Origin of the sequence: Saccharobesus litoralis (assembly GCF_003063625.1) — a bacterium.
GTDB lineage: Bacteria > Pseudomonadota > Gammaproteobacteria > Enterobacterales > Alteromonadaceae > Saccharobesus > Saccharobesus litoralis.
On sequence record NZ_CP026604.1, the window covers coordinates 807399 to 865069 of the forward strand.

The following is a 57671-nucleotide window of genomic DNA, read 5'->3' on the forward strand; positions in this document are numbered from 1 at the left end:
GTAAGTTACCAAGGACCGCTTACAGACCCTTATGTGGCAGCTTACCATCATCAAACTAAGCAATGGCAAGGTCCTTTTCAAGCGGGTGAAAGTGATCTTGGCCGTATGAATAAAAAGAAACCTGACAACCATGGCAAACCCACCATGTTAATTGATGAGTTGGGTTATATTCATATTTTCTTTGGTGGTCATGGTGGTAGCCCGAAAGATGGTAAAAATTTACTCGGCAACTATAACTCTGGGCGCAATAAACATGTGGTATCAAAGCGCCCTGGTGATATTAGTGAATGGCAAGAGCTAAAAAACATTTCGGTTTTTGGTACTTACAACCAAGCCATCAAGATGGATAACGGCGATATCTATTTAATTTATCGCCATGGTGCACATCGTAGTGACTGGGTCTATCAAAAATCAACGGATCATGGCCGTACTTTCGAAGCGCCTGTGTCGTTTTTAAAGCACAAACCGCATGAAACAAAAAATAATCATGACAGTTGGTATGTTTGGGCAACCCGTGGCCACAATGATGACATTATCATGAGTTACGATTATCACGTTTGCCCAAATGACACGCGAGCTCGTGGCCATATTCCGGTACGTCACGATTTATATTATATGGTCTTCAACACCAAAAATAATACATGGCGCAATGTGCAATCTGAGCCGTTGTCTATTCCCGTGACTCGACAAGTCGCCGATGCCAAAACCTTAGTTACGCGTACGGGCGGTGATGACATGTGGACATTCAATGGTTCAGCCCATTTAGATCAACAAGGTAACCCACATTTATCCATTAATATTGGTAAAGACATGGGCAAACCTTGGGGTGGTTCTAAACAAACACGTTATTATCGCTGGACTGGAGAAAGCTGGGTTGGTGGTAACTTAGTGAATCCTAAGCAGCATAAAAGCAAAGGCTCAGAAGGTGATTTTATAATTCATTCGCCAACAGATATTCAATTTACCTTAGCCTATCAAGAAAAAAATAATGATGCGATAGTGGCTGATTTTCACAGTCAAGATGGCGGAAAAACCTTTGTTAAAGGCCAAGAGTTATTAAAGCGTAGTGATGTGAGTTGGTCAGTGAGTTCATTAATTGAAAATGCGCATCCTGACGCACGTATTCTTGTGGCAGAAAGACCAAAAGGCACGCAATGGCGAAAAATTTACTTATTGGGAGATAACGGCCCAGTAAAACGGGCAAAATCCGAGGCTTTGGTATTAAAAGAAGCTGACAAGGTGATATTCAAATAGCCGATCAAAATCGCTTTTTGATTAAGTGTTAAGAAATAAATACTGACTAGATTTCAGCGCTCTCATACCATTTTTAGGTTTGTGGGCGCTTGGTTTGCAGGTTCCGCAAACATACAAGATTTTGTTCCCGACAAATCTTAAGTACCTGCGTCCATGCAGGCAAATGTTCGCCTACAAGGGCTTGGTTTGCGGGCTCAGCAAACATAAATGTTCGCCTACAAGAGCCGCTGTTTTGTTTACCGTGGTCTGTTCAAGACACTTGACGGCATTCCTTAGAACCGTGTAGGTCGAAATTTATTTCGACAATAGCAGCGGAGCTGCTACAGGCTTGGTTGCTAGGCGAGATATTGCCTAATATCTGTCGCCATTGTCGAGGCGAGCCTCGACTTAAAGTGGGATTTCCACTAATCAAGATTAAATTGATTAAGCATTAGATTTCAGCGCCCCCAAGAACAGGGCGCTGTTGACTATTATTTTGTTGAATAGAGTAATAAATATTCAGGCGATAACGTCGGTTTAACCTTTTGATAAATGTCATCGGGAACGGCGCTTTGGCCAAAATAAGCACGGGTTATATGCAACATTGGATAGGTTTTTAACTCATAAGCTTGCGCAATAGTTCGCCAAATTTGTTTGTATTGCCATGCTTTTTCACCTCTTAAGTATGGATAAAAATAACTGACAGCTTTAGATAAGCTTTGTCCTTGGCTGGCTTGGTAGTTCCATAGATCCACGCCAAGTTTTTCCGCTAAAAATGCCACTTGCACCAAGGCTTGCAAATTCATAGAGGTATAGTTAACGGATTTAGTGCGCTTAAGTTCATGCGGTTGAGAACCATCAACTTGAAACTGTTCTTCAATACGTTGTTTGGTTTGACTTAAATAGGCAGTGGCCTCTTCTACTTTGTTTAAGTACATCATTAAACCGACAACTTGATAGTCGTACCACGAGCCATGATTATTTTTGCGGGTTCTTTCTAAGTTTCCGAGCTCACTGGTTAGCAACCAAGTTAGATATTCATCTAGCCAATGATCCACTGTTGTGATGAATTCTTTATCAACCGCTTGAGTCTCTTTTAATAACTGCATGGCGGTTACAACATTACTGATACTTGTCCATTCAATCACGCCAAAAGGCGTGCCGTTGTTTGTGCCTGGCCAACCTTGTGCATAATTGAGATGCGGATTCATACGCGTTTTCGGGTTAACCATCCATGTATCAATATAGCGCTGGATCCGGTTTAAATATTGCTCGTTACGAGTATAGGTATAGGCAATGGTTAGGGTTTTTAACGCTTTAAGAAATTGATTAGAACGTTTTTGGTCGGTATGTTTGCCACGCGTCATTGGGTTTACTTTGCCGTCTTTATTGATCCATGGCATGCCATCGGGTGTATCAGGATTCGGCCACCAGTAAGGCGCAATACTTAAGTAATCGTTTTTGTTACCACTAGGAGCCGCTTTAGGTTTATCTAACACAGATTCTATGGTTGATTTTAGATTTTTGTCGGCTTGTTTGGTAATGGCTTTAACCGCAGCTAAATAGGGTTCATGACCAGAAGCAACCTGCTGTTGGATCGTTTGAATATGCTGTTTGTTGTAGTAAATATAATCTGGGATTGTCGCGAGCTTGGTTTGCGCTAAGATTTGTGTTGAGTTTTGCTTAGCGGGCTGAACAGTAGACTGAACTTTGGTTGTTGATGACGTTGTTGAACTACAGGCAGACAATGCAGCGCTCAAGGTTAGCGCACAAGCAATTCCGGTTAAATAATGGCGTTTCATATGATGACCTTTAAATGAAGCTGTCAGAAAATTAACATTAACTAAAGTAATGCAAAGAATAGTACTGACACCCAGCAACGTGTCGCTACTGGGTATCTAGCACCTTTTCAATAAAGAAATGTCAGTTGAATCACTTGTGATGTTTATAACCGTATTTAGATTAAATAAACAACTTCAGCCTGAGCTCGTTTAAGGCGCCTATTTTTGGTGTCGAAGTCTTATTACTTTCTAATTTACTAACACTTCGACTGCTTCGCGCTCAGTGTGAAAATGATCACTAATGTTTTCAACTAATCAAAATTAAATCGATACAGAGCTAAAAAATGGTTAGCTAGGGCTGTTAAAATTAGCGTCGAGATTGGAGCTTTGCTCTTCTCAATATCGCTATCATTGATAACACCAACATGCCTAGCGGAGTACTGCCGCCCCCACCTGTTCCTTGGTTATCAGAGCTAGGTTTATCACTGTTATTGGCCTGAGCTTTAATAGTAATAGTGATGCTGGCATCTTTCGTTAATCCTTTGCTATCAGTTGCAACTGCGGTGGCCGCATAGGTTCCGGGAGTTAGATTAGCTAATTGACTATATGCTTGCGTCCATTGATATGAGCTTTTTTGTTCAACTGAAACAAGTTGGTCTTCAAGGTATAACGCAATACTTTCAATGCTGGATGACACATTGCTTGTTGATGCATTTACGCCTAATGATATTTGCGTGTAGCCTTGGCTTAATGTGATTGCGTTTTGCACAAATGAAATAGTTGGCTTGGTATTGTCAGCTTTAACTAACAATGATTGGGTCACCTCAGATTGTAAATTTTCACTATCGGTAACCACAGCTTTGATGGTGTGGTTGCCCACCGCTAGCGCTTTAAGCTTAGCATCTGCTTGCGACCATTGATAAGGCGCTTTGGTTTTTTTGGACACTTCTGAGCCATCGACAAATAAGGTGACATTATCAATAGTTCGACTGGCGATAGGTGTAGCGGCAACCACGTTAACGGCTAAACTTTGATAACCCTCTGTTTTGATTTGCTCGGCCGTACTAAATTCGATGGTTGGAGTGGGATCCACAACAGTTAATGTTGTAGTCGCTTGGCTTGTGTGACCTTGCGCATTCATGGCTTGCGCTTTTAATTGGTAACTGCCCGCCGCTAAATTTTGCAGCTGACTTTCAGATGTTGTCCATTCAAAAGGGGGATTATGCAAGGTTGAAACAAGTTGTTCGTCGATATACAGCGCAACGCTTTCTATTAAATTGGTATTGTCTTCTCCCACCTGCTCGGTGCGAATGGCTAGACTTTGATAGCCCTCTAAAACAGTCATATCATCAGATGCAAACGTCACTGTCGATTGACTTAATCCCAAGTCAATTATTTGCAGATAGATAGGTCTAGCTGAGCCAGTGCCATTCTTCATTAAATAGTAATAAACCTTACCTTGCTTGACATAAACCACACCGTGGTGAAAATTACCTTCGGTTGCTTGGTAAACGCGAGTGAAATTATTGGTGCCACCTTTGGTCGTTTCGACATAGGGCTTGCCGTCATCTAATCCGATAATATAAATGTCGTCTCCCGCGGTATATATTTCTTCTGCGCCATTAAAATTTGTGGAGGTAATAAAATCGCTGGCACCAGCCGGTTTGTAGGTATGGGCAAATACGGTTTTTTTGTTTTCGCTATCTTTGACGCGATGAACAAAATGCACATCACCTTTAGTTGTCACTGTCCAATCAAAGTTACCCACTATATGTACTTGATCAATTGCTTGCGTGGTAACTAAGTCACCTGGCTCATATATTTTAATTTCGTCTGAGTTAACCAGCGGCCATGTCATAGCATCACCTTTATGGTTGAACCATTCACCAACACCGTCTGGGGCATCTGAATATGCGTAATAAAGTCCGTTTTGATAAAGGTACTTATCGTCTTTAATATCTGTTCGTTGTTGAAAACCGACTCTGAGTTTGCCATTGACATACTTCATGTTGCCATACAACCCCCAATTGTAGGCATTACCCTTGTCACGTTGGTGGTTATAATTGAAATGGGTAAACGTAGACCATTTTTCACTTGCTGCGTCGTAGCTATTAAATACGTAAGCGCCATTGTTACTGCTGCCTTTACGCATATATAAGATGAGTTGACCGTCGTTGTTAGTAAAAAATTTAGGGTATGTGAGATTAGAAAAATTATCTCGGTCGGCTAAATCGCCTGTCATCGAAAGATGTTTATAATCGTCATCCCCTTGACTAATACTACTGGTGTCTTTAACAAATTTATCTAGCGTAAATTCGCTATCACTTAGCTCGGCTGCGCCAGCTACACTGTAGCTGTAACGGAAATAATCATCTTTAAATCGGCCACTGCGGGTTCCGTTGTCATAACCATGCATATCGTAAACCATATGTATGGTGCCATTAAGTGGGCTAACCGCTAAACCTATGGTGTTATGTGATTCACCAATCCACCATTCTCCTAAGTAGCCCGTATGACGGTGAGGAAATTCAATTGTTTTAACCGTGTTGGTTTGGGTGTTCAAGCGCGACAGCATCACGTGTCTATCGTTTTTACCACCGCGATACCAGGTCATAAACACATAGTGTTTATACACTTTAACCGCGTCACCATGGGCTGAAATACTAGGGCCAAAGTGATAGTGATATTCGTTCTCTTCGATTAATTGTTGATTAGTTAAATCTTTGACATCAGCATTTGTATCCTTTTTACCATCGAAATGCAGGGCGTTATCTGCAATTTTGGTTTCTGATTCGAGGGTGACGGTTGCGCTGACATTGAGTGTAGTGAGTGCTATGGCACTTAACAAAGTATTGAGCAGAACATTTCGCATTGCTTTTCTGCTAAATACTTTTGTAATTGGCATTTTTATCATTGTATTACCTGTATTAAACGAACTAGTAAATCGATATCGTTATTAAGAAGAGCGATAGAAATGACAAATTGCTACCCTGTTAAAGTTGTAAAAAATCGGTAAAAAGAGGGTGGTTTTGGAGAGGTTTGGTTTGCAGGTTCCGCAAACATAAATGTTCGCCTACATGGGCTTGGTTTGCAGGTTCTACAAGCCTAATGTTCGCCAAGGAAAGATAAAGAGATAACCAAATACGGAGACCTGTATTCGGCTACCTCTTATTTGCTGCTTAGTGACTGTTACGCGCTGTTTTTACGAGTAGTCTGCGCAACGTTAACAAGGTGAATACGGCCAGTGCCCATAAATTAGTTGAGCCACCGCCAGAATCACTTGACGCGGTTTCGGTTCCTTTATCTCCCGTGACTGGGTCCGGCAGGTCTGGTTGCGAGTTAACGTCTTGTGCTTTTACCATAAGTTGCAAACTGGTTTCAGCCATTTCGTCTAGGCTATTGGTAACTACCGCTTTAATAGTATGGTTACCAGCAGGCAGATTTTTTAATGCCGAGGTGTTCGCTTCATTCCAATAGTACGGAGCTGAGTCGTCCTCGGAGATCAAATTGTCATTTACGTATAAAGCAACCTTAGCAATTGTAACTGAAGAGCTGGCAACATCGGCATCCACCGCAACTGAATAGAATGAATAGCCTTCGGTTAGCTCTGTTATCGGGCTGTTAAAGCTAATGGTAGGCGGGGTTGATTCAACCACACTAAACGACGCGGTTTCTTCTGTTTTTCCGCCAGCACTATCTGTAACAACGACTTTCATCGCATGAGTTCCAGCGGGTAAATTCATTAAGGCATTGGCTGACTCATCCCAATAATAGGGAGCGCTAGTTTGCTCGCTGACTAAGGTACCATTGATATAAAGCGCAGCGCTGTTAATGGTGACGCCTTCCTCTGACGCCGTGGGTTCAATAGCGATTTTAATCGCGTCGTAACCTAACTTTAAGCTGGTTGGCTGTTCGGTCAAGTTAATTGTTGGGCCAGCAACATTAAGTTTTAAATCGATAATTTGTAAAGACAGCGGGCGCGCATCTCCCGTAATTTGAGCAGATTTTTCCATTAAGTAATAGTAAAGCTTGCCATCATCGATATGTGGCACGCCTTTTTCATATTCCTTGCCCGTTGTTTGCTCGTAGATACGCTCAAAGTTATTTGTGCCACCCTCGGCTTTTTCGACATAAGGTCGCCCATTGTTCAATCCGATAATGTAGATATTATCCCCGTAAGCATATAGCTCTTCTGCGCCGGCAAAGTCGGTGCTAGTTGTGAAGTCCGTATCACCAGCTTTACGATAGGTGTGAACATAAGTGTGACCGCCTTGAAGCTTGTCGGTAACTTTACCAATAAAGTGCACATCGCCTCGTTCTGTCACGTTCCAATCAAAGCCGCCAACCATGGAAAAGCGATCTTTTTCGTCGCCAGTTACTGTATCGCCAGGCTCAGATACTTTAATTAAGTTAGTATCAATTAACGGGGTATCAATAGACTCGCCTTTATAGTTTTTCCAATCGGTTACACCGGCAGGATCATCTGAATAGGCGCCAAAAAAGCCGTTTTGATATAAATATCTGTCGGTAGATACATCAGCTCGCTGTTGAAAGCCTATGCGTATTTTGCCACCGGCATACTTCATTTGACCATAAACGCCATAGTTATAATCGAAACCACGGCTTTTGGCTTCTGAACGGTTAAAGTCGCGAAACGATGATTGCCACTTTTCACCATCATATTTTATATAGGCAAATCGGCCGTTTTTAGAACGCCCTTTACGCATATATAAAAACAAATCACCTTCATTGGTCAGGAAAAATTTAGGGTAAGTTAAATTGGCAAATTTTGTCGCATTAATTTCACCGGTTAAGGTAATGTGCTTATATTCGTCCGTCTCGTTATTCGGGTTGTCATATGCATTGATGGGATCATTCGCCGCAAAGTAATCATCTTTAACAAACAAATCTAAGGTGAATTGATCATCAGGTACAGTTAATGAATTGGGTTTTGAATAATAGTATTTAAAGTAATCATTGGCGGCGGTGCCGTCAGTTGGGTTAGTGGCTGATAAAGAATGTTGATCAAACACCATATGGATCGATTCATTTTTTGGGCTTAACCCCAATGAAATTGTGTTGTGAGTTTCCCCCACCCACCATCGGTTTTGATAACCCGTATGACGGTGTGGAAACTCAATCGTTTTACTGGTGCCGGTAATGGTGTTGTAGCGCGTTAGCATTAGGCTGCGATCTTGTTTACCGCCTTCATACCAAGTAACAAACACAAAATGCTTATAAGTTTTTATACAATCACCATGCGGGTTAATCGCGCGGCCATAAATATAATCGTATTGCTGAGGGCCAACATCTGGATCGGACACTGCCTTGCCAGTTGAGGCTTTTTTCTCGCCATTAAAGTACAAACCTTTATCAGAAATAGTAATTTCTTTGTCTAATACCGGTGTAGCTGCCAGTATCTGCGCTGACAGTAAGGTAAATGGAATCGCTAAGCTTCGCGCTAAAAATTGCGGAGTTAGCTTTAGGTTATTATTGGTTTTCTGTCGGGTTTTCATGCTGTGCTTGGCTCCTTTGAAATTGCCTCTTCTCTTAAAACTTGGCTTCTGGAGTCTTCATTTAGTTATTAATTTGGCTCCAGCGACCATTGATGACAAAGCACTAACAACACTTCTGCAGAGTGTTTTCGCGTTAGCCTTTAATAAGAAGAGAAATCAAAACGCCAAACTAATACCCCCAATTACGCAAATATTTGTACAAACTCTTTTGAATATTTGAACAAATCTATTAACTATTCAATATTAGTGGTTTTTATTTGAGGCAGATGCATAATCGAAAAGATGGCATCTGAAAATTAGGTAAGAAAAGCAAGGAAAGCTGGCAAGACTTAAATACACATGACTAGAGCGCGTGTATGATGCAAGTCAGCTTAGAATTGAGCTTAACTGCCCTTGTAAACTAGCTGTTGTGCTATAGCCCAAAGTTAGCGGCAATGCGCGGTTATCTTGATCAATATAAAACAAGGCGGGGAAGCCAGAAACTTGTAATTGTAGACTCAAGCCAAGATGTAGCTGCAAATTTTGTTCAGTTGTAGATGATTGAAAAACCTCGGTAAAGGCTTGTTTATCTAAGCCTATATGAACGGCACATTCAACTAAGGTTTGCGGCAAAGAAGGGTTTAGTGCTTGTTGGTAGTAAGCCGATTGAATCGCTTTAACCATGGATTGAGCACTTTGTGCTTTTATTGTTTGCGCAGCAATAACCGCGCGACATGCTGGGTAAGTCGAGCGATATGGTGTATTGAGTGCCCAAAAGTCATGATTAAATGTCACCTTAGTTTTACTTTCAATTTGCTGCCAATAAGTAGCAATAGTTTGCTGTAAATGTTCAGGCATGGGTTGATCTGTGTCCGGCGCTAAGCCACCCATCACCCAATCAACTTCGGCCGTAGGGTGTTGCTGTAAAAAGCCTTCCAACTCAGGTTGAAAGGCATAACACCAAGCACACATAGGATCCATCACATAAACTAACTGCATAACTTAACTTCCCTACCTTCTTGCAACAAAACTAATCTAAGACGAACAACTATAGTGATTAACGCCGCCGACATTGAGCAATTCATTAGGGCGAAGTTGATAAAACTTGTCTTCAATCATTTTAGTTTGCTCATCATACGGGTTGGTTAATACTTGCTGTAGCTCGTTGATTAAACGGTAATCGCCTGCAGCAGCTTGTTGATAGGCGGGAACGACTAACCATTCTCGCCACGTGTATTTAGGATTAACCCGTTTCATTTGGTTGCTAATTTGCTCGGCATATTTTGGCGCGTTAATGTGCTCTCGCCACTTGTCTAACCATTGTTGCCATTTATTTTGTTTTTCTTCTGACAACGCATAATAAAAACAGCCTGTTAAACTGCTGATATATTGCGGCACATGTGAGAGCTCACGAAACAGCATATTAAAATCAGCAGCGCTTTCTACCATGAGTTGTAATAAGCCGACAACAAGATCGGAATCATATTGCGCTAAGCCTAATTTTTCTGCCCACATGCTCTCAAGCTTTTGGCGCATAATAGGGGTAAAATCCGCACGAATGGCTTTAAGTTTGTCTAACGCTTGCGGATCATCTTGTAATAAAGGCTCTAGGCTCAAATAAAACATATTAAAGTTTTGTTCAGCCGCCATGGGTTGATTCAAAAACGAAAAGTGTTGACCGCCGCCAGTCCAAGGTTGAAAACCGGCTTCAAATAATTCACAAAAACCAAACGGCCCATAATCGAGTGTATAGCCACCGGCTGCACAGTTATCGCTGTTGAAATTACCCTGACAAAAACCAACCCGCAACCAATCGGCAATTAAGCTGATTAAACGCTCGCGAAATGCCACAGCGAGTTGCAAGATTTGTTCAGACAAGGGCAAATTAGTATCGATCTGCTCTGAGTATTCTCTCGCGATAAGGTGCTGCACTATGTCTTGCAATTCTTGTTGAGCATTATCATGTTCATTTTTTCGTGCACGCCGTGCAAACAATTCAAGTTGACCGACGCGTAAAAATGACGGTGCGACCCGAGTTGAAATAGCTACAGGATTCGACACCATGATCTCAGGATCATGCGAGCGTGAGCCTTCGTAGTACCAAGGCCGGTCGACTTTTTCGGTTTTTGAGACAAATAAACTTAACGAGCGCGAGGTTTCTATACCTAATGCCGCCATGTGCTCTTGTGCCAGAAACTCGCGCACGCTAGAGCGCAATACCGCGCGACCATCACCACCACGACAATATGGCGTTCGCCCTGCGCCTTTGAGCTGCATTTCCCAACGTTTGCCTTGGCTGACTAATTCCAATACTGAAATTGCGCGACCGTCACCATAACCATTACCGGTTCTAAACGGACATTGTTGCGTGTATTCGGTACCGTAAATTGATAATGCATAGCCAGTCGCCCACCCCATCGAGCGCATCGACGTTGGTAAGTGGCTCATGTCGCCAGAAAACAAGCGACTAAAATCACTATTGGTTGCTAATTCATCAGCAAAGCCAAGCTCAGAAAATAAGCTTGGACTATGTGCAATATACTCTGGCTCAGCCAGCGGTGTAGGATTAACTGGCACATAATGCCCAGAAAACACTTGTCGAGGATTGTGATCAACACCGTTGTTTGACGCTTGAGGATCTGGCGTTAAATTGTCAAGCAAGGAGTAATCGGCCAATTGCGCAAGTTCAGTAAAACTTGTTACTTTATCTGAGTTAGTCGCTGTGAGATCTGCCGTGTCTTTCATGGTTTGAGCACTATTAGGTTTGAATGAAAAACGCATAAGTTCAGCTCGAACACCACGCCATTCATTGTTAAATCTGATAATTCAACGCTACCAGAGTACGCAGGGTAAAACCAGAGACAATTCGTGTGGTTTTTAAGAGCCGATTATGACCTAACAGCGCTAGTAAAATTATTCAGTGTCAATTACTTAGACCTAACAATGTTTATCCAACAAAAGTCACTGGATCCCCGCATGCGCGAGGATGACGAGGGTATTTTCCTAATCTATGTTGAAAAATACCGAATTATCGATCTAAAAAACGTTTCTGCTCAAAACAGTAAAGCTACCAACAACTCGTTTGCCAAATAAAATGACTTTTACAATTCGCTACCTGCTGGGTAGCTATTTTTAATCATCGACGAAGTTGCTCAGGTGATAAAAATTGACGACTAAAACAAAAAAGCCGCTGGTTACATCCAGCGGCTTTTAAAAGTTTGAATAAATATTGTTTATTCTAAAACAAATTGGTCAATACTTGGTCCGCTATGGCCTATGGTTCTAAACTCAATGTGGTTAGCACCTTTAACCAAAGTGAACTTGGCAACTGCGCTTTCACTCCATTTGCTGTCCCAGCTACCGGTAGGTTCAAATTCGACAACTGCGGCTTTTTTATTATTGATATAAATCGCTAATGGGCGTTTCGATTTTTTATCATTATGAGTGTAGCGGAACACGGCTTTGTATACGCCCTCTTCGCCATCATTTTCATGATACCAGTACATGGAACCTTCTTTATCATTAAAGGTACCGTAACCACCGCCATGAACACCATGGGCATTGGTTACTGCGGCGGCACCGCCTTTGTATTCGGCTGCTTCACCTTGCATAGACAAGCCACGGCCAATCCACATGTTTGCTGAGTTTTCATCGCCCCAAAATATGCCAACACCGTCGCCAAAACTCTGTTGCATATCTAGCACAGGTTTACCGTTAACAAAAACCTTAGCGTAAACTGTGTCACCGTTTTTCACGCTAAACGGTTTGTTGTAAGCCATCATTTGTGTAGCGTATGGGTCGTTAACCGTATAACGGATCTCGACGTCTTGTTGTTGATAGCGCGCGCTGTCGGTTAACGCTACGTATTGCACATCAATGCTGACTTGGTTAGATAAACGTAATGCTTCGTCGCCAACAATAGCGCCGATCATGGCGTATTCTCGAGCTTGTGGGTATTTAACTTCAACAAAGGCGCGAGTTTTCCCCATAAACAGCGGACGGAAATTAGCACGTGTCCGGTTGGTATGTTCGTAAGGTGAACCGTTTTCTAACGCTTTCACTTTTACGCCGTCAGTAAAGTGGTAATAAACCTTGTGCGCACCATAAGGATAGAATGTTTGGTTTTTATCCACTGTCTCTGATGAAATCACTTTAGCGGTATCAAAACCTGATTCGGCGTTGAAAACTTCAACGTCGTGCTTAAGTGCCTCAGGCGAACCTGCAGTTTTTAAGGTTTTTTCGAGTACTTTTTTACCGCCTTTGTAACCAACTGCGGTTAAAGTTCCTTGTTGCCATGGCACAAACCATTCGCATTGCATTTCTTCCGCTTTCAAGCCTGGTTTATCACGACCTAACGATTTTCCATTTAGAAATAATTCAACTTCATCTAGGTTTGAGTAAACCCAGACTGGAATTTTAGTGCCTTGCTTCATGGTTGGATGCGTCCAACTAGGCAAAATATGCAGTGATGGTTTGTCTAACCACTGGCTGCGGTATAAATGGAACAAGTCTTTTTTGAAGCCTGCTAAATCTAATGCGCCGCCCATAAAAGCAATGAAAGGCCAACCACCATGGGCTAAACCTGCTTCTCCGTGGTAATCAAAACCTGTCCAACGGAAGTGACCAGAATGGTGTGGTAAATCACGAGCCATTTCCCAGTTTTTACGCGCGCTGATACGTACTGTGGCATTATCGTAAGATGAATTTAAATGTTGTTTTTGGTTGACCCAATCTTTTGGATCTTGCCAATCGTAAAAGAAGATCTCTTTGTCTGTGATATTAGGTAAATCAAAGGTGTTGCTTTTCGGGCCATCGCGCCACCAAGTTTGGGTTCGATAATATCCGCGAGTTTGCCATGTGTGTGGCGCTTCGGTTGAGACAAATGGGCGATCAAAGCGGCGTTTAAAGAAACTCTTACCTTCAGAGCCACCATTAATACCAACAACGTCCATACCTTCTTTATTCGTTGAACCAGATGTGACTAAACGAGTTGGGTCAAACTCTTTAACGGCTTTAACTAGCTCAGGCGCAATTTTACCATGAGTTTCGTTACCCACACTGTAAATGATGATTGAAGGGTGATTACGATTACGCGTAACCCATTCTTCAATATCGGTTTTCCACCATTTATCAAAATGGTACGCACCGTAATCATGTAAGGCTTTTTGCTTCCAACCATCAAATATTTCATCCATTAGCATCAAGCCTAACTCGTCAGCTAATTCATAAAACATTGGTGGATATGGGTTGTGACCAAGACGAATAGCATTAACGCCCATGTCTTTTAGTAATTGCATTTTCCAGCGTAACAAGGGTTTCGTCCAAGCGCCGCCAACTGGGCCGCCTTCATAGTGCTCGGCCACACCTTGAATTTTAACGTTTTTACCGTTAATCCAAAAACCCGTATCGGTTTTCCACGCAATGTCGCGCACACCAAATTTCGTGTTGTCGCTGTCAATAATCTCACCCTTGTAAGCAATATCGACATTTAACGAATATAGATAGGCATCATGTGGGTTCCAGCGCTTGGCATTATTCATTTCAAAAGCGAACTGGTACTTATCTTGTTGCTTAAGTTTAGCGAGGCTTGATTGCCCAGATAACACTTGCTTACCGTTTTGATCAGTCACTTGGTAGTGCACTTTATAGTCAGCAATACGTTTAACGTTATTGCTTAGTTCAAATGCCGTTTGTACTGTGGTTTTATTACCCACTTTAGGTGTGTGAACAAATAATGAGTTGTGTTTAATATGGATTGGATTTACCACGACTAAACGCACTGGGGCGTATATACCACCAGGATGATACCAGCGAGCTGAGGGTTGTAATTCGTTATCAACCCGTACACTAATAACGTTATTATCACGATTTAACAACTCAGTGATGTCATATTGAAAGCTAATGTACCCGTAAGGACGCTTACCCAGTAATTGGCCATTTAGCCACACTTCGCTATTCATATAAACGCCGTCAAATTGAATAAAAACCTGTTTGCCTTGCCACTGGTTGTCAAACGCAAAGTGTTTGCGATACCAAGCCAGTCCACCGCCATGATTTCCGCCAAATTGCTTTTGTGATCCCTCTTTGGTGACACCTTCTTCAAAAATATAATCGTGCGGGACATCCAGCACTGTCCAACCGCTATCATTGTGGTCGATATTTTTATAGGCTGCATGATCTCCTAATTGGAATTTCCAATTGTGATTAAAATTAATTTCTTGTCTGACTTGATTGCTATCAGCAGCATGGGCGGTATTGATAGCCATTAGCCCAGCCGCTAAAAACATTAACATGGTGATTTGCCGATAAAACCATGTAGGTGATTTATTCATTTTCATATGTCTGTACCTTTCTGGGGTTCTCATGTATTTTATTCATAAAATATTGTGTCGGTTGTTGTGACTTAATCACTGATCTTTGTTGGGCCAATAATCAAAATTCCATGCATCCATAAAAGAAGGCGTGCGAGATGTTTTCATTAAATGTTCTGCTTGCTTCACTATGTCTGGGTGAAGGTTGGCAAGGTTATGGGTTTCAGATGGATCTTGCTTTAAGTTATACAATTCCACTGGTGGGTTGACTCGCTGACCTTTTTTAAAGAAACGTACGGCTTTCCAATCACCATTAATGTCATCTCGAATACGCACCGCTTGGGCATGAAAGCCATTTGGCCGGTGAAATTCCCAATACAAACTGTCATGTTGCTTTTGATTTGCTTTATTGAGCAAGGTCGGTAAAAACGATATACCATCGGTTTTTGTGGTTAACTTGACTCCGCCTAAATCAGCAAGTGTTGGTAAGACATCCCAAAAAGCAGAAACATGCTCTGTGGTTTTACCTTGAGCAATTTTATTTGGCCAGCGAGCTATGGTTGGCATGCGAATACCACCTTCGTATAAGTCACGTTTGTAACCTCGATACGGGCCATTACTGTCAAAAAACTCCATATCTGCCCCACCCTCTTTACTCGGACCATTGTCACTGGTGAAAATAATTAAGGTGTTTTCATCTAAATTGAGCTCTTTTAACAGCGCTTGTACTTGGCCAACCCCTTGGTCAATGTGGCTGATCATGGCAGCGCGCGCCGCACGCGGTCGTCTTTGCGGTAGGTATCTATTTTGCGTATTTACGCCATACGGTGTTTCTGCAAAGTTGTATTTATCTATTTCTTCTTCTGGTGCTTGAAGCGCAGCGTGAGGGCCTGCGTAAGCTAAATATAAAAAGAACGGCTTATCTTTATTTTGTTTAATATATCTAAGGGCATCTTGAGTTAAACGCTCTTGAGCAAAATCTTCACGTAAATAAGCTTGATAACTTTGTGGATCATACGGGTCAACGCCCTCAGGTAGTGACTGATGTGGATTAACCCATTCGTTGTTTAGCGCAAACCACTGGTCATTTTTCCATAAATGGGTTGGGTAATGATTGTGCGCTTGCTTTTGGTCCATATAACCAAAAAAATAATCAAAACCTTGTTTGGTCGGCATGCCGTAAGAACCAGGGCCGCCTAGCCCCCACTTACCAATAAGCGCGGTTTGATAACCCGCTTGTTTCATTACCGTACCTAATGTGGTCGTATTGGGGGTTAACGGTAGTTGACCAAATTCTTCTTCATCAGAAAAACCGCCTAACTCATAGTTTCCGCGAATTTGATTATGGCCTGAATGTAAGCCTGTCATTAGAGCCGCGCGCGAAGGCGCACAAACCGTGCTGCCAGCATAATGCTGAGTAAAAGTTAAGCCTTCATTGGCTAGTTTTTGCAGGTTAGGTGTCCGAATTTTTTGCTGGCCGTACGGCTCAATATCCCCTATGCCAAGGTCATCAACGATTATATAAATAACATTGGGTTTATTTTTAGTTGCAAGGTTGGTTTGTTCTACAATTGACTTATCGGGTGTGGACATTAATGAGCAACCGCTAACTGCCGCAATCAATCCGCATGCCATTAACGATTTATTAATTTGCTTAAGCACAGAGGTTAACTCCATCTTTTTAATCATAGGGTGTTTCAACATGGGTAGAACTGCCATATTACCTACGCCCCTTAGCTAACAATCGCTTCTTGGTATATTCAGCAGTAAACTTGGCATCGTATTTAGGATTCAACTTTGTTGGCACAGGCGCGCCAATATCAAGACGCCAATTATTCATTTCATTGCTTAAGCTATTGACCACATCGGGTAGATATTGAACTAGGTTGACATGCTCACCTAAGTCATTTTCTAAGTCATACAGCTCGTAGCTGTTATCTTCAAAGTAGTGATGCAGTTTCCATTTACCCTTACGCATTGTCGTACCGGGACGCGTGCGGAATAAGGGATCGCGACTTTGGTCGGCTCTAGGGTTGTAAGCGTGCAAATAGATAGGAAAGTGCCAGAACAAGCTGCGTTCAAGCAGCGACTTTTTATCAGCCGTTTTTATATCAAGTAAGGTAGCCGATAAATCAACGCCGTCTAAAGTCTGAGTACTGACATCAGCACCGATAATATTGGCTAATGTCGGATAAAAATCGGCATTAATCACTGGTGTGTTATCCGTTTTAGCTTTGATTTTTTTCGGCCATGAAACGACCAGTGGAACACGTGTTCCCCCTTCGTAATAACTGCCCTTACCTCCACGTAGCGGATCCTGATAAGCAATTGAACGAATACCACCATTATCTGAGGTGAAAATAACCAGCGTATTATCGACTAAGTTTTGTTCATGCAGGCTACGCATAATGCGGCCAATGTTGATATCCATTAGCTCAACCATGGCAGCATAGGTGGCGTGTCTTTCGTTACGCACGCGGGGGTGACTTAAATATTTTTCTTTTACAGAATCGATTGCCTGTAATGGTGTATGAACCGTGTAGTAAGGCACATAAGCGAAAAAAGGTTGGTCTTTAACAGTTGCAATCCATGACAATACTTCACTTGTAATGCGGTTAGGCAAATACTCGCCATCTGGACCGTTTTCTAAAAAGGGTAAATCGTAAGGACTAAAATACGATTTTGGATGGCCTTTTATATAACCCGCTACGTTATGATCAAAACCTTGAGTTTTGGCATCATGCCCTAAATGCCATTTACCGAATGAACCTGTGCTATAACCGACAGATTTAAACACTTCAGCCAGTGTGATGATGTCATCATTAAGAATGTCAACGTTAGGCTCAGGGATCAGTTTTCGCGTTTTGTCATTGCCTCGTGCCGACGGTGAAACCGTATAAACTCCATGCCTTGGCGAATATTGGCCGCTCATTAACACGGCTCTGCTCGGTGCGCAGTTAGCCGCCCCCGCGTATGCGTCTGTGTAAACAGCGCTTTTGGCCGCTAGCGCATCAATATTTGGCGTTTGAAAAACACTGGTAAAATCGTTGTAGCCGACATCAGCCCAACCTAAATCATCAACCACTATCATAATGACATTAGGTTGAGATGTTATTTGAGGCTGAACTATAGCTTGAGCTTGCGAATGGCTTGTCGTTTTAGCCTGCGCTATCGTCAAACAAGACAATAATAGCCAAACGCAACTACGCAGATACCATTTAGATAAACCCCAAAAACAATTACGTTTGATCATTGCTGTTAATTCACTCCACTCTACACAAATCATTACGAAACCCAAATTTGAGCGCCTATAAGAAAAGCGTCGAAAGTAAGAAGTTACTACCCGCTCAAACGAAATTATTTACGCCATAGAGCTGTTTCAATTTAATTTTGATTAGTTGAAGCGAGCCTTTAGCAGCATTGCTGCTAATGTCGAAATAAATTTCGACCTACACGGATGTAGGGAATGCCGTTAAGCGTCGGGAACAGCGTACGGCGACCTACATGGATGTAGGGAATGCCTTTAAGCGTCAGGAACAGCGTACGGCGACCTAAAATATTGCGTCGCTTTCAACTAATACAAACATGCGCCCTATCCGTTAGGACGCAGGTTTAAGCCGACCTTTTTAAAGGTCTACTAACGGTATCGTCTGCGTAACGCTAGCAAAGCCAATACGGTGACAATAAATGGTGAAGTTGAACCGCCACCACCGCTATCTGAACCATTGTCAGACGGTTTATTGTCTGGAGTAGTATCAACGGCTTTAGCATTAACCGTAATGGTAGCGCTTGCTTCTGCCGTAAGACCCATATTATCCAACACAACGGCTTTTAGCGTATGTGAACCAACTGCTAACGCACTAAGCTGAGTCTCAGCTTGTGTCCACTGATAAGGTGCACTGGTTTTACTAGAAACCATGACATCCCCTACATACAAGGTCACGCTAGCAATACTACGCTCGGCAACAGGTGTCGTGCTACTAACTGCAATCGACAAACTTTGATAACCCTCAGTCACAACTTGTGAGGCTGAGCTAAAGCTTACGCTAGGTGTAGGATCGATTACCGTTAGTTGTGCTGTCGTTTCCGACGTTGAGTCTGCGCTATCGGTAACTACTGCTTTCAGTGTATAAGTTCCAGCGGTTAAGCTACTTAATGCCGCAGCCGATTGATCCCATTGATAAGGTGCTGTAGCGTCTGTTGATACTAAGGTGCCGTTTAGGTACAAAGAGACATGCTTTATTGTACGAGTTGTCATCGCTGTCGATGCGTCAACCGCAACAACCAATGATGTATAACTTTCAATAGCGGTTTGCATACCTTGAGTAAAACTAACGATAGGGGCGGAAACGGCCTCTTTTACAATTAAGCTAACAGTCGCTTCAGCTGTTAAACCTTCACTATCAGTCGCAACCGCTTTTAGCGTGTGAGTGCCTACAGGGAAGTTTAATAGTTCAGTTTTATAGGTATCGTTATGTCCCCATTCATAAGGCGCGACTGATTCTTTGCGAACACTATTATCATTTGCAAACAACTCAACTTGAGTAATGGTGCGACCCGTCACTGGCGTACTCGCGTCGATTAATAACGATAAGCTGCTATAGTTTTCTTCGACTGTGATATCACCACTCGGGAAGGCGACAGAAGGTGTCGGGTCAATAACCGTTAACTGGCTAGTCGTGTTAGCGGTGTCGCCTTTACTATCTGTAACAACGGCTTTTAGGGTATAGGTGCCTACATCTAAACCCATTAACGCACTGCTGGTTTTTGTCCATTGGTACGGAGCTGTATCGTCATTGGAGATCAATACATCATCCAAATACAAGTCAACGCCAGTGATAATACGTAAAACATCCGGTGTTTGCGCAGATACACTCACATCAAGATCACTGTAACCTTTAAGCAAAGTGATTTCTGACTTAGCAAAAGCCAGTGTCGGAGTTGCCGCTACGACATTTAACGTCATTGAAGTTTCTGAAGTTTGGCTTTTACTATCTGTCACGACGGCTTTAAGTGCATAAGTGCCAATAGCTAGGTTTTGCAATTTTGTTTCGGCTTGTGACCATGTGTATGGCGCAGCATCTAAAGTTGAAACAAGTTCATCATCAATATAAAGCGCGACACTGTTAATTGTTAGGCTATCATCCATAATCGATGCCGTCGCAGTAATAGATAAACTCGCGTAATTTTCAACGACAGTAAGTTCAGGTGACTCAAACGAAACCGTCGCTTGCGCAATATCTAAATCGATAACTTGCAAGTGCAGTGGTAAAGAGTTACCCGAACCTTTTTCTTGCAGATAATAATAGACTTTACCATTTTTGATATAAATGGTGCCGTGCGCAAATGTTGGGCCATCTGTCGCTGTATATACACGACTAAAGTTATTAGTACCGCCTACGCCTTTATCGACAAAAGGGCGACCATTTTTTAATCCGATAACATAAATATCATTACCAGCGGTATAGATTTCAGTTGCGCCTGCAAAATCTGTAGTAATGATAAAATCATCGGCTCCTGCAGGTTTATAAGAATGAATATACGTTTTCTCTTTCGGGACATCAGCAAAACCATATTTTTCTGCTTCTGAACTTGAATTATTAGTTTGCACATAGCTAATAATATGGATGTCGCCCTTAGCGGTAACTGTCCAATCAAAGTCTTTAACAATGTAAACAGAGTTAGGTTGTTGATGGCTTATGTAGTCGCCCGGTTCAAATACTTTAATTTCGTCAGAGTTGATCAAAGGCCAAGTCATGGCCTCACCTTTATGGTTATACCATTCGCCGAAACCTTGTGGGTGATCAGAATAAGCGTAATAAACACCATTTTGGTATTTATACTTGTCGTCATTGTCACTACTACGTTGCTGGAATCCGACACGCAGCTTACCATTAAGGTATTTCATGTTGCCGTAAAGGCCCCAGTTGTATTCGTTGCCTTTGCTTTTCTGGTTATTCTCGTTAAATTTAGTGAACTTAGACCACTTTTGATTAGCAGCATCATAACGGTTGAATAAATAGGCTCCGTTATTATTGCCACCTAAACGCATGTAAAGTAGCAATGTGCCATCATCTGTTTGGAAGAATTTAGGATAGGTTAAACGAGCAAAGTTACCTTTATCGGCCAAATCGCCAGTCATGGTTAGATGCTTATAATCATCATCGCCTTGGCTAACTGAGCTGGTATCTTTTACAAATTGGTCAAGCGTGAAGTTCTCATCTGCCACTTCTGCGGCACCCGCTAAACTATAGCTATATCGAAAGTAGTCATCTTTAAATTTGCCGCCATGATTAGAATCATCATAGGCGTGCATATCGTACACCATATGTATGGTGCCATTGATAGGGCTAACCGCTAAGCCAATGGTATTATGAGATTCACCAACTAATGGATCGCCACGAAACCCTGTATGTTGATGGGGAAATTCAATATCAACACTCGTGCCGGTTTTAGTATTGTAGCGGGTTAGCATGACATGCCTATCGTCTTTACCACCTCGGTACCAAGTCATAAACACATAATGCTTGTATATTTTTACCGCATCACCATGGGCTGAAATACTACGACCAAAAAAGTAATCGTATTTATCGCCAGTATCTGGAGAACCGACATTGCCGTAGTCTAAATCTTTGCCGTCAAAGTAAAGGCCGTTGTCTGCAATTTTTGTGGTGGACTCAAGGGTTACCGCTGCATGGGTACTTGCCGTTGCCAAAAAAAGTAGACTGGCGAAACTGCGAGTCATTATGTTATTAATCCGCTTAAGCGCGGCACGCTTTAAAGTCATTGTGTTGTTACCCTTTGTTAAATAGTCCAATACGCAGCAGCAATCTTTATCTGCTTTCCTTGTTCTATTTATCCGATCTACAAATCAATCAAATCCAATCATAACATCTCGGCAACATAATTCAAATATGTTCATATTAGGTTGATTTAATATTTTCCATGTGAAATAAATGCGTTCAAAAGGGGTTTTACTAATAAAAACAACACAACAAATCAACATTAATCACCATAAGTCATGTAACTTTAGAAAGACGACAAGAGAAATAGGAGCTATGTGTAGTCAATTTTAGGGCTTTATTTACAAACGGTGATTAGCGGTTTGTCGAAGGATAGGAGTGTTTCAATTTAATTTTAGTGAGTTGAAAGTTAATAAAACTATAGAAGTACTGAGATCACTAACAACAAGCGGAGTTCGGCAAATTTAAAATCAACATGCCTTAATACGTCACATCCATATGAAGTTAGCTAATAAGGCAAACTTAATTCAAACGCCTTTTAGATCAAAAATCCGCTTAGTTTATGCTTGAAGATCCAATTAGTATCGGCTGCCCTGTTGGAAATTCGATATGAAAAGACTGATTTGCTGGCAATTGATACTTTATACTTGTTGGCAAATATTTGGTGTTAGTTGGTAAGCCATAGTAATTGTTACCTTGTTTAATGTTTTGCAAATGCTGCTTCAATACAAAAGGTGTGAGGGCAAAATCATAAAAAGCCACTTCATCAATAACACCAGAAAACGCTTCTTTATGCCACCTTTCTTCAGCCGGATTATTACCAATAGCCGCAGTACCCGGCCCACCACTTAACATTATCGAACCCGGTGGATATTGATGCGAGGCCAGCATTTCACCGTTAATATATATGGCTTTTAAACCCGTCTTAACATTATAAGTAGCGACAATATGTTGAAAATCACCCGCTTTTAATTCATCAAGAGTGGGACGGCCATTTTGACCATCAAGTGGCAATTTGAGTTCATGATACCCTTGACCAAGAATAAACAATCCAAAGCTTAAGCTTTGTCTATATTCACCTTCAGGCATAAGAAACGGCTTGCCGGAATCATGCTGAAAACTTAACAAGATCCTTAATTCTTTATCACCATGATCTTTACGAAAGATCTCGTCTATTTCACCCAATTTACCTGAATATTCTGGGCGAACTAACGCTTCGATGGTTACCCCATCAGTGACCGCAAAAGATCCTGTGCCAGGTGCAGTTCCACCACCACTACCTACGTCAATTCGGGCATCACGAGTATTATCAAACTTGAAAGCCCCAGAACCGACGATGCCTTTTACTGGAGTCGCACCTTGCATAGCCTTACCATGGGCATTACCTGCCGCATCGAGCACAGTCTCGCTCAAACTGTCAAAAGACCAATAATGTGTAGGACGCCAACGCTTTACAGTAATCAATGTATTTTCACCACTGGTAACCACTGGCATAGGTTGGGTTAAATCAATACTGACGTCACTGCCATTAGGTAATGCGATAAAAACTCGACTATGCACTATGGTATTTTGCCCAGGTTGAGATTTAACAGTTAGCTTGCCTCGCTTAATCCTAACCTCATTATCATTAAATAATTTAATCAGCGAGTTCGATGCCAAGTGCAATTCGTCACCGTTATCTAATTTAATCACTGAATCTTGCTCAATATTATAGTCGCCAGCTAACAAGGAGTTACCCTGAATATGACCTCGTCCAGCAATCTTTACATTACCTTCTATCACTTGAGCAATAAATGGTTGACTGTCTTTTTTATAAAACAGCCAAGTAATACTGGCTAGCAAACCGATAACTATAAATAAAAATATAAACAGTACATTACGACTAACATGAAATCGTTGTGGCGGTTGTGCGTCATAAGCGATTGTATTGTTACCGCTTCCATTATTTCCGCTTCCATCTATTGGTGATCCACCGCCACCATTGGGGCGAATGACAAACTCTTCCGTCATTCGCCGATAGATAAATTCCATATTACGATCGGCTGGCGATTTTAATTGCGAGTGCACACTGACATAGTCATAGTAAAAACGTTGCGCCTCAAAATCTTCGTGTAATAGTTGTTCAAGCTCAGTTAATTGCTCGGGTGTAGCAATGCCTGAGCATACGGCATCGGCTATATCGCGCACTTCTGGGTATTGATCACTTCGCTTCATGAATCCCCCTGTTGCGTTTTTTGTTCAACGCAATCAAATAACCGCTTGCGTAGTTTATGTACGACTTTGCGAATAGCATGAATCGATCGTCCTGTATTGTCGGCGATCTCTTGTGCGGTTAAATTTTCAACATAGAAAAACTGATAAACCTGTTTGAGCGGAGCCGATAGTAACGAACAGCAATGCTCTAAATTTCGCCATCTTTGCTCTTGAGGCCCAGCTTGACTCTCTATAATCGCCACGTTGCGGCTAAACTCCTGTAAAAAGTCATCGCTCAGCCCTAGCTGGTACTTTTTATTTGTCTGACGATAACGGCGGATCCGATTAAACGCGATCACATTAGCCCATTTCGAGAAATTGGTACCTAACTCAAATTTATCAAACTCTTGCCACAAGGTTAGACAGGTTTCTTGAAAAATATCGTCCGCAACGGCATTGTCCGAAACAAAGGCATAAATATAAGCGTAAAGACGATTTTTATCGGCTTCAAATAGCTGACCAAATTGACTGGCGCGGAATATTTCAGCCGTCGTTGGTTCAGTATTTTTATTGGTTGCAAGTGAATTATTTGAAGCCACAGTAACGTCTAAAAAATGAGTGAGAATGGATTATTTTCCTAGGCTGGTATTTTTAACAAAAAAGTTACATCAAGTCCAATCACAAACAATCATAAGAAATCTGATGTCAGCGAAAAGTTTTTATAAGCTATTTTTATCGATTGGCTGTCGATTATAGCAAGAAGAGTCATAAAGCTATGAGTTGTATAGTCAAAGCGATCAGGTTTTAAGGGCTGGCTTCCTGTTCCAGACGAAACCTAAGCGCTTACATCCCTGTCTCTTGGTCACAAGTTTCAGAAGCGCTTTTTTCGGTCAATGGAGGTGAAGTTTTACCACCTAGGCTTAGGAAAATACCCTCGTCATCCTCGTGCCTGCATGGATGCAGGTACTTAGGTTTCGTCGGGAACATGAAACCTGCGCATGCGGGGATCCAGCGACTTATGTTGGATAAACATAGTTTGGTTTAGGTAAAAGCCACTGGGTTCCTGCATGGATGAGGGTACCAAAAGTAGGCGCTTTAAGCGAGGGGCGATAGCAGGACGCGGTAGCTTTGCTTTCGCAGGAAAGACGGTACTTTTTTAACCATTAAATACTATCTACTAATCCGCATTTATCTTCAACTTTTGGTTAGCTTGAGAAAATTAATATTTGTGTAGAAGAGACAGACTTACATCCATGTAAGCACCAAAAGTAGTGGCTTGTAAGCCAAGTCGAGAGTAAGCGCTGACAATGAACCATAAGGCCTGAGCGAGAAGACTATATCTGTGTAGTCGAATGCAATAAGGAGAAAATAAGAGCGGGAGTAGTCAGTCAATTAACCAGCATTGCTGAGCATGTTTTAACCTTTAACATGCTCAGCAATGCTATTTTAAAGAATGCTAATTCAGATTGTCTCTACAATGTTTGTTCGTACGCCACTATCAAACGCTGTAACTGCTGCACTTTATCTGGACGCTGCTGCAGTAAATTGTTTTGCTCTGCTGGGTCATTTTTAATGTTGAACAACAAAGCTTGCTTGTTGTTGGGTGCCCTACCCGATTTACCATAAACGGCCATCATAGGTTTAATATATTTCCAATCGCCCATTATCACACCAGCAACTTTATTTTTAAAACTAAGAAAATGCGGGTTGGATAGTGTGCCTTGCTTACCTTCTAACAATTCAGCTAGGTTATGCCCGTCTAACACTTTGTTTGGCAGGCTTGCCTTGGCGTAATACGCAATAGTAGGCATTAAGTCTAGTGTCGTTACGACTTGCTGACTAATTTGGTTAGCTTTGACTCTACTCGGCCAACTGATGATACCAGGTACACGTATACCGCCTTCATAGTTGGTAAACTTGCCATGGCTGTATGGCTTAGCTGAACCCGCGTGATCTTTATAACCTAGCCAAGGTCCATTGTCAGATGCAAAAATAATCAACGTATTGTCGCGTTTATTTGTACGGGTTAAATAATCCACGAGTCTGCCAATATGAAAATCGAGCTCTTCTAATGTATCGCCATATAAGCCCCCAGCACTTTTCCCTTTAAATTCTGGGCTAGCAAATAAGGGCACATGTGGCATAGCCGGTGTCATATACACGAAAACGGGCTGACTGGGGTTTTGTTGAAAAAAGTTAATGGTTTTATCGACAAAACGTCGAGAAAGGCTGGCTTGCTCAGCCGGATATTCAACTATTTTTTCACCTTCGAAAATAGGCACTAACTCTTTTATACCGGCTTGTTTTATCAAAGCTCGCTTATTACCGGCCTTTTTGACAATTTGCTGATCACGCTTGGCTTTTTCCAACGTGTAACCTTGGTTGAATTTCACCTGTTGCGCAAATTGATGGGTATGGCCAATATACATATCATTACTAAATGGCACCCCCCAGTAATAGTCAAACCCTTGAGCGGTTGGCAAGGTTTGTGGTTTGTCACCTAAATGCCATTTACCAATGGCCGCTGTCGCATAACCTGCATTTTTCAATACTTCTGCAATCGTCACTTCAGATTGCTTCATGCCATTTCGGTCGGGAAAATAAACTCCTGTCACACCATTACGCACTGGACGGCGCCCTGTTAACAATGCGGCTCGTGATGCACTACACACCGACGATGCGACGTAAAAACTATTTAACTGCACGCCTGATTTGGCTAATGCATCTAAATTAGGCGTTTTTATTTTCTCCGCGCCATAACCACTTAAATCAGCATAACCCTGATCATCGGTAAAAATAACCACCACATTAGGTTGTGTTGCCTGCGCATAACAACAAACTACAAATAAACTCAGCGCTATAAATCGAAAAATTAATGCCATAACAATCAATATCTCTGCTAACCACTTGTGCGGTTATTTCATCACAGCACTATAGTCTTCTCGCTCAGGCCTTATGGTTCATTGTCAGCGCTTACTCACCCCAATCACATAATAGAGCATATGCTCATGGGGATTCGAAGCTTGACGGCTTTGCCTACATGGATGTAGGTACTTAGGTTTCGTCTGGAACTAGAAACCTGCCCCTAAAACCTGATCGCTTTGACTATAAATATAAATTTGCCCTGCAAAATAACCAGACAAGCTAAAAAATAAACTTGGCTATTTATGCTGTTATTGCGATGTATAAACAATAACTTAGTGTTTCTATGCGGTGGTAATTTGTCTCAAATCATGACAATTGAACCAATTTATCCCTTGCGTTAAAGGTATAAGCTAAGGAGCATAAAATCATTCACTAAAACACGCTGGCATTTTATAATACAATTAAAACTCTATTGAGACGTTAATATGTACGAAGAATATTCTCATTTTAAAGCCATTATTTTTGATATGGATGGCACCTTGGTCGACAGCGGTAAGTTGCATGAGAACGCCTGGCGTCAAACTTTAAATCATTACGGCATTCCAATTGATAACGCCTTAATGCGTTCATTAGCCGGTGTACCAACAAAAGAGACAGTGGACATTCTCGCCAAGCACTTTAATGTTGAACTCAGCGTAAGCAGTGATGTGGTAAACGATTATAAAGAAGCGATAGTACGAGAAACCATACATCAGTTTGTTAAACCAACACCACTGGCTGAGTATGCAGAGCAATGCAAAGGGCTTAAACCTATGGCAGTCGGCACAGGCGCTTACACCACAGAAGCAAAAATGGTTCTCGAAACATGCGGGCTAACTCATTTAATTGATCATACCGTCGGAGCGGACCAAGTTGTTAATCCCAAACCGGCACCTGATACTTTTTTGCGTTGTGCCAAGTTAATGGGCGTTGAACCTAAAGATTGTATTGTTTTTGAAGACGCGCAAGCTGGCATACAAGCCGCTAAAGATGCTGGCATGTTTGTGGTTGATGTACATGAAAAACTGAATATCGTGAACGATTATTTTTTAGAATAATCAGCATAACAAATTTCAATTTTCAATAAAGGAGGCGCCATGGTAGAACTACAACAATTCGACGCCTTTTTATTTGATATGGATGGCACCATTTTCGATTCAGAAAATTTATACTGCCAGGTTTGGATAGAGACCGCTAACGAGTTCAATATTCCATTTACCAAACAAATGTATCGACCGTTTATCGGTATACCGACGAAAAAATGCATTCCTATTGCTCAGAAAATGTTTGGCAAACACTTTGCCATCGCCCCTTTTATTCAACGGTTTACCGAAAAACTGCAAGCAGAAAAACAAAAAGGTGTGCCTTTTCGAGACAGATTTAATGACTTTTTCAAGATTATTCAGCAATTGAACAAGCCTATCGGTTTGGTGACCTCAAGCGCTGATGAAGGCGTGCGTAGTAACTTTAGTCATTGCTTGAACGGCTCAAGCTTTATTAAGCAGTTTAGTCCTATCGTTAGTCGTGACAAAGTAAGTCAATTAAAACCCGACCCAGAAAGTTACCTAATCGCTTGCCAAAAACTCAAGCTAACACCGCAGCAAGTTCTGGTGTTTGAAGATTCCAATACCGGTCTAACCGCGGCTTTACGTGCAGGTTGTGCCACCATTGGCATTCGCGATCAAATCGATATTCATTCTGATGTCGCAAAACAATGTTTAACTGTCGTAAACAGTTATGATGAGCTCATCGAGCAATGCAAAGAATACAACAAAGAACAACAATAACTTTAAAAATGAGTTGCTAAACGTTACAACCTTTAGCATTAGGATCTCACCCACACCACCAAAAAGGACAGCATTATGCCTGCCATTAACATGACAGATTTAGACCTCAATGGAAAACGAGTTCTAATCCGTTTAGATTTAAACGTACCATTGGACGGTAAAAGTATTACCAGTACTGTACGCATTGATGCGTCGATACCCACCATTCAATATGCACTCGACCAAGGTGCGACTGTATTAATTATGTCGCATTTAGGACGCCCCTCAGAAGGCAGTTTTGACCCTACGTATTCACTCGCCCCCGTTGTTGAATATTTAAACGGCAAATTAAACAAGCCAGTTAAGTTAATAAACGACTACTTGCAAGGTGTAGATAACAATCAAGAGCAAGTGACGGTATTAGAGAACGTAAGATTTAATATCGGTGAAACAGCCAACGACCCACAGTTATCGCAACAGTTGGCCGCTTTATGCGATGTTTTTGTCAATGACGCGTTTGGCACCGTGCATCGCGCCCATGCTTCTACCCATGGTGTAGCACAATATGCGCCGATAGCAGCTGCGGGACCATTATTGATCAAGGAACTACAAGCGCTAAGCCAAATTATTGCTCAACCAGAAAGCCCGTTAGTGGCCATCGTTGGTGGCGCAAAAGTGTCGAGTAAATTAACCGTGCTGGACGCATTAGCCAATTTCGCTGATGTCATCATAGTGGGTGGCGGTATAGCTAATACATTCATTGCAGCTGAGGGCTACAATGTCGGTAAGTCACTCTACGAACCTGCGCTTATAGACGAAGCAAAGCGTTTACAACAAAAAACCAAAGTTGTTTACGCAACTGATGTCGTGGTGACTAAACAGGCTTTTAATGAATGGCATGATCAATCGGATTGCCAAATCAAATCCATAAGTGACATTGCCACCGATGAGAGTATTGTCGATTGTGGTCCTGAAACATCACACCACATTAGCCAATTACTCAGTCAAGCAAAAACGATTTTATGGAATGGTCCTATGGGGGTATTCGAATTCGACGCATTTGCTAAAGGAACCGAAGTGATGGCACAAGCTATTGCCAATAGCCAAGCTTACTCTGTTGCAGGTGGAGGAGACACATTAGCGGCTATTGATAAATGGCACCTAGCCGACCAAGTATCCTATATTTCTACCGGTGGTGGAGCCTTTCTCAATTTTATTGAAGGTAAAAGTCTACCTGCATTGGATATACTAGAATCATGTGCAGAGCAGCGATAAGCTGGTTGTTATGTGCGATTTAGGCAAAAAAAGTGGGGGCGAAAGCCCCCCAAGACACAACACACAACACATTTGCCGCGCCAAGTTTAGACATATAACCTAGGTTATTTATCATCACTCTTAACGGCGGTGAGTTTCCATGAGAAGAGATTGGCATCCTGCCGGGTCTAACAAGAAATCAGTATTAACGATTATCGATACAAATTTAGATAATCAATATTTCCCACACAATGAACCGAATGCAGCACAAGACAAAGTCACTGAAATGCGAGTAAATAACCTCAACTCTGGATAATAAATCCGTTTCTGGAGGCTATTTGAGCCAATTACCGCGTTAAGTTTACTTGCAATAGGCTAGCTATTGGCGCGTAAACTTGCCTTGTTCTTGGCCCAAATTTCTCTCCAGAAATTAAAAAATTAATTTTGGGTATCAAAACTTGTTAACTAACTGAAATTAATGATAAAAAATAGTATCGTCGTAATTCTTAACCAGAGTTGAGGTTAAACAAGCGCATTTTCGCCTGACGAACCTTATGTTTAAACTTTAACGGGTTGGGCGTACTACGAGATACCGAGTTAATTTTTATCATGTACTACCTCTTGCTCTTGAATGTTACTAGAACACGCATCAGCGTGAGTCAGTGCACTCGCCACAAGTAAAACTAGGCTTAGTAGCAGATTGGTAAACTTCATAATAACCTCGCGATAATTAACCCTGCATCCCGCGATAAAAACAATCCGTCTTTCATTTGAATTAATTGTAATATAATATTAACCAAAAACAATATAAGATCACAAAATATTTATTATTTGTTAATTTTGTCTTCTGTAAACAGGCTTTTCTGAATTGCAGTAAGCACTTTATAAGCACACTAAAGGTACAAAATATGAAACTACTAAAAATATGGATAAGCATAGTCTGCCTAGGTTTAGTCGCCTGTCAGTCTTCACAGCACACCAATAACCACTCCCCTGCTGGCTTTTTTGAATATCAAAACCCAATTACCGCGGGAATTGATCCAAATGGGTTACGTGATTGCCAAGTTTTCCGTGAAGGGGATTGGTGGTATATGACTGGCACTAGCTACCCTCATTGGAGTCGACAAGAAAATGATGGCGAGCTCAATAAAGGCGTAGCACTCTATAAATCAAAAGATCTAAATAACTGGCAATTTATTAAATATATTGTTGAACGCCCCACTAAAAACAAATGGTATTACCGCCGATTTTGGGCACCAGAGATCCACAAAATTAACGGTAAATGGTACGCCCTGTTTAATGCCAGAAACGACGAATTAGGTTACGTAGGTCAATATTTAGGCTATGCAGTCGCTGATAATTTGGAAGGTCCATACAAGGTTGTCACTGAGGATAAGCCTTTACATGCTGGCAACGATTTAACCTTCTTCAAAGATGATGATGGCAAAGTATGGGCATTTTGGAACCAAGGCAAAAAGCACGGCATTAGATTTGCGCAGATAGATCTAGCCACAGGCCAACTATTAACCAAACCAACAAGTGCGATTTTACCGGGTAAAGTCGACTGGCAATATTTAGCTGACGGCTCAATTGCCAAAGAGCCAGGCTATGATGGACGCCCTATAGATAAAGTGAAAACCTATCACGAATGGGACTCTATCGGTATTGAAGGCGCTTATGTCATCAAACGACAAGGCACCTATTATCTCTTTTATTCAAGCTGGACTCGCGGCTACGAAATTGGTTATGCCACAGCGAGTCAAATCACAGGTCCATGGACAAAAAGTGCAACCAACCCTTTTTACGGTGCACAACGTAAAGACACAACACTAAAACGTGGTTTTACTTACAGTAATGATCCCAATAGTCCATTTACCGATGTCGGCCATAACGAAATATTCACAGGGCCTGATGGCAATTTATGGTTGTCTGCCCATGGTATTGTTAAAGGCCAACAGCCTATGTTGGTTATCGATCCATTAAAGTTTGATGCTAAAGGAAATATAGTCCCCATGGTACCTAGCTATACCAAGCAGCGGATTGAACTGCCTTAATGGTAAGCTGAATGTTCTGCTGTTACGGATTTTAACAACAGCAAGGTTATGCAAGGCAGGACACTTTATAATGCCAAAGCCGTCATACGGCGGACGGCTTTGGCTATCAGCTTCTTTATCTACATTATTTTGCTGCATCAATTACTGTAGGCTTAGATGACAAATCAAGCCAAGCTAATTTCACTGCCACGATATGCACCACACCAAATATTGCACAGATCAATGAGCTCCATACAACAAATTCAATACCTAAATGCTGTACTTGATAAGAGTTCGGAAATAAAGCGACAATCAAACCGCCAAAACCTCGAATACAATAAACAGCAGTAATCGCAAGCATACAGAACTTCAGTAAAGGCAAGCGAGGGATGAATTTGGCAGCAGAAAAAGCATAGAGCCCCCAAGTAGCAAGGACACCACTGATAAATAGGGTAATTAGCGTTGGGGTTATTTCCCCGCGCTCTGCCATTTGTGCCATCTGCTCGCCGGCGCCGAGAAATCGGTACCAATCGGATCCACCAATAATGCAGGCAATGTGCAATAATGACGCGGCAATACTTAAGCAACCCGCTAAAATAAACCAATAATTACGTTGCATAAACTCAATTCCTTTGTGCGTTTTTTATAGTGAAAACTAAATTGGCTATAAGGCTTAAAATTGTTTAATGAAATCCACAACTACCCCCGTCCATTTAGATAACGGTTTGTTATCCAGCGCTAAGCCAAAACCATGACCACCTGTTGGATAAATATGCATTGCGGATTTTATTTTAAACTGTTGCAAGGCCTGAAAATACACCAAGCTATTTTGCCAAGGCACAAGCTTGTCATCTGCAGCATGAATTAAAATAGCAGGCGGTGAATTAGCATCAATATTTAACTGGCTTGAATAAGCTTTACGCTGTGCTTCGTCACCATAGCCCTTACCCAATAAAGCTTTAGCTGAGCCTTGATGAGTAAAGTGGTCATTAAAACTAATCACAGGGTATATCAAAACCGAAAAGTCTGGCCGAGCAGACAGTTCAGTTAACGAAGATTGATGCGCTACCTCTTGCGAATGATATTGAGTCGATAAGGTAGAGGCTAAATGACCACCTGCAGAAAAGCCCATCACGCCAATTTTATTAGCATGAACCTGCCAATTTTGCGCGTTTTTGCGCAATAAACGTAATGCTTGCTTAGCATCGGTTAGCGGGGTTAACTCTTGCCCTGTATTACTTTTTGATACCGGTAGTCGATACTTTAAAACCGCAGCCGCTATGCCATGACTGTTTAGCATGTTAGCTATGTCAGTACCTTCCAAATCCCATGCTAAACCATAATAACCGCCACCTGGCATAATTAACACCATGTGCCCAGAAGCCCAACGTTTACTGGGTAAAAACACCGTCATTTCAGGGATTTGAACCTGACTGACTTTAATGATGTTCTTGTGTTTTTTAACCTGCTCCTGCTCGCCATTGGCCTGATAATAAGGTGGTTCACCTTGCCATAAAGGCAAAGTAAAGCGTTGTGCATTAGCGAGGTTAGCAATTAAACTCATAAGAATTAACAGAAGGTATTTTTTCATTATTGTATTTATCAAACTCTATTGTGGTGTAGTGCGCAACATAAACCAGCCCTAATACTAAGATTCAAAATAGAACTAATCAACCGCACCACAACACTTATCATTTAAAAATTAAATTCATATTTGATTTACCGAATTTTACATAGTTAAGGTTACACAACAACTACCAAGCACACGCTCCCAACTGGACAAAATTAAACCAATTAGTCAACTAGCCGATAACAAAATAAGCGTTGTAAGTGCACAATTATTAACTGTAAGGTGAACATCATGAAGCCAATCTCAATTGAAGTCATTGCCGCACAACCTGGTTTTTTAACCGTGCACAACTTAGAAGAATATAGCGATATTGTGATTGGCGAGCCTGTTGTAGCATGGCGTATAGAAACTTACGAAAAGTCGAGCTGCTATTACGAAGTGCAATCTTGCTGCACGCCGCTGACCGTTAATGGTGACGTACCCACCAACTGCATTGGCGTACAAAACCCCAATTTAACCATTACCGCCTTTGACCACTCCACATACGACTCACTAGAAGAACTGCAAGACACCAAATACCCACAGCCAATGACGTATGATGGTTAGCTGTTTTACCTTGAAAATTAGCTACGCGAATCGCAGTTAATATTTGCTCAAATAAAAGCCTTTTAAAAGGCAATTATCTTATCGATGATTAGCCTAGAAGCCATAGCTATAGCCATAGCCAAGATAAATTTATTGGCGAGTTAATATTGTTTGGTAAGCAATTTAAATCTTGGCAGGAAGTGATCGAATATCTTGTTTAAACGAAAGTTCATTTGATGGAAAAAGCAGCTTAAAACTTGATTATTCAACCCACTTGATGCAGTCTGCCGCGCTTTAGTTCTTCATATTACAAGTAACCATGTCAGGCACTATTCGTTCCAATATATCCATCGGCGCTGAAGTCGATATCGTATTAAAACAACATCAACGCAGTGGCCAATTAACCCGTGGTATCGTCGCTAAAATACTGACCAATAGTCCTAATCATCCGCATGGTATTAAAGTCCGTTTAGAAAGCGGTGATGTGGGACGTGTAAAAGCAATCCTATCCTAATACTTTTCAAGTACTGAGAAACCATAATGCGCCTATTAAGATTGACTACTCACCCTGATGTACCGAATGGATCGCAAAACATTTTGCACCGCTTAGCCACGCGAGCGATTGTCTTAAAAGGCGAAGAAATTTTATTGCTTTATACCGAGCGCTATCATGACTATAGCCTACCCGGTGGCGGAGTAGATGCTGGAGAATCACTAGAAAGCGCCATGATGCGCGAACTACAAGAAGAAACCGGCGCGCAGAATATTCGCAATATTAAACCATACGGTTTATATGAAGAATTTCGCCCTTGGTATAAAGATGGCTGCGATGTGATGCATATGGAATCATATTGCTACACCTGTGAAATTGATGACGAATTAGCAAAACCGAACTTGGAACAATATGAGATAAACAATGGCATGGTAGCTAAATGGATCAACATTCACCAAGCCATAAAACACAACGAGCAAACGATAAAGCACAGCGCGAAAAAAGGCCTGTCGATTGAACGAGAAACGTTTTTGCTCAAACAAATCGTCACTGAGTTGCTAGTTGCTGGTGCTGTTTCAAATTAATTTTGATTAGTTATTTTTTGTAGGTTCGACGTTCGCTTCAGGTGCCTACTCTTGATGCCTGCAAGCAGGTACTTAGGATTTGTCTGGAACAAAATCCTGCGCGTCGTATTTAAGGCTTTGACGAAGCAGCAGTTTCGATATCTACATGATTTGTGTTCATTAACAAATAGCGTGTTAATTAAGAAAGATTCGGTTTGCCGGCATAAAGCCGGCCCTACATAGGTGTGAATTGTCGAAATAAATTTCGACCAAAGGTTAAACTGATCATTTCTTTCTGGAAACAGCACTAACGTCAAAGCAACATTCGTAAGTTGTTTGAGAAGCGCTATAATATAATTCACACACACCAAGAATAACAATTAACACGCTGCGTTTATGTCTCAAGCCCAAAATAGTGAAACGCCCCACCTAGCGTTACCACAAAAATTTGTCCTTGGATTAGGCTTTTTAGCCATGTTTTTTTCAACCCAAGGTATAACAATACTGGCTGTGCCCTTTTACCAAATGACACTGGGTGTCGACCCATTTTTACTTGGCTTAGCCATGAAAGTGCCGGTCATTTTAGCTAGCTGCTTTGGTCCTGCTATTGGCCAAATGTCCGACCGCTGTCAAAGTCGTTTTGGTCGGCGTCGGCCATTTTTAATGGTATTTCCTTGGTTGGCCGGTATTGTTTTTGGTTCAATCTGGATGGTGCCGAGTGACTGGCAAACAAGCAATCAACTCATCTATTTTGCGTGTTTAACCATGCTTTATTACCTGCTAACCACCTGTTGGACAGTTCCCATGAAATGTTTGGCTTATGAAGCATCGCAAGATTTTCATGAGCGCACCAGCGTCATGGCCTTTGTCGCTTATTTTTTTAAGTTTGGCGCCTTGGTGTATCACTGGGTTTTCCCATTGGCCAAACTCAGTGTCTTTGGTGGTGTGTTAATAGGCGTACGTTGGGTAGGCTGGGGAATTGCCCTAATTTGCATCGGCTTATTTGCCATGTTGCCCGCGCTATTGATTAAAGAACGGCATTATGAAAAAGAGAAATTCCGCCAAGAAATGCCATTGCTTGCCAGCCTTAAACAAGTGGCCAAGATAACTAACATGCAAATAATGATGGCATTAATTGTTTGCCAAATGACACTGGGCGTTTACGCCGCTAGCATGGATTACTATGTACTGGTTTACTATATGCATAACGGTGACATAGGAACCGGCGCAACATGGAAAGGGGTTTTATCTACATCCTATGCGTTAGCAGGTATAGCTTCGGTTGCGGTTATTACGGTTTTATCACAAAAAATCGGTAAAAAAGCCACCCTGTACGTTATCTATGGGTTAACCGTACTCGGTGGTTTATGTAAATGGTTTATTTATCAACCCGGTCATGAATGGCTATTAGTGTTAGATGCCATTTTATGCTGTAGCATGTGGAGCGCCGTGGGCGTGTTAGCCTCGTCAATGATTGCCGACCTTATTGACGAAGACGAAGTCAAAAATAATATCAGACGTGAAGGTATATTCGCCTCTGTACAAAATTGGTTAATTCAAATATCTATCGCAACCGCAATTATTCTATCTGGGCTCACCTTAAACTTAATTGGCTTTGACGCTCAAGCAGGAGCTAACCAAAGCGAATCAGCCTTAACTTGGATGCGTGTTATTTTAGTGGCTGGCACCTGTTTAGCGCCTATTTTAAGCGCGTTACTGTTGCGAAAATACGACTTAAACGAAGCGAAATATGCAACGATACGAGCCACTCTTGACCAGAAAAGTACGCTTGAAAAACAAAACTCGGCGCAAACTCAAACACAGTCAACCTAGAAAACCGATAGGATAATTTTATACTCCAGCTAACTCAAAAGTATTGAACGGTGGAATTTATAATCACTTGCTAAATTATAGGGTAGAGTTTACATCGACAAACCTTGTGTTAGCCGAAATAAATTCAGCACTACAATGGAACGGGTCTTTAATCTCGCACACTTTTCTACTTAGATTACTAATATAAACGAACTCAACAACATGTCAGAACTTTTGTGTCTGAGTAATAGCCTAGGCTGTTGATTAAATTCAAGAATAACCAACATCCTTGGTTTGTAGACTTTACTGTTTGATAAAGTGCAGTAAAAAATTATTAGCTGGCATGGCATAGGCGTGTTGCAATATCAATCGATTTTGGCTCCATGCTTCTATATCGTCTATGTCAATTAACCCTCCATAACCTTGCTGAACTAACCAGTCATTAAAATCGGCATTCGAAGCAGTGGTAAACTCACCATTCACTTTAAACGGTCCATAACAACAAAAGTGACCACCTGTTTGCATATTTTCAGCTAAGGCCACTATTAAATTCTGACTGAGGTTTTTCGCCATAATATGCAAGGTGTTTGCGCTATAAACCGCTGTATACTGGCTCAAAAAACCAACGTCACTTTGCCCGACAGTAAAACCTTTTACTGGGTTAATATTATTGAGCTTGGCCTTGGCAAACCAAGCCCTACAACTGGCTGTATGCTTTTCTACGTCAGACGGTTGCCATAGCCAACTTTGTTGCTGGCGACAAAAGTACACTGCATGTTGCCCCGTACCGCTGCCAACTTCAAAAATAGATTGCCGACCGCTTAAAACGGCCTGCAATACTTGGTATATAGGCCGTTTATTATTATGCGCGGCTTGGTTAAAAGGTAAGTCGTAGGGTTCAAATCCGTAGTCTTTTATCACACTCTATCAATCCAAATTTCTCGATAATTGAATTAAGAGTTTAACGAAATCGGCTAAGAAAACCCCTATATATTTTGCACCTTAAATACCACAACAGATTGTGCTGCTATGTTAGTGCTCAATTGTCCATTGCTATTAGTGGATTCATTGTCGCCATCACCCAATAAACGTGTCGCCACGGCACTTTGAGTTAACCCATTAACATTAACCGCTTGTTGTTGATCGGAATAGTTGATCAATATCACGACTTGTTCTGTGTTGTTGCTACGCACCAACACTAAAACCTTGTCCCCTGCTTGGCTTGGCACAACAAGATCACCAGTTGCAATAACTGAGTGTTGCTGACGCAATTGATATAGTTGACGGTAGAACGCCAGCAATGAATCTGTATTGCTTTGTGCCGCATCGACATTATGCGTCACTGAATTGCTAGCCAGTGTTTTAAACGGCGTAGTGCTACTAAAGCCGGCGTGCGTACTATTGTTTGTCCAACTCATTGGCGCTCGAATGGAATGATCCCCCTGCATATTATTAGCCGCCATGCCAATCTCTTCGCCATAATAGGTAAACGGGTTGGCCGAGGCTAGCAAGTAGGTCGCAGCCGCTAATTTATACTGTTCTTCATCACCACTAAATTGCTCCCAAACACGGTTGCCCGCGAATAAGTCATGGTTAGCTAAAATTAACGGCATGCTGTCAATATTACTGGCGGTTAACTCGTTTACTAAGTTTTGATTAAGTGCTTTGGCTTTAACACTGGCGATAATATCGTGCCCCGCTGAGAAGTTAAACGCTCGCTCACACGAATTGTCATTGGCAAAATCACGAAAACCACTCGGTGATTCACAAACAATATAACGATTGTCGTAAGCTAAAATGACATCTTTTAACGCCTTCATCACTTGATGGTTTTGCGCTTGATCTTCTAATCCGTCTTTACCATTTTCAACCAGTACACCCACGGCATCAAAGCGGAAACCATCTACGCCAAGGTTTAACCAAAATCGCAGGTTGCTTTGATGATAAGCCAATACATCAGGGTTAGTTAAATCAAAATCAGGCATAGAAGAGGTAAAGGCTGAGTAGTACGCACCTTGCGGGCTTTGAGTCCAGGGATCATTGCCCCATAAATGCCAGCCTTGGGGTTTGGTTTGTTCAATAATATACCAATCTCGTTTGTCGTTAGTCGCCGACGACATTGCATCCTTAAACAATGGGTTATCATTACTAGAATGATTGATCACATAATCCATGACAATTGCAATACCTCGTTGATGGGCTTGCGTAAGCAAAGCTTTAAAATCGTCAAGACTACCGTAATCTTGCTCTATGCTACGGTAATCCGTGGTCGCATAGCCATGATCATTGTCTGAGCTTTCCATCATAGGCATTAGCCAAATACCATTAACGCCATTGTTTTGTAGGTAATCAAGGCGAGAAATCAAACCTTGAATGTCACCTATACCATCGCCATCACTATCTTGATAGGCACGCACAAACACCTGAGCAAATTGCGCACTTTTGGTCCAATCATTCGGCATTGAGGATTGAGTATTACTGATACTGATTTGACTGAGATCCAAAAATTGAGATTGTTTACCTAAGCTAGCAACTAAAGTGTTAAATCGGTTACGAGCTGATACCTCATCTGTGTATAAAGTATTGTCACCTTCAACTAACCAAATATGGGTGCCTAAAGTCGCTGGGGTAAAGGCTAAATCACCATCACTACTTTTAAAGTCATCGTAATGCATAATAAAGTTAAACACTTTATTAGCATTCTCAATTGGCACATCATAAACCGCGTAATCATCCTCAATACGGCTGGCTAATCGCGGGGCTTGCCAACTAGTTGCTAGTTTTTGATCGATCGCTTCACCCCACAAATGCAATCCCCAACCCTGATAACTTAAGCTAGAATGCAAATAATGAATCGATACCGTTCCCGCTTGCCCTAAGCCTGATTCGTCAATCGGTTTAGGTTCAGATTTCAGTAATTGAACTTGAGACTGACCATCTGGCTGATAACTGAAACCAAGCCGATAAGTCCCTAGGCCATCGAAATTGATAGTCGCATTACCCGCGTTACTACAAGTGGCGTTTTCTGCTGCACCATTGGTCGTTAAATTAAAACTACCACAATTTAACTTATCCCAATTCGCACTCGCTATTTTTAACTCTTGGCTGGATAACGGGTTCGACCATTCAAAAACATAAATTCCGTTGTTGAACGTCATCGCGTCAGTATTAGACCAGTTATTAAAACCACCCTTAACATAAATATCAAAGTCTGCTTGCTGGCCTTGGCTTAGGGTAAATTCTGGCTCTGGGGCAACAACATTAACGGTAATTTGCTTTTCCGTTTCTAGCTGCCCATCTGACACAATTAAAGTAGCGTTATAAACACCAACCTCAGAATAAGTAAACGTATAGTTAAGCAAAGACTGACATTGTGTTATTTCTATTTTTGCCGCTGACATTGCCGTTTGTAACTGGCACGTTAGCGCATCGTTATCTATATCTGCCACCTGCCATTCAAAAACAACGGCAAAATTGTTCTCTGTATACTTACTGGTAAAAGTCGAAATCGTCGGTGCGCGATTAACAACCTCATTATCAGTACCGTTATCTTCTTGATTAGTTGGCGGGGGCGTTGTTCCTGCCCCCGAACCGCCACAAGAAATCAATACACTAAACAGGCTATACGCCAAACCCATTTTCAATTGCTTTGCTAGTCGACAATGCATACTCATTGCTCCCTATATCTCATTTTTTAATATAAATGATGTTTTATCACTAGCAGGGTTAGGAAAAGGTTATGATTTTTACATTTTTATAAAAAATAAATTTATTTATGCATTTCAACTACTTAAGCACTATTAAAACAATTGATAAAAATAATGCACATTCTGATTTATATTTGAGCTATAGCCTTTCATTTCTGATTTCTTTACACTGTGTTTAAACAAGCAAACAACTTTAAACACCCCTTAAAATAGTTGAGTAAACTATTGATTATAAAGACAATTTAAAATGACTCATGTTTCAAAAAAGAGTCTGCAACTAGCAGCAGGGAAATATTTTTTACTTGGATTTAGCCTTATTATTTTTACCTATGTTTTGACGTCGTCTCTTGGCGTTACAGGTTTGTTAATACAACTAGCAAGTGTATTTTTAATACTGGCTTATATATACCGACGAATTCGCAAAATAACTTGCCCACATTGTTACCGGCGCTACGGTATCAAAATCAAACTTAAAACTGGTTTAAGAATTCCAGGCCGTTGTCGTTCATGCGGCGCACACGCAGAATAAAGCACGCATACGCAAATAATAAAAAAGAGTTAAAGCCAGTCTTCATTAACGGGCATTTAGGCCTCTAGTATGAACTTACCGCGTTGTACAGACACTTTACAAATATAATAGCGGGTATAAAACCCGCTTTTACTTCATTTCTAATTATTCTGTTTCTAACGACTCCATTTCCAATCTCGCTGTATTTGCAGGAATAAATCCTACCCTACAAACACTTATTGATATAATTGGATAGTGCTTGTGGCTTTTCAACTTTGGCTAAACCGTAATGGATTCAATTATTAAATAACCCAATAAGGTTAAGTTTTGTTACTAATATAGATACACAATAAATTTAAAGATATTGTTAACAATAAATGATGTGTGGATATATTGTTCAATGAATCAAGTTAATTTAAACCTAAAAGTATTAATCGCTGGCTTAGCGTCACTTGCGCTGTCAGCTTGTGCCCTAACCGATATGACTAAAACCGAGACAAGCAGTCAGGTTTTTCCGCATAAAGTGCCTAAAGAAAAACCCAATATTCCATTAAGTGCCGCAATGGAGCGTATGTTTGAATACTCAGCTCCACGTCCACAAGACAGCGAACTGTATAGCCAATTTGCATACACTGAATTACAAGGCTTTGACTATAACGGCGGCGACGGCACTATTACGCGTCGTGATCCAACCCGCCCGATATTACATAATGGTAAGTACTACATTTGGTATACCAAACGTGACACCATAGTGCCACCGGTTGGCGCTATGAATGCAGAAAAAGCCACAGATAAAATTCCGTCAACTGATTGGGATCTCGCCGAATTATGGTACGCCACCAGTACCGACGGATTAAACTGGCAAGAACAAGCCGTCGCAGTACCACGTCCACCTGCGCCGCATCCAGGTCATCGCTCAGTAGCGACACCGGATATTTTAGTCTGGGAAGGTAAGTACTACTTATACTACCAAGCGTTTAATGAGCCAAGTGGCTTAAAAGGTGATCACAGTGTGATCGCGGTTTCTTGGGCTGATTCACCAGAAGGTCCTTGGCATGCCACCCATAAGGTAGCTGTTAAACCAGGTAAAAAAGGTGACTGGGATCAAAACCTAATCCACGACCCAATGCCGATTGTGTATAACGGTAAAATATACATGTACTTTAAATCAACCTATAACAAATGGCCTGATAACCGCAAAAACTACCACGTTGCCCACGGCTTAGCGATTGCCGAGCATCCACTAGACGAGTTTAAAAAACACCCATTAAACCCAGTAATTAACTCAGGACACGAAACCTTTTATTTCCCGTTTAAATCTGGTGTCGCTGGCTTGATTATTCGTGATGGTATTGAACGCAACACGGTGCAATATGCTAAAGATGGCGTTAACTTTAACATTGAATCGAATATCTCATTACCGCCGATTGCAGGTGGACCATTCACGCCAGACGCCTTTACTAATACCAAAGATGGTCGCGGTGTCACGTGGGGGATCAGCCACTTTAAAACCTTTGGTGAAACCCGACCGTATCACTCACGCTTAGTGCGTTTTGACTGTGATCTAAGTCAAGACGTGCACATGCCAGAGTTTAAATCGCCCAATATTTGGTGGAAGCCAGACGTGTACTTTACCAATATGGGATTAAGCCCAAACCTTAAGAAAAAGGTTATTGGCGCATCAAAGCAGGCAGCTAAAGCGTCGAAGTAAGTAAATAATTGAACACGCAAGCTAAAGGACGTGCAAAGTAAAGAAAGCGGTATGCAATTTAAATTGCTGCCGCTTTTTATCAAAAGCTCAATAATAAATATTCCGACCAAACACCATCCACTACAACGTAATGGCTATTTACTGAGTTTACCCCTGCAACAAGGTAATGTTGCGATTCGCTGCGCTCATGGCAACCTACGGGTAATTTGCCAGCAACCTTTCGGCAACACAGTTTTATGAACTTGTCATCCGGCAAGCCATTGTCACCTTCTGCATTTTCCTTTGCTTTTCCTGAACACTGCAAAGTGAACTGAATATTCAACCTAAAGTCTTTTTTAAAAAGCATTCTGATACAGTCACTGCAAATGGATTTGAAGTATTAACCCTAAGGGATGAAGAAAAAGTAATAGCTGCCAACCAACAATAGTAAGTGAATACTCACTAATTATTTATGCATTACAATTTAAAATACTCTTAATTAAATGACCATGACTCATAATTAATTTTTATCTACAATTTTTCTATAAATGCCTTTAATAGAAAAATGATAAGACGGCTAAATCCTTATTTGATTGAATGCGCAACGAGCATATACCACCAAAAAGCGAATAACATATATAAGGATTAAATCATGCCTCGTCACGTTTTGTGGATGTTAATTATCGGCCAAGGTTTATTGGCCTGCACCAGTCAAACAACTCCTATTCAAACCGCAATTAATCAAACAGCAAGTAGTCAAACAGTAAATAGCCAAATAATAAAAGTGCAGCAAGTAAACGTTAATTCCACAACTTTGCCTACCGATCTTGCTAGTTTATCAGCAATAGAACCACCACTGGTCACTATACCGGCTGGCGTTGTCACTTTCCCTGTTGATAGCAATCCTAAAAGTAAAAATAAATCGACTTACGATGTGCAAATAAAAAGCTTTATGGTGGCAAAGTACGAAGTCACTAAAAAAGAATTTCGTAAGTTTATTGCCGATAGCGGTTATCAAGCACCAAGTAAATGCATGCATGCGATTAACGGGCTATGGTATTCAGCCGGTGCCACAAACGGCAGCTGGGATAACAACAATGTTAGCGCCCTAAACATGGCTTACGACACTCAATTTAAAACCAGTGAGTTTGATCCGGTAACCTGTATCAATCCACAAGTCGCGTCCGATTACGCAGCATGGCTTAGTCAAAAAACAGGGAAAAAATATCGACTATTATCAACCGCCGAATGGGTATACGCAGCCCAAGGCGGTAAGCAAGATCCATATTATAAACACCAAGATAAAATAACTTCGGTATGTGAGTACGAAAACATAGCGGATCACAGTGCCATTTATGGTGCCGAAACGCGATTTAAAACTCGCTATAAAATGGCCGGTTACCATAATAAAACGGTAGACTGTGACGACAAAGCTGAATTCATTTCACTAGTTGGCATGTATAAACCGAATCCATTTGGTTTACACGATATGGTTGGCAATTTAACAGAATTTACCGCCGACTGTATCGACCCCAACAAACCACTACCTAGTGACGGTTCGCCGCAATCATCAGATGAATGTAAAAACCGAGGCAACCAAGGAAGTTCTTGGCATTGGCCGCCATTCAAATTTCACCGAATTGGCAGTTGGCCAGCAACACAAGTCGGTTCTATAGAAGGTTTTCGTTTAGCTCGTGATTTAACAATTGAAGAGCAACAATCCCCAGTAACAACCGTTGCAACCCCACCCTTATCCACCAAGCTATTTGTAAAACAACTCACCAAAGCGCAAAAAATTGAACAAGCCAGACGCGATAAATTAGCACCAATTCATCACAACTTACCAGCGCCGCAACAATTAGAAATTGTTGAGCAAGCCAATAACAGAGTTAAACTTGCATGGCAAAAGATCGACGGAGACAGTATCACTTATCGTGTTTACCGCGGTGAGTTTTTAAACTCAGACTCGTTAACCATGATAGCGAGCGGCTTAACCAGCAATCAGTATATTGATCGCAATCCAGTACCTGATCGCCGCGTGTCCTATGTCGTCAAAGCTGAGCAAGGCCGAAGTACAAGCGCCGCTAGTGCATTTGCCCTAGGCTCCCCTGTTTATAAAACCTTACCGGCTAAAGTGGAAGCGGAACAGGCTAACAACCGAAATGGCGCCTTTGTCTGGCCAAATAGACCGGGCGATGGAAAACACATTCGTAATTTAAATAAAGGCCAGTGGCTAGAGTATACAATAGATGTACCGCAAAGCGCCGAATATCAAATAACCTATCAGCTAACCTCAAACAAAAATGGCTCTGGTTTTAAGCTGACATTACAAGACAAAATGCTGCAAAACCTCAAAATAGAAAAAACCCAGAAAAACCGTTGGCGGGACAATTTTCAAACCTTAAGCGCCAAAGTGACCTTGCCTAAAGGCCAACACAAACTCAAGCTAGAAAGTTTACAAGACCAATGGAAACTAGACTGGATAGATTTTGTAGAAATTACCCATCGGTAGTGCGTCTTGATCGGAGCTAGCCACGACACGACTTTGTTACAGGTTAAAACCCATCAAACAGACATTACGATATATGAATACAATTGCATTATGTAAGATATATTCAGGTTTAAGTCGGGTGGCGTGGCTTCGCCACTTAACCGACCTACGAAACAACCGTAGGTCTGATAAGCCGCAGGCGCCATCTGACGTTAGTGGGGGAACGCGTAAAAAAGCCGAATTTCACCATTTACGGGTTATGTTACCAAATCTGTTTATGAATACTTAGTGAGGCACGAACTAAGCCAAGCTATATTAGTCCATGCGTTGAAGCGTTTGTTAGTTGTTTAGTAGCGCCAAAAGCTCAGAATAGTTTTGAGCAACATATTCTAAAGAGTCTTTACCTGCAATAAGATCACAAACTGAAACGGATTCATCAATGAGGTTTAACAGATAGGTTTCTCCTCCGCCATTTGAGCCTATAGCTAAATATGACGACAATTCAGAACCATAATCAGGTTGGTAACTCTCAACTTCTTCTTTGCTCCATAAAATAAAAGGTGAGTACCAATGTTCTTCATCATCTTTAAAATCCGCTTCAAAAACAGAGCCGCTTAACAACGCATTTTTGTAATCAATAGGAAGTTTCTCTAGTAGATGTTCCAAATCTTTAATCAAATTACTCAAGAAAAACCTCCCGAACAACTAACAATTTAATAGTGCACAATTTGCGCGTTTTTCTACCAAACCACTTACGCACTTTTATACTTTAATCATTTTTAGCAAATTACCTAAATCGTTACCAGTAAAAGCTTATTTAAATTATTAGTTAACTCTTCGGAGGACATAAATGACCCAATCACGCCTATTATGGATATTGAAATCTCGGGTGGCAGAGAACAAACACCGGGCAACTAACAAGGACGCATTACGCTTTTCTGGTTTGTCGTAATGTTTATTTGCTAGGTTTCAACCTGCAACATGGTCGTGTTGCGATTCGCTGCGCTCATGGCAACCTACGGGTATCTTTTTCAAATCTGTTTATGTTCGATTTGTGCTCATTCCTGCCTAAGCCCTTTGACTTACCATTCGCTTGATATTGGAATTTTACGCTGTCCTTGTTTCTATAACTGCTGCCTTAACATATCAATAGAAATACCTTGTTTTTCTATGGCATGTTTACCCATTCTAAGCCACATTTGGGTAACTTCTTGCTTGATAAAACCAAGGTATCTGTCCATTTCAACTTGCTCATTTTTGCGTTTGTATACGCCATACAAAAATAAAGCGGTATTTAATGCTTCACTCGGATGAGCATTAAGGTTCAATAGCCTAAACGATTCTTGGGCATGCTCAATGGCCATGCGCTCGTTGTCTTGCGCTAAGTAAATATGAGCAATTTGCATATGGTCGTAACCATCATAGCTTTCTGGGTTTGGATATAACGCCAACGCCTCATGCCAACGTTTTTGTCTAACTAAAAACTTAGCGTAGCCTGTCACCGCCATCTCTTTTACCCAGTGTTGTTGTGTAGGTTCAAATATCGCCAATACGCGCTGATAGTATTCTTCAGCTTTTTTAGGATCAGACCATTGGTTATACAACGCTTTTTGGTAATAGACTTCCGCGTAATGCTGGTGCGGCATCTTATATTTATCCAGCAATAATTCGGCTTGATACAAGTAATAATTTCTATCTTCTTTGTGTTTAAACTTTGCCGCTAGCACAGCTAAATAAGTATGGGCCCGCACTTCAATGCCATAAAGCCCAGCCTGATTTGCGGTCTTGGCCTCCAATAACTGGTATTTTTTAACTTTGTCGTAGTCGTTTTCATGCAAACCTACAATGGCAAACTTACGGTAAGTCGCGGCTATTTTTTCACTATTGCCCAACAAATTAAAGCCTTCTAGTGCCTGAGATAACTTTTGTTCAGCGACAGGATATAAGCCTTGCTGGGTAAGAAACAAACCTAACTTTAAATACGCATAAGCTTGATAAAACTGATTATTCTGTCTTTTTGCGCTGGCCAGTAATTCTTCAGCTAAGGAAATGCCTTTATTATGATCTTTAGTGACCTCGATTAACTGGGTTAACAAAAATAGATTTTCTGGGTGTTTGGCATTAAGTAATTCAAGCAATGCAGAATCGAGTTCGCCTGTTTGATTAAGCGATTTGGCTAATGGTAATTGAGTTGCCAAGTCGAGGATCTTGTTCAATTGTGCCGCCACCTGCTGACTGTCAGGCCCTTCTACAACCCCAGAAATATTGCCAACTGAGCCTTGAATAACAAAGTTAACAGCCAAATAGCGATTATATTGCGATACCTGAGTTGCCATTACCAACTGCGTTTGGTCCGCTTTGGTCACCTGCTTAAAATACAAATTTGGCGTTTCAATAAAGTCATAAAAATTTAGCGAAACATCAGCTTGAGTCTGTAAATAAGGCGCGGCTAACTGACTGCTAGACTGTGTAAATTGGCTAACTATGGGTTCGGCAACGCTCGCTTGATACGTGAAGGGTAAAACAGAAATAATCGGGCTAGCGACCTCTGTTTTATGATTAAAGGCATGCCAGCTAAATAAAGACAACAAAAGTAAAACCAATACGCCAATCGCCAAAATACTGCGTTGCATATGTTGCGATATAATAAAGCCTGATCCAGCGACTTGGCGCAGCGGGTTTGCAACTGCGTTACTTAAGCTTGTAGAGTTTGAACATTGAGTTTGACATTGGTGACTGCTAGCAGGGTGAGAACAAAATGGTAGTTGCCATTGGTATCCTTTGCGTGAAAAAGTCTTGATGGCATCGTCACCAAAAATACGCCGCAAATTACTGATATTTTGAAATACAGCTTGCTCAGACACAACTTTATCAGCCCAAACCTGGTCGAGAATATCCTGTTTACTCACTACCTCATGCGGTTTTGCCATTAATAAAGCCAATACATTGGCTTCATTCGACCTTAGGTTAATAATTTGTCCCGATTTATACAGGGTTAGCTTGTTGCTATCAAAACTAAACTCCTGAAACCGATAGATCATCTTCTGCTTTTCCTTTGCCTATTCCTTAACTCGCAGCAAAGTGTACTGAATATTCAACATAAAGTCTTTTCTGTAAAGGCAATCCAATACAGAGAAATCATAAAACTCAGTCCCAAAACAAAACACAATCAAAAACTAACGCCTTAACTCAAAAGTTTTGAACGGTTGAATTTATAACCTCTAGTTAAGTTATAGGGTCGATTTTACATCAACGAACCTTGCGTTAGTCGAAATAAATTCGGCCCACAATGGAGCCTGTATTTAGTTTTAATCTTGCACACTTTTCTACTTAGGTTGTTAATAAAAACGAGTTCAACATGTTATTACTTTTGTCCGATATGCTAACCTGTTTGTTTGGCTGCAACAGTGTTGGATTACGTTTAGCCCCTTTGTCGTCGGCAATGTGTCCAAGTTTTCATAAGGACAATATACCGGTTCGCCTCGTCAATACGTATCTTGGCCAGGGAACGGAATGGCTACCATTAGAGTCTGTTTACCCATTACCACCACAAAATATGCAAGTTCAGCTTAGTAAAACAAATTTTGGTCATTACTATGCATAAAATAATATAGTCAAAGCGATCAGGGTTTAGAGGAAGCCGTCAAAGCTACCGCGTCGTGCTCTCGCCCCTCGCTTAAAGCGCCTACTTTTGGTACCTGCATCCATGCAGGCAAGCTTCGAATCCCTATGAGCATATGATCTATTATGTGATTAGGGTGAGTAAGCGCAGACAATGAACCATAAGGCCTGAGCGAGAAGACTATACAACAGATGCGAGCTTTTGACGTGGGATTACTTAAAGGAAAAGCATGGCAACAACAAGAACATTTAGCAGCGGTACATCGTTCTTGCCATGTGGCGCAAAATGAAAAGCGCGTGTTATTAACAATCGATCCTATGTGATCGATTGTTAATAAGAATTAGGGAATAGACTAAAGCTCGGCTTAAAGACAAAGACTACAATTTAAAATAGCTAGTTAATCCATTTAAGGTATTAGTCATGGCGACAGCGGCTAAAATTAACCCCATGACTTTACTAATGACAATAGCGCCAGCATTACCAATTAAACGATGAATTTTACTTGCAACCAACATTAACAAAAGCGCCAACATCACCACAAGAACCATAACACCCGCTACTTGAACCTGCTGCCATAATTCAACCTTGGCATTTTCGGTCATCAGTACCGCTGCTAGCATTGCCCCCGGCCCTGCAATAGATGGCACCGCCAATGGAAAAATTGCGGTTTCATGGTATTGCTCAGCTAGCCTTAATTCTTCCTCGGGCTTACTTTCACCAAATATCATCGACAGTGCAAAAATAAACAACACAATACCGCCAGCAATTTGAAACGCTGAAAGAGGTATAGACATAGCTGTTAAAATTAACTCCCCTGCGATAACAAAAAATAGCAATATAACAGCAGCTACCAAACCCGACATGACAGCTATTTTTCTTTTGGCTTTTTCGTCATACCCACGGGTTGCGGCAATAAAAACAGGGACTGTACCAATAGGGTCAATAACCGCAAAAAATACGATAAATACCGCTAAAAAATCAATCATGTACGCTTAGTAACTTATATATCTTTTGCTCAGATAATAAAGTTAGAAAAAGTAACTGACAAGCGTTTACTCGTTAGCCATACCTAAAACTTAGCCAACCAAGCTTTTCTCTATAGTCAAAGCGATCAGGTTTTAGGGGCAGGTTTCTGGTTCCAGACGAAACCTAAGTACTTACATCCCTGTCTCTTGCTCACAAGTTTCAGAAGCGCTCCTTTCGGTCAATGGGGGGAAATTTTATCACCGAAGCTTAGGAAAATACCCTCGTCTTCCTCGCGCATGCGGGGAGGCAGCGACTTTTGGTTAGCTTGTGATAATTAATATTTGTGTAGAAAAGACAGACTTACATCCATGTAAGCAAAGCCGTCAAAGCTACCGCGTCCTGCTAACGCCCCTCGCTTAAAGCGCCTACTTTTGGTACCTGCATCCATGCAGGCAAGCTTCGAGACCCCATGAGTATATGCTCTATTATGTGATTGGGGCCGCCTAAATGGATTTAGGTGTTAGGACGACGCAGGAGCCAAAGTCGAGTGTAAGCGCCGACAATGAACCATTAAAGCTTGAGCGTGAAGACTATAGTTAGCATCAACTCAAAAACAATAGTTTCCACCAACCAAGTTATAGTAGATGCGGCGATGTATGTTAACATTCACACCTAATTTAAAATTCAGTTAGAAATAAGATTTGCAACAGTTACTACGCCCTATTTACGATTTTTTGCATTGCGAAACACCAGACTCATGGATAAGCGCAGCTAAGCAACCCGAAAACCTGACGATGTTGTTAACCGATCACATGATTTGTGAGCTTAAAGCGGCACAAACAGCCATGTGGTTAATTCGTAAATACGCAGTAGATAAAGACAGTAGCGATGCCTTGCTTGCCTGGTTAAAGCCTTATGAAGACTTTATCTATCGCAAAAACGGCTCAATTGACGATTTAGCCAATAAAAATCGCTTGTCTAAAAATATTGTACCTAAAAGTAACTCACCTTACGGTCAAGACTTAATTGATAAAATGGTCTTGTTGATAAAAGAAGAATTACATCATTTTTATCAAGTTTTAGAAATAATGGAAAACCGCGGCATTGCTTATGACAACATCAGTGCAGGTCGATATGCCAAGGGCTTGATCCGTCATGTAAAAACGTATGAACCTGATACGCTAATCGATAAACTGATTTGTGGTGCTTATATCGAAGCCCGATCATGCGAACGCTTTGCTAAGCTCGCGCCCCACATGGATGATGAATTAAATAAGTTTTACGTTTCACTATTACGCTCGGAAGCGCGCCACTATCAGGATTACTTAACACTAGCCGAAGAAATTGCCGGACATGACATAACTGAACGCGTAGCCTTTTTTGGCAAAATTGAAGCTGAATTAATTTCATCACCCGATGTTGACTTTAAGTTTCACAGTGGCTGCCCTGCTTAGCGGCCATTGCAAATATTAATGCGTTCTACCGCTTACCGCACTAAATTTAGCCACTTAATTTGATGCATAAAAAAGCCTATTGTCGGCACAAAAATCAATATAACACTACCCCATTATAGGATAGCCACCTCTTTGTACACATTCTTAAATCGAGTGAATTTAAATCACAGGTGCAACACTCCAATTGCACCTGAACACCTTTTCTATTTAACAGTTCTCTTCGAGCATTTACCCTCATCAACCCATGAAAAAACACGAATTGTAAGGTGTTTAATATCCCGTTAATGTTAACTATTATTTATTCCAAATTGACTATGATAAATGATTGCAGTCGGCGAATTCTTCCTTAAACTAGCAACGGAAAATATAACATACAAAGATATAGGAAAAATGGATATTAAATTACGGAGCTTTCTAGTTGCCCTGCTAGTCGTACTATTAGCTAGCTGTGCCAACACTCAGCGCACCACAGGTCAAAAAAAATATAAAATTGCTAAAGACGTTAGCATTCCTAACGCCACCCAAATTGCAGTTTATCTTCCAGAAAAAACCGCCAACTCTAAGTTTTGGGTTAACGCCACTAACAACTGGCATGAGCCTGGCAAAGCCTTTAAAGAATCAATAGAAAAAGCCCTCGGTAAATATTTTACTAATGTTGTTTGGTTTGACCAAGCCAGTGACACTAAACCTAATGTTTATATGAGCTTATCGCCTGATTGGGACTATAATTCAGGCAAGATCGAAATGGATATGCAGTACAAGATCTTTGACAGTTCCGGAAAGGTCTTAGTCGACAATAAGTACGAAACATCTTCAGGGTTAAACTTTCACGCCCCCGATGCCGCTTATTACAATTCTAGCTATCAAGCCGTTGAAAAACTCGCGGTTAACTTTTTGAATAAATTAAAGCCGAATGTCACGCAATTCCCTGCTAATTTGGCGATGAATCAATTCGCGTTAGAAAAATTCGTTAATATTAAAAAACCGGTTAGCAGCGGCACTGGCTTTTTCTTAAATCCGCAAGGTGTTGTGCTGACAGCTAATCACGTAATAGACGATTGCTTGCTAATTAAAGTAAAACAAGGCGAACTATTAACAGATGCCACATTAAGTCATTCAAGCCAACTACTCGATGTAGCCGTGTTAAACACCAATCATGAAATTGATACTTACCTAAAGTTACGTGACAAAAATGAACTGACTCTAGGTGAAAAACTAACTACAGTGAGTTATCCGTTAAAGGGATTGCTTGAATCGTCTCCTAACATGACATTTGGCAATGTTACCTCTAAAAAAGCCTTAACAGGTTCTTTAGGTTTATATCAATTTAGTGCACCCATTCAACCTGGTTCTAGCGGCGGTGCGATTGTTTCAGAACAGTCTGAATTAATTGGTATGGTGACGAGTACATTAAACGTCACTAATTTAGCCAAAAAAGGGGTTATTCCACAAAATGTTAACTTTGCTTTAGACGTTAAATACTTACGAAAATTCCTTGATAAAAATCAGGTCGGTTACGAAACCAGCGCTGAGCAATCTGCGGCAAACTTTAGTGAATCAGCATTAGGTACAGCGGTGCAAATCGCTTGTTATCAATAATTCAAGGAGAGTGAACATGAAATATCTATTAGCCGTTTTACTTATCATCAGCTCACCATTTGTCGCTGCAGCAGAAGAAAACAGCAGCAGTCCGCAAATAAAATTTTTAAGTATTTTTGATGACGATATTAGTTACGATCTACTTAAGAAATCACCTTTACTTGCTAACTTAGCCAAAGAAGAAGATGCGCCGGGTTGTCCAATTGTCGTTGCCGCTTGGTACGAACAAGCAGAAAGTGGTGCGTCGGGGGCAGTCACAGGTCTGTTATCTGCATCCACTTTAGGTTTAGTGCCTGTGGTCCGAGGTAAAGATTTCACCATTAAGTATAAAATCCGCGTTAACGGCAATACGGTATCAGAATACGAATATAAAAAGAGTTTTGTCGATACAGAATTCTTATTTGCTATGGAACACGGCTTAACCGACAAAGCAAAAGTATGGGTAGTTGAAACCGTTGATTTACTGTTAGCTGATTTAGAAAAAGATCAGAAATTTGCTGAGTTATTACAAGAATACCAATACTACTTTGGTTCATAATTTGCTTGTCTTAAACAATAAGCAATAAGCCACTAAAAAGCACTTGACTTAACCAAGTGCTTTTTAAACTCACTAACTTAAAACCACCCATTACTTTTTAACGCTTTCAACTTTTCTCCTATCTAACTTATCTCCCAATAGGGAACATCAGAAAAGCGCGAGGCATAAAAGTCGATAAACGCTCTTACTTTGGGTGCTAATAACCGAGAACTCGGATAAACGGCCCAAACAGCCGTATCTGAAGCCAAAGGAAATTCTGGCAACACCTCTACCAACTCTCCTTTTTCTAAGTGTTTATAGACACTCCATAATGAGCTAATCGTGATGCCAATTCCGGCAACACAAGCGTCTCGCAAGGCTTCGCCATTATCTACGGTTAATGCACCATCAGCTTTTATTGCCAGCTCCTTGCCATTTCCACAATTAAATAGCCACTGGTTAATACCAGATAACACTATGCATTGATGATGGCTAAGATCATTTGGATGAGCAGGCGTGCCATACTTAGCCAGATATTCAGGCGATGCACATAAAATTCGTTTATCTTTTGCCAGTTTGCGTGCAATTAAGGTGGAATCTTTTAATGCAGCATTGCGTATCGCCACATCAAATCCACCTTCAACCATGTCTATCATCCTATCAGATAAGCGTAAATCAATTTTTAACTCTGGATATTGCGCCAGAAAATCACTTAGTGTGGGTATGATATGCATCCGGCCAAACGAAGCAGGGGCCGCAACTCTAAGTGTTCCTTGTGGTAATTTTTCACCTGCGCCAACAGATGCTCGTGCCGCTTCAACACTCGCGAGCACCTCTTCAGCATGCGGCAAAAAAGCTAACCCTTCCTCGGTAAGAGAGACCTTGCGGGTTGTGCGATGCAATAACCGCACGCCTAAGCCTTCTTCCAGTTTATTAATATGACTGCTCGCGACCGCGGGGGAAATGCCTAACTCATTGCCAGCCAAACTTATATTATGGGTAGATGCCAAGCGAACAAACAATTTAAGGTGTTCAATATTCATAACACTATTTTCAATAAAATCTAAAAAGTGATTTTACATTCAAGGATATTATCAAATTAGTTAATGGTAAATATACTTTCAGCATTAAACATATCCACAACCCAATTTCACATAAAAAGGTATGACATGATGAAAGCAATGATTCTTAATAGTTATGGTGGCCCAGAGGTATTTACGGCGGCAGAAGTTGCCAAACCACAAGTTAAAGTTGGCCACGTGTTAGTTAGAATAATGGCCAGTAGTGTTAATACGGTTGATACCATGATCCGCCAAATGGGTAAAGATTTACCAATATCCCCTGATTTACCCGCGATTTTAGGAATGGACTTCGCCGGAGTCATTGAAGCTGTGGGCGAAGGTGTTAGTGACTACCAAATTGGTGACGAAGTTTATGGTTGCGCGGGCGGTTTAGCTGATTTACCCGGCACACTGGCTGAATATATTGTCGCCGATGTACAGTTAATTGCGCGTAAGGCAAAAAACATTAGCATGCAACAAGCTGCCGCTATTCCTTTAGTCGGTATTACTGCATACGAAGGCCTTAAACGCGCGGGCATTGAAAGTGGTCAAGACGTATTGGTACATGGCGGCTCGGGCGGCGTGGGTCATATTGCGCTACAACTAGCAAAGTACTTTGGTGCCAATGTTTATTCAACAGGCGGTGGCGACAAACAACTGGCGCTAATTGAAGAACTCGGTGCTACCGGTATTAACTACAAAACCCAAACGGTCGCAGACTATGTTGCCCAATATACCAATGGACAAGGCTTTGATGTGGTATTTGACTCTGTCGGCGGTGCCAATATGCTCAACTCATTTGAAGCGGCTAAATTAAACGGACAAATTGCCTCTACCGTCTCCTTACTAGAATTAGATCTGTCTGTTGCGCATTTTAAAGGCTTATCTTTACATGTTGTCTTTATGCTTATCCCTATGCTGCACAACTACAAGCGCCAAGATCACGCTAACATACTCAGCAAAATCACAGAAATAGTCGAAGCGGGTCAATTAATCCCAGTGTTAGATGAAACAAACTTCACGTTGGCAGAAATTGGCCAAGCCCATGAAAGGTTATCAAGCGGCAAGGCGATGGGTAAAGTAGTAGTAACCAACTCAAAATTATCTGAAATCTAAAGTTAACAATTTTCGCAAGTTGGGCTGATAATGCAGCCCAACTTATAAAGCTGTAAGAAATACTACATTATTGTTTTTGCCAAACGCGCACGTATTCAATTTCGTAATCAACCACGCCGTCGTCTTTCTCGCCTTCGGGGCTATTTTTTTCTAAGTCTTCTTTGCTATCTGGAATGCCATGCCATGGAAAGGTTTCTTGATCTAACCACAGGCTAATAGGACGGTTTGCCACCCAGCCATCGTAATCAGCATCAACTTTACGGTTTTTCTTGGCCCAAGCTCGAACATCATCAGCGGACACTTCACTTAACAACTTACCGTCTACGTAATATTTAATACCATTTTCGTCCCATTCAAAGCCATAAACATGGAAATCGTCCGCGACACGAAAGCCGAGATCTTTATGCTCGGTATAGACAGGTTTTCCTGTTTCAGCAATTGATGGCTGCCAATCGCGTACTGACCACCAAAGCTCGCGATCTAAATCAAGTTTTTTCGGATCGCGATGATCGCCAAACTGCTCAAAAAAATCGATTTCGAGCTTTTCACCCATTGACCAAAAAGCGCTAGTGATCTCGGCGTCAGCCGCCTTACTCTTTATTTCTATATAGCCATATTTAAAAAACTTACGACCAATAAAGCAGGCCGTTGTAATATTTTCATGCTTTAAGGCTTCGCCAAATATAGGTTTACGGATCTCATCGGTAAATGGAAAATCAGGTTCCCAGCGGGTTTCTAAAATTAACTTCCCGTCTTCTAAACGATAGTTGCGACCTGAGAATTGCGACGGTGCTCTCCCCTTCCAAACCCACTTTTTCGGTTTATCCGGATGCTTGTATACCGGCTTACCATTTTCAAATTTACCAACTATAAACCAACGATCTTCATCAACCACTTCACCATCAAACTCATCACTGACTTCCGTGTTCAAAACCCAACCACCTTGATTGCTTGGATCGGAAAACGGTAACAGTTGCGGTTGATTTGGCTCACTGCTTTGCAGTGCTTGCTGCATATTGTTACAAGCAACAAGACTTACCAACAACGCAAATAAAAATGAAATGCGTAAACTACACGCTTTGACTGGAGTGATATTAAACATAAATCAAACCCAACAAATATTACTTATTAAACATATGATGTTTAAACTTTAGCGTAGTCTGGTTAAATTGCAATTAAAGAAATGTAAATTAGCGCCTAACTAAAATTTTGTGCGATTAAGCCTAGAATCGTAGAGGGTATTTGACATCGACAAACCTTGTGTAAGCCGAATTAATTTTCGGCTCTACAATGGTGCTGACTTTTTAATTTGCCCGCTTTTGTGCGACTGAACTCTGTCACTATGAATTAGGCGACGTTTGAATCGACAGATTTGTATTCTTTTGATCGCGATACAAACGATAAATGGTAAAGCTGTTAACGATTACAATAATACTTTCGAGTAATGTACCGCCAATTGACCCAACAATCAGGTTATTCGCGACCCAAATCATTGCTCCTATTAACAAGCCAATTCGTAAAGGAATGCCTTTTAAACAAAACAGCGAATACGTGCCAACTAAACCGCCGAAAACAGGTACCCAATCAATAAGTTTATCCGCCGTAATAAAACCACTTGCCACGTATAAGACCATTACAGCCAAAGCGACTTTTACTGAACTCGAATACATAGACAACACAGTGCGTAATATACTGACTAAACATATACTCGCCGCTGTATAGGCGCCTAGCAGCACAAAATGGCCACTATGTACGATTAACATAGCTGCCATCAGCAGCTTTAGTTTGAAATCATCTTTTTGATAGAAGCTGGCAATACCCAGCGCAAAACTAACCATACCCACTAATTGTGCTGGGCTGGTAATATCAAGGTCTAACATGTTTTTGTCGATGCTATGCTGTTATTGGCTTTGAGCTTACTTGAAAACAATCCAATCACAAAGAATGAATTACGCTGTCTTATAGTCAAAGCGATCGAGTTTTAGGGGAAGCCGTCAAGCTTCGAAACCCCATGAGCATATGCTTTATTATGTGATTGGGGTGAGTAAGCGCTGACAATGAACCATAAAGCTTGAGCGAGAAGACTATATTTGCTTTTTTCCTTTAATTGTTTAATGTTGCGAGGTTCTTGGAAAAATATGACAAAAAATGGCGACAACTTTAGATCATCAACTTATCACCCCCTGCTCTTTTATTAATGGCCA

41 protein-coding genes (2 of these 41 cut by a window edge) are annotated in these 57671 nt (G+C 41.3%); 18 read left to right on the forward strand and 23 right to left on the reverse strand.

From position 1 onward, the window contains the following. Positions 1-1254 carry the 3' portion of a BNR-4 repeat-containing protein gene (locus C2869_RS03030; protein WP_108601547.1) on the forward strand. Its footprint begins 195 nt before the window's first position, so 1254 of the gene's 1449 nt are visible here — the last part of the coding sequence; the start codon falls outside the window, past its left edge; its stop codon occupies positions 1252-1254. Between the two features lie 470 nt (positions 1255-1724). Here the strand turns inward: C2869_RS03030 and C2869_RS03035 are convergent, their stop codons facing one another. From C2869_RS03035 to C2869_RS03100, 12 genes are all read right to left on the reverse strand, one after another. Next, positions 1725-3035: an alginate lyase family protein gene (locus C2869_RS03035; protein WP_108601548.1), complete on the reverse strand. Its 1311-nt coding sequence runs from the start codon at positions 3033-3035 to the stop codon at positions 1725-1727. A 346-nt stretch (positions 3036-3381) separates the two neighbouring features. Further along, positions 3382-5886: a BNR-4 repeat-containing protein gene (locus tag C2869_RS03040; protein WP_228710749.1), complete on the reverse strand. Its 2505-nt coding sequence runs from the start codon at positions 5884-5886 to the stop codon at positions 3382-3384. Between the two features lie 307 nt (positions 5887-6193). Beyond that, positions 6194-8530: a BNR-4 repeat-containing protein gene (locus C2869_RS03045; RefSeq protein ID WP_108601549.1), complete on the reverse strand. Its 2337-nt coding sequence runs from the start codon at positions 8528-8530 to the stop codon at positions 6194-6196. 366 nt (positions 8531-8896) lie between these two features. Next, positions 8897-9508, reverse strand: a complete 612-nt coding sequence (locus C2869_RS03055) for a DsbA family protein (RefSeq protein WP_108601551.1) — start codon at positions 9506-9508, stop codon at positions 8897-8899. 36 nt (positions 9509-9544) lie between these two features. After that, entirely contained in the window at positions 9545-11254 is a 1710-nt protein-coding gene (locus C2869_RS03060) for a protein adenylyltransferase SelO (RefSeq protein ID WP_108604944.1), read from the reverse strand. 488 nt (positions 11255-11742) lie between these two features. Further along, positions 11743-14847 (reverse strand): glycoside hydrolase family 2 TIM barrel-domain containing protein, encoded by a 3105-nt coding sequence (locus C2869_RS03070; protein WP_108601553.1) that lies wholly within the window; start codon positions 14845-14847, stop codon positions 11743-11745. Between the two features lie 69 nt (positions 14848-14916). Next, positions 14917-16539 carry an arylsulfatase gene (locus tag C2869_RS03075; RefSeq protein WP_228710750.1) on the reverse strand — a complete coding sequence of 541 codons (1623 nt, stop codon included), beginning with the start codon at positions 16537-16539 and terminating at the stop codon, positions 14917-14919. 1 nt (position 16540) lies between these two features. Continuing rightward, positions 16541-18073, reverse strand: a complete 1533-nt coding sequence (locus tag C2869_RS03080; RefSeq protein WP_228710751.1) for a sulfatase — start codon at positions 18071-18073, stop codon at positions 16541-16543. Between the two features lie 384 nt (positions 18074-18457). After that, a complete protein-coding gene (locus C2869_RS03085) occupies positions 18458-21607 on the reverse strand; it encodes an Ig-like domain-containing protein (protein WP_108601554.1) in 3150 nt (1049 codons plus the stop codon). Between the two features lie 511 nt (positions 21608-22118). Next, positions 22119-23777 (reverse strand): LamG-like jellyroll fold domain-containing protein, encoded by a 1659-nt coding sequence (locus tag C2869_RS03090; RefSeq protein ID WP_108601555.1) that lies wholly within the window; start codon positions 23775-23777, stop codon positions 22119-22121. Further along, on the reverse strand, positions 23774-24355 hold the full coding sequence (locus C2869_RS03095) for a sigma-70 family RNA polymerase sigma factor (RefSeq protein WP_108601556.1): 582 nt from the start codon (positions 24353-24355) through the stop codon (positions 23774-23776). Before C2869_RS03095 ends, C2869_RS03090 begins: the two co-directional genes overlap by 4 nt. A gap of 873 nt (positions 24356-25228) precedes the next feature. Then, positions 25229-26638: a sulfatase family protein gene (locus C2869_RS03100; protein WP_108601557.1), complete on the reverse strand. Its 1410-nt coding sequence runs from the start codon at positions 26636-26638 to the stop codon at positions 25229-25231. Between the two features lie 468 nt (positions 26639-27106). On the opposite strand from C2869_RS03100, the gene C2869_RS03105 reads away from it, so the two are divergent. The 4 genes from C2869_RS03105 to C2869_RS03120 all read left to right on the forward strand — a co-directional run bounded on the left by C2869_RS03105 (position 27107) and on the right by C2869_RS03120 (position 31734). Next, on the forward strand, positions 27107-27718 hold the full coding sequence (locus tag C2869_RS03105) for an HAD family hydrolase (RefSeq protein WP_108601558.1): 612 nt from the start codon (positions 27107-27109) through the stop codon (positions 27716-27718). Positions 27719-27757: 39 nt separating this feature from the next. After that, positions 27758-28447: an HAD family hydrolase gene (locus C2869_RS03110; RefSeq protein ID WP_108601559.1), complete on the forward strand. Its 690-nt coding sequence runs from the start codon at positions 27758-27760 to the stop codon at positions 28445-28447. A 75-nt stretch (positions 28448-28522) separates the two neighbouring features. Next, complete coding sequence (locus C2869_RS03115; RefSeq protein WP_108601560.1) at positions 28523-29701, forward strand: phosphoglycerate kinase; 1179 nt, start codon at positions 28523-28525, stop codon at positions 29699-29701. A gap of 887 nt (positions 29702-30588) precedes the next feature. Continuing rightward, a complete protein-coding gene (locus tag C2869_RS03120; protein WP_108601561.1) occupies positions 30589-31734 on the forward strand; it encodes a glycoside hydrolase family 43 protein in 1146 nt (381 codons plus the stop codon). A 124-nt stretch (positions 31735-31858) separates the two neighbouring features. Here the strand turns inward: C2869_RS03120 and C2869_RS03125 are convergent, their stop codons facing one another. Both C2869_RS03125 and C2869_RS03130 read right to left on the reverse strand, forming a co-directional pair. After that, positions 31859-32332, reverse strand: coding sequence for a hypothetical protein (locus C2869_RS03125; RefSeq protein WP_108601562.1), 474 nt, complete (start codon positions 32330-32332; stop codon positions 31859-31861). A gap of 54 nt (positions 32333-32386) precedes the next feature. After that, positions 32387-33277, reverse strand: coding sequence for an alpha/beta hydrolase (locus tag C2869_RS03130; protein WP_159084006.1), 891 nt, complete (start codon positions 33275-33277; stop codon positions 32387-32389). 297 nt (positions 33278-33574) lie between these two features. Between C2869_RS03130 and C2869_RS03135 the strand changes: the two genes are divergently transcribed. The 4 genes from C2869_RS03135 (at position 33575) to C2869_RS03150 (ending at position 36757) form a co-directional block, all read left to right on the forward strand. After that, entirely contained in the window at positions 33575-33889 is a 315-nt protein-coding gene (locus C2869_RS03135) for a hypothetical protein (RefSeq protein ID WP_108601564.1), read from the forward strand. A gap of 298 nt (positions 33890-34187) precedes the next feature. Then, positions 34188-34382, forward strand: coding sequence for a YwbE family protein (locus C2869_RS03140; RefSeq protein ID WP_108601565.1), 195 nt, complete (start codon positions 34188-34190; stop codon positions 34380-34382). A gap of 26 nt (positions 34383-34408) precedes the next feature. Then, entirely contained in the window at positions 34409-34945 is a 537-nt protein-coding gene (locus tag C2869_RS03145) for an NUDIX hydrolase (protein WP_108601566.1), read from the forward strand. Between the two features lie 375 nt (positions 34946-35320). After that, positions 35321-36757: an MFS transporter gene (locus C2869_RS03150; RefSeq protein WP_108601567.1), complete on the forward strand. Its 1437-nt coding sequence runs from the start codon at positions 35321-35323 to the stop codon at positions 36755-36757. A 282-nt stretch (positions 36758-37039) separates the two neighbouring features. Here C2869_RS03150 and C2869_RS03155 read toward each other — a convergent pair whose 3' ends face one another. Both C2869_RS03155 and C2869_RS03160 read right to left on the reverse strand, forming a co-directional pair. Next, on the reverse strand, positions 37040-37657 hold the full coding sequence (locus C2869_RS03155; RefSeq protein WP_108601568.1) for a DUF938 domain-containing protein: 618 nt from the start codon (positions 37655-37657) through the stop codon (positions 37040-37042). Positions 37658-37722: 65 nt separating this feature from the next. After that, positions 37723-40404: an alpha-amylase family glycosyl hydrolase gene (locus C2869_RS03160; RefSeq protein WP_159084007.1), complete on the reverse strand. Its 2682-nt coding sequence runs from the start codon at positions 40402-40404 to the stop codon at positions 37723-37725. Between the two features lie 947 nt (positions 40405-41351). Between C2869_RS03160 and C2869_RS03165 the strand changes: the two genes are divergently transcribed. Next, complete coding sequence (locus tag C2869_RS03165) at positions 41352-42662, forward strand: glycoside hydrolase family 117 protein (RefSeq protein ID WP_108601570.1); 1311 nt, start codon at positions 41352-41354, stop codon at positions 42660-42662. A gap of 79 nt (positions 42663-42741) precedes the next feature. Here the strand turns inward: C2869_RS03165 and C2869_RS22435 are convergent, their stop codons facing one another. After that, positions 42742-43008 carry a hypothetical protein gene (locus C2869_RS22435; RefSeq protein ID WP_159084008.1) on the reverse strand — a complete coding sequence of 89 codons (267 nt, stop codon included), beginning with the start codon at positions 43006-43008 and terminating at the stop codon, positions 42742-42744. 285 nt (positions 43009-43293) lie between these two features. Here C2869_RS22435 and C2869_RS03175 point away from each other — a divergent pair, with 285 nt between their 5' ends. Continuing rightward, a complete protein-coding gene (locus C2869_RS03175; protein ID WP_108601572.1) occupies positions 43294-45153 on the forward strand; it encodes an SUMF1/EgtB/PvdO family nonheme iron enzyme in 1860 nt (619 codons plus the stop codon). A gap of 318 nt (positions 45154-45471) precedes the next feature. On the opposite strand, the gene C2869_RS03180 is transcribed toward C2869_RS03175, so the two are convergent. Together C2869_RS03180 and C2869_RS03185 are read right to left on the reverse strand one after the other, a co-directional pair. Beyond that, entirely contained in the window at positions 45472-45819 is a 348-nt protein-coding gene (locus C2869_RS03180) for an SMI1/KNR4 family protein (protein WP_108601573.1), read from the reverse strand. Positions 45820-46256: 437 nt separating this feature from the next. Further along, complete coding sequence (locus C2869_RS03185) at positions 46257-48173, reverse strand: winged helix-turn-helix domain-containing protein (protein WP_108601574.1); 1917 nt, start codon at positions 48171-48173, stop codon at positions 46257-46259. 317 nt (positions 48174-48490) lie between these two features. On the opposite strand from C2869_RS03185, the gene C2869_RS03190 reads away from it, so the two are divergent. Both C2869_RS03190 and C2869_RS03195 read left to right on the forward strand, forming a co-directional pair. Continuing rightward, positions 48491-48736: a DUF1826 domain-containing protein gene (locus C2869_RS03190; RefSeq protein ID WP_408011889.1), complete on the forward strand. Its 246-nt coding sequence runs from the start codon at positions 48491-48493 to the stop codon at positions 48734-48736. A 200-nt stretch (positions 48737-48936) separates the two neighbouring features. Next, a complete protein-coding gene (locus C2869_RS03195) occupies positions 48937-49077 on the forward strand; it encodes a DUF1826 domain-containing protein (RefSeq protein ID WP_228710814.1) in 141 nt (46 codons plus the stop codon). A gap of 54 nt (positions 49078-49131) precedes the next feature. Here C2869_RS03195 and C2869_RS03200 read toward each other — a convergent pair whose 3' ends face one another. Then, complete coding sequence (locus tag C2869_RS03200; protein ID WP_108601576.1) at positions 49132-49740, reverse strand: MarC family protein; 609 nt, start codon at positions 49738-49740, stop codon at positions 49132-49134. Between the two features lie 681 nt (positions 49741-50421). On the opposite strand from C2869_RS03200, the gene miaE reads away from it, so the two are divergent. From miaE to C2869_RS03215, 3 genes are all read left to right on the forward strand, one after another. Continuing rightward, a complete protein-coding gene (gene miaE / locus C2869_RS03205; RefSeq protein WP_108601577.1) occupies positions 50422-51174 on the forward strand; it encodes a tRNA isopentenyl-2-thiomethyl-A-37 hydroxylase MiaE in 753 nt (250 codons plus the stop codon). Between the two features lie 390 nt (positions 51175-51564). Beyond that, a complete protein-coding gene (locus C2869_RS03210; RefSeq protein ID WP_159084009.1) occupies positions 51565-52773 on the forward strand; it encodes a S1 family peptidase in 1209 nt (402 codons plus the stop codon). A 16-nt stretch (positions 52774-52789) separates the two neighbouring features. Continuing rightward, positions 52790-53311 carry a hypothetical protein gene (locus C2869_RS03215; RefSeq protein WP_108601579.1) on the forward strand — a complete coding sequence of 174 codons (522 nt, stop codon included), beginning with the start codon at positions 52790-52792 and terminating at the stop codon, positions 53309-53311. A gap of 122 nt (positions 53312-53433) precedes the next feature. On the opposite strand, the gene C2869_RS03220 is transcribed toward C2869_RS03215, so the two are convergent. Beyond that, positions 53434-54333 carry a LysR family transcriptional regulator gene (locus C2869_RS03220; protein WP_108601580.1) on the reverse strand — a complete coding sequence of 300 codons (900 nt, stop codon included), beginning with the start codon at positions 54331-54333 and terminating at the stop codon, positions 53434-53436. Between the two features lie 129 nt (positions 54334-54462). On the opposite strand from C2869_RS03220, the gene C2869_RS03225 reads away from it, so the two are divergent. After that, complete coding sequence (locus tag C2869_RS03225) at positions 54463-55467, forward strand: zinc-dependent alcohol dehydrogenase family protein (protein WP_108601581.1); 1005 nt, start codon at positions 54463-54465, stop codon at positions 55465-55467. Between the two features lie 67 nt (positions 55468-55534). On the opposite strand, the gene C2869_RS03230 is transcribed toward C2869_RS03225, so the two are convergent. Both C2869_RS03230 and C2869_RS03235 read right to left on the reverse strand, forming a co-directional pair. Then, positions 55535-56569, reverse strand: a complete 1035-nt coding sequence (locus C2869_RS03230) for a family 16 glycosylhydrolase (protein WP_108601582.1) — start codon at positions 56567-56569, stop codon at positions 55535-55537. Positions 56570-56807: 238 nt separating this feature from the next. Next, positions 56808-57347 (reverse strand): YgjV family protein, encoded by a 540-nt coding sequence (locus C2869_RS03235; protein WP_228710752.1) that lies wholly within the window; start codon positions 57345-57347, stop codon positions 56808-56810. A 268-nt stretch (positions 57348-57615) separates the two neighbouring features. Here C2869_RS03235 and C2869_RS03240 point away from each other — a divergent pair, with 268 nt between their 5' ends. Next, positions 57616-57671, forward strand: the 5' portion of a protein-coding gene (locus C2869_RS03240) for an NAD-dependent succinate-semialdehyde dehydrogenase (protein ID WP_108601583.1). It continues 1396 nt past the right edge of the window; 56 of the gene's 1452 nt are visible here — the first part of the coding sequence; it begins with the start codon at positions 57616-57618; its stop codon lies off the right edge, out of view.

Excerpts from the sequence above, each read along its gene's own strand:
- C2869_RS03035 (WP_108601548.1), bottom strand. The coding sequence starts at position 3,035 with ATGAAACGCCATTATTTAACCGGAATTGCTTGTGCGCTAACCTTGAGC.
- C2869_RS03040 (WP_228710749.1), bottom strand. The coding sequence starts at position 5,886 with ATGCGAAATGTTCTGCTCAATACTTTGTTAAGTGCCATAGCACTCACT.
- C2869_RS03045 (WP_108601549.1), bottom strand. The coding sequence starts at position 8,530 with ATGAAAACCCGACAGAAAACCAATAATAACCTAAAGCTAACTCCGCAA.
- C2869_RS03055 (WP_108601551.1), bottom strand. The coding sequence starts at position 9,508 with ATGCAGTTAGTTTATGTGATGGATCCTATGTGTGCTTGGTGTTATGCC.
- C2869_RS03060 (WP_108604944.1), bottom strand. The coding sequence starts at position 11,254 with ATGAAAGACACGGCAGATCTCACAGCGACTAACTCAGATAAAGTAACA.
- C2869_RS03070 (WP_108601553.1), bottom strand. The coding sequence starts at position 14,847 with ATGAAAATGAATAAATCACCTACATGGTTTTATCGGCAAATCACCATG.
- C2869_RS03075 (WP_228710750.1), bottom strand. The coding sequence starts at position 16,539 with ATGGCAGTTCTACCCATGTTGAAACACCCTATGATTAAAAAGATGGAG.
- C2869_RS03080 (WP_228710751.1), bottom strand. The coding sequence starts at position 18,073 with ATGATCAAACGTAATTGTTTTTGGGGTTTATCTAAATGGTATCTGCGT.
- C2869_RS03085 (WP_108601554.1), bottom strand. The coding sequence starts at position 21,607 with ATGACTTTAAAGCGTGCCGCGCTTAAGCGGATTAATAACATAATGACT.
- C2869_RS03090 (WP_108601555.1), bottom strand. The coding sequence starts at position 23,777 with ATGAAGCGAAGTGATCAATACCCAGAAGTGCGCGATATAGCCGATGCC.
- C2869_RS03100 (WP_108601557.1), bottom strand. The coding sequence starts at position 26,638 with ATGGCATTAATTTTTCGATTTATAGCGCTGAGTTTATTTGTAGTTTGT.
- C2869_RS03105 (WP_108601558.1), top strand. The coding sequence starts at position 27,107 with ATGTACGAAGAATATTCTCATTTTAAAGCCATTATTTTTGATATGGAT.
- C2869_RS03110 (WP_108601559.1), top strand. The coding sequence starts at position 27,758 with ATGGTAGAACTACAACAATTCGACGCCTTTTTATTTGATATGGATGGC.
- C2869_RS03115 (WP_108601560.1), top strand. The coding sequence starts at position 28,523 with ATGCCTGCCATTAACATGACAGATTTAGACCTCAATGGAAAACGAGTT.
- C2869_RS03120 (WP_108601561.1), top strand. The coding sequence starts at position 30,589 with ATGAAACTACTAAAAATATGGATAAGCATAGTCTGCCTAGGTTTAGTC.
- C2869_RS03125 (WP_108601562.1), bottom strand. The coding sequence starts at position 32,332 with ATGCAACGTAATTATTGGTTTATTTTAGCGGGTTGCTTAAGTATTGCC.
- C2869_RS03130 (WP_159084006.1), bottom strand. The coding sequence starts at position 33,277 with ATGAGTTTAATTGCTAACCTCGCTAATGCACAACGCTTTACTTTGCCT.
- C2869_RS03135 (WP_108601564.1), top strand. The coding sequence starts at position 33,575 with ATGAAGCCAATCTCAATTGAAGTCATTGCCGCACAACCTGGTTTTTTA.
- C2869_RS03140 (WP_108601565.1), top strand. The coding sequence starts at position 34,188 with ATGTCAGGCACTATTCGTTCCAATATATCCATCGGCGCTGAAGTCGAT.
- C2869_RS03145 (WP_108601566.1), top strand. The coding sequence starts at position 34,409 with ATGCGCCTATTAAGATTGACTACTCACCCTGATGTACCGAATGGATCG.
- C2869_RS03150 (WP_108601567.1), top strand. The coding sequence starts at position 35,321 with ATGTCTCAAGCCCAAAATAGTGAAACGCCCCACCTAGCGTTACCACAA.
- C2869_RS03160 (WP_159084007.1), bottom strand. The coding sequence starts at position 40,404 with ATGCATTGTCGACTAGCAAAGCAATTGAAAATGGGTTTGGCGTATAGC.
- C2869_RS03165 (WP_108601570.1), top strand. The coding sequence starts at position 41,352 with ATGAATCAAGTTAATTTAAACCTAAAAGTATTAATCGCTGGCTTAGCG.
- C2869_RS22435 (WP_159084008.1), bottom strand. The coding sequence starts at position 43,008 with ATGCTTTTTAAAAAAGACTTTAGGTTGAATATTCAGTTCACTTTGCAG.
- C2869_RS03175 (WP_108601572.1), top strand. The coding sequence starts at position 43,294 with ATGCCTCGTCACGTTTTGTGGATGTTAATTATCGGCCAAGGTTTATTG.
- C2869_RS03185 (WP_108601574.1), bottom strand. The coding sequence starts at position 48,173 with ATGATCTATCGGTTTCAGGAGTTTAGTTTTGATAGCAACAAGCTAACC.
- C2869_RS03190 (WP_408011889.1), top strand. The coding sequence starts at position 48,491 with ATGTTATTACTTTTGTCCGATATGCTAACCTGTTTGTTTGGCTGCAAC.
- C2869_RS03200 (WP_108601576.1), bottom strand. The coding sequence starts at position 49,740 with ATGATTGATTTTTTAGCGGTATTTATCGTATTTTTTGCGGTTATTGAC.
- C2869_RS03210 (WP_159084009.1), top strand. The coding sequence starts at position 51,565 with ATGGATATTAAATTACGGAGCTTTCTAGTTGCCCTGCTAGTCGTACTA.
- C2869_RS03215 (WP_108601579.1), top strand. The coding sequence starts at position 52,790 with ATGAAATATCTATTAGCCGTTTTACTTATCATCAGCTCACCATTTGTC.
- C2869_RS03220 (WP_108601580.1), bottom strand. The coding sequence starts at position 54,333 with ATGAATATTGAACACCTTAAATTGTTTGTTCGCTTGGCATCTACCCAT.
- C2869_RS03225 (WP_108601581.1), top strand. The coding sequence starts at position 54,463 with ATGAAAGCAATGATTCTTAATAGTTATGGTGGCCCAGAGGTATTTACG.
- C2869_RS03230 (WP_108601582.1), bottom strand. The coding sequence starts at position 56,569 with ATGTTTAATATCACTCCAGTCAAAGCGTGTAGTTTACGCATTTCATTT.
- C2869_RS03235 (WP_228710752.1), bottom strand. The coding sequence starts at position 57,347 with ATGTTAGACCTTGATATTACCAGCCCAGCACAATTAGTGGGTATGGTT.